Origin of the sequence: Kitasatospora sp. NPDC018058, assembly GCF_044327205.1 — a bacterium.
GTDB lineage: Bacteria > Actinomycetota > Actinomycetes > Streptomycetales > Streptomycetaceae > Kitasatospora.
In genome coordinates this window covers 1-44621 of the sequence record NZ_JBIRFA010000055.1, presented here as the reverse complement: position 1 = coordinate 44621, position 44621 = coordinate 1, and the positions used below count along the sequence as shown (strand labels likewise).

The following is a 44621-nucleotide window of genomic DNA, read 5'->3' as shown; positions in this document are numbered from 1 at the left end:
GGCCTGTTCCTGGTGGCCCAGCTGGCCGAGCGGTGGGGGACCAGGTACACGGCCCGCGGCAAGGTCATCTGGTCCGAGCAACCGCTGACCGCACCCGAGTTCCAGTTCGAGGCGATGCTGCTGTAGGCCTGTGTGGTGGAGGTGCTCCTGGACTCTGGTGTAGTCGCCGAGCCGGGCACAGGATCGGCGGCGGCCCTCGGCGGCCCACCGAGTGGATTCACCTCGCGATCTGCCATCGATGACAGCAGATCGCGGCGCGCTGTCAGGCAGCCCGCTAGTCATCAGCTCTGGCTGCAAGCACGGCTGCTGCGCTGACCTGCCGGTGGCCCTCCTCACCCCGGAACCAGATCCACGCCTGACGTCCGCGCGGGAACTCCCTGCTCACGTAGGCGAACTCCATGACGGCGACGGCATCGGACATCCGCCAGCTCCGCATGGGACCTGACGCTTCGGCGACCTCGCTGAGGTTGTCCAGTTGCCGGGCGATAGCAAGGCCGCGGCCGCCGCTCGGCCACGGATCCCAGGCCGAGACCTCGTCCATGACGGCGTGGGACTCGATCCGGTGGATCATGGATGTCTCCAGGCGGCCGGGGCGGTGTAGGGCCCGTTGAACTGGGCAGGCGCGGTGGATGATGAAGGAGGCTATAGATCATGTTGCTCCTGGTTCTGGTCCTGCTGCTGGCTCTCGTACTCGCGGGTGCAGGGTTCGCGGTCCATGTGCTGTGGTGGGTCGCCCTCGCCGTACTGGCGCTGTGGATCCTGGGCTTTGCTCTGCACGGGGCCGACGGCCGTTGGTATCGCTGGTGACGAGCGGCTGTGAGGCGGTACTCATGGCACGAAATGCAAGGCGGAGAACGCCACCGAAGCGCTGAAGGGGAAGGCGAAGGAGACCACCGGCCAGGCCGTCGGTGACCGACGGATCACCGCCGGAGGGAAGACCCAGCAGACCAAGGCCGACGCCGAGCAGACGATGGAGAAGATCAAGGATGCCGCAAAGGCATTGACACCGAGCAGCGCGGCCCGGCTCATCCGAGCGCCCGTCAGGGGTACTCGGGACGGGCCGCGCCGACTTCCACCGGACCACCGACGGTGGTCCCTGTTTCCCGGAGGTGTCCCATGAGCATGGTGACACAGTCGATCGACGTCGAGGTGCCGCTGCACACGGCGTACAACCAGTGGACCCAGCTCGAGGAGTTCCCGCAGTTCATGGAAGGCGTGGAGGAGGTCCGTCAGATCGACGACCGCCACAACCACTGGAAGACGAGCATCGCCGGTGTGGAGCGCGAGTTCGACACCGAGATCGTCGACCAGCTGCCCGACGAGCGGGTGGCATGGCGCACCGTGTCCGGTGAGGTCACGCAGATGGGCGTGGTGACGTTCCAGCGCCTGGACGCGGATCACACGCGGGTCAAGGTGGCCATGGACTTCGAGCCGGAGGGGCTGGCGGAAAGGAGTGCGGACGCGCTCGGCGTGCTCGATCGGCGGGTGAAGGGCGATCTGAAGCGCTTCAAGGGGTTCATCGAGGAACGTGGCCTCGAGAGCGGCGGATGGCGCGGCCGGATCTCTCCGCGATGAGCGGTGGATCACGGGCAGTCGGCCCGATAACCCTTCCCCTGGGGACGATGATGGCCGTGCACCGCGGGGGCGGAGGCTGTGCAGTTGGCGTGGATCCGGCCCTCTCCTTCGTGGCCGTCGGCTGAAGGAGGTGTCCCGGAGGGCTTGGCAGCCCGACCGGGACATCTCGTTGCTGCACCGGGGCGTTCGCCGCACTGTTCTTTCCTGCCCCTGGCGCCGTTGCTGATGGCATGGTGATCGCCTCGGCCTCACTGGCCCGCGGCAACGGCATCACGCCCAGCCCGTCCCGCGGATCCTCGCGACGCTGATCGGAGGCCTGCTGCTGTTCTGGTGGCTTCCGCGCCTCCTGCTCGGCGGGCGGGTACCGTGGCGGCCCGCTGCCGGGCCCGGCCTCCACCATGGCCGCGCTGGTCGGCCTGCGGTTCTTCTCCCGGCTGGTCTTCGCGCCGCTGCCGGGGCCCCTGGGCAACCTCGCCCCCTCCGGGCCACCAGTGTCATGCGATTGGCCCAGTTGTCCTGGGGCGCATGAGCCACACCCGGGTGGGCATCCGCGAACAGGGGAGCCGACGAAGACGAAAGGGAGCGGTCATATGGGCCTCGGCCAACTGTGCCGGGCGGCGACCGAGCAGCACGTCCACAGCTTCCTGAAGTCCCGGCCGCCGACGGCACTGTCGATCCTCGGCTGCCTCCGCCTCAACCAGCTGCGGGCACTGCGCCAGGGCGTGACGGGCCGGCAACCGTTGCGGCTCCGGCCGACCTGGCGGCGACCGCCGCTGCCCTCCCGCCACCTCGCCGGCGTCATCGCCGCAACCGCCGTGCTCGCCGCCCCGTACGGAGAGGAGTTCCTCCGCCGCCTTATCGCCCGCCGCCACGGGTGTGACGGCGAATTGCTTGCCCACGGACAGGCAGACGCACGGCACCGCGTTCGTACCGAAATCCGCCAGACTTCACGAGAGGACGGGGCCATGAGCACCCGAAAGAAGAACCACACCCCGCAACCTGACGAAAGCACCCCGCCGCCTGACGAAAAGACTCGGGAGCGGTCCGCAGAGGAGCGCCACATCGTCGCCCCCACACCGAAGGACGTCCGGGCCAAGGCCGAGAACGACGAGACCCCCGAGCCGCCGCCAGCCGACACCAAGGCACCGTGACCGCTAGCCGGACGGCAGCCTTCCCACCAATCGCGAACCGCTGCCCTGGCCGATGTCGGTCAGGGCAGCAATGGGGCGCCGCCGGTGGCATTTGAGGATTCTCCGACTTCACCATCGGCTGGGACCGGCTCACCGCCACCTGCACGCGGTGGCACGAGCAGCCGCTGGATCGGCCCACCACTCCGTGCGAGCCCGCAAAACACGACAGCAAACTCAGGGACGCACATCACGGGCTTTCGTCCCGGGTACCGGCGACCGGACTCAGCTGCTGAGCAGCCGGTTGAAGAAGGAGCGATACTGCTGGAGTGCCAGCCGCAGGTCCTCGGTCTGCACCTCGCCCCCGCGGTTCCACTGCTGCTCCAGGCCTCGCTTGTGGTCCGAGAAGGAGGCAGCCAGGTGCTGCATCAAATCGGCGACCAGTGCGTCCGCCGAGCGCACCGCTTCCTGGGGATCATCGACGAACTGGCTCTGGATCTCCTGCCAGCGGGACCTGAACTCATCCTCGTCCTCCGGGGCGAACAGCGGCTCCTCACCAGCGTCGCGCGTGCTCTCGCTCGGCTGTTCCGCGGTCTCCCGTTTCCGGGGGGTTCCGACCTCGTCGGCGGTCTCCCGGCCCTCGGGCTCCCCGTCCTCCGCCGGTCCGGCCTCCTCCTCCCTTGTCCCGGCACGCTCATCTGCGAGTCCACCAGTGGCCTCGCCCGGGTAAACCGGCCTGTCCTCCGCCGTTTCCGTCTCCTGCAGGTCGTGGCCCACGGGTTCCTTCTCCGTCTCGGAGGAACGGGCCAGATCCTCGGTGGTCAGGCGCTCTTCGTCATTCCGGGTGCTGCTTTGGTGCTTCATCTGCTTGATTCGCTTTCATCGTATTGGTGACCACTACCGCTTTACGCGTTCCGGACGCCGTCTCACCTCCGGCCGCTGGCCGACCCGCGATGACCATCACCGAGCAAATCGTCGAAGAGCTCGCGATAGTGCACCATCGCGCCGCGGAGCTCCTCGGTGGTCGCGTCGTGGTCACGCATGTGCTCGTTCACCGCGTGGGCGGCCCGGAAGTGCTCCAGCGTGCGCCCATGCTCCACGGACAGGTCCCGGACCTTCTGCTCGTAGCCCTCCGTCGGGTATCCGCGCTCATGCATGAGCACGGTGACGAGCCGGTCGGCCTGCTGCACCGCCTCGCCTGGCCGGTCCACGAACTGCCGCTGGACCTGTGTCCAGTCCTCGGCATACCGGTCCCGCATCGCGTCCGGAAGCGGCTTGATGTCAAGTCGGTCGTGGCGCTGCTCGCGGGCATGCAGCTCCCGCTCTGCGGCGACCCTGCTCTTTGAGCGCTGGACGGTCCGGTCGTATTCAGGTCCGAAGCGTTCCTGGAGCCGGCGGCGCTGGATGAGGTACCACGTTGCAACGGCCAACAGAATGAGAACAACCGCGATGGGAACGACAATCGCAATAAGCGTTCCTGTGGACATCGGGTCCTCCCTGAGATTTTGATGGCCAGCGGCTGCCCGGAATCGGCGACTCAAAACTCGGTCGCGGGATCAGGACTGCCCGCTCTGCCGTTGAGGCGTCCGGCGGTCCTGACTACGAACAGGTCGCCCCGCCCACGGTCGAAGAGTATTTCCGCGGCCAGGCGGCACGTCGGCGGTCATCGCGTACCCCGGGTACCGCAGGCGAGCGGGATCGCTCCCGAGGTCCGGCAAGGTGGTCCGGCGCACGTCACCAGGGGAACGTACCGAGCCTGGCGCGGCGGTGGCGAGGGTGCCCGGCCGGGCGTGGCGCTGCCCGGAGCCGGCCGGCCCCACAAGGCGTGGGACCGAGCGCTTCCGCGACTGCCGGCCGTTCACCCGGTCGGGCGATCCCACCCGGGCCTCGGCCGCGCGCGTGCGTAGGCTCGAGGAACGAACGGCAGCCGACTTTCCCCACCGCCCGGAGGCGGTGGCCGAGCCCGCCGCGCCGGGCCGCAGAGGGGAGCTGGTCATGTACGAGATGCACGCCGAGCCCGTGTTCGACAACCCGGCGCCTGTCCTGCGCTGGCACGCGGTCCGCAGCGGTGGCACGCTGGTCGCGGTCTGCGGGTACCGCCCGCTGCCCCTCGATCCGACCCTGCTGGGCGGTCGCGAAGCCGTACCGGAGCACTACTGCGCCCCCTGCCTGGACATCGTCGCCCAGGCCATGGTGTGTGCGGGTGCCGCGTAGCGGCTGCGCCGACCCAGCCGCCGGAGGTTCAGTCGTCGAAGGGAGGGACCGCCCGCCCCAGCTGGTCGTCGATCTGGCCGGTGTCACCTTCTGCGACTCCTCCGGACTGAACACCTTTCTCCAGACCCTCCAGGACACCACACTGGCCGGCACCCGACTCGTCCTGGCAGCCCTCTCGCCGCAGATCCGCCGACTACTGGAGATCACCAGCACGGACGAGCTGTTCACCATCCGTGACAGCGTCCACGCGGCCCTCCACACCGACCGCCCGCATCCGCCGGAAGTCGTCATCGTCCACGCCACCGGCGAGCCGGCCGTCGAGCTACGTGACCCCCTCGACGCTCGCGCCTTTCCACCGGGTGGGGCACCGGCCTGCAGTCGTTCGGCAAGTCTGTCCGGGTCGAGTGCCCGCAGCAGGAAGTCGACCTGCTCACCCTCTACAAGGATGTCGCCTCCGAGTTCTGCGAGATGGTCACCGTCCCCGCCCAGCTGCCCAACGTCCTCGACCGGGCCATGCGGATCGCCGCGACACGCCGCACGGTCACCGCTGTGATCATCCCCGCCGACGTGCAGGGACTCGACTACGAACCGCCGGCGCACGCGTTCAAGCAGGTTCCCTCCAGTCTCGGCATCCCGCACTACGCCCCAGTCCCCACCGACGAGGACCTGGCGAAGACGGCGGAGATCCTCAACGCGGGCGAGAAGGTGGCGATGCTGATCGGGCAGGGCGCCCGGCACGCCCGCCCCGAGGTCGAGCAAGTCGCCGACCTGCTCGGCGCCGGGGTGGCGAAGGCACTGCTCGGCAAGGACGCGCCTCCTGGAGCGCAAGGCGGACGGCAGCTGGCGCAAGACGGTGGAGGACAACGCGGCGCGCTGGTGGGAGGTCATGCAGCGCCGCGCCGAGGTCACCGCGGACCCGGTCAACCCGGAGTACGTCGTCCACGCGCTGGACGCGCTGCTTCCCGAGAACGCGATCGTGGCCGCGGACTCCGGCTCGGCGGCCAACTGGTACGCCCGCCACCTGCGCTTCCGCGACGGCATGCGCGGCTCCCTCTCCGGCACCCTCGCGACCATGGGGCCAGGGGTGCCGTACGTGATCGGCGCGAAGTTCGCCCACCCGGACCGGCCGGCGATCGCGCTCGTCGGCGACGGCGCCATGCAGATGAACGGCCTCGCCGAACTGATCACCGCCGCCAAGTACTACCAGGAGTGGGCCGATCCGCGCATGGTCGTGGCGGTGCTGAACAACCACGACCTGAACCAGGTCACCTGGGAGATGCGCGCCATGCAGGGCGCACCGCAGTTCGAGCCCTCGCAGAGCCTGCCAGACGTGCGCTATGCCGACGTCGCCCGCACGTTCGGCTTGGGCGGGGTCAGGGTCGAGACGCCCGACCAGGTGGAGGCGGCGTGGCGTCAGGCGCTCGCCGCGGACCGGCCGTTCGTCATCGACTTCCGCACCGACCCCGCGGTGCCGCCCATCCCGCCCCACGCCACCTGGGACCAGATCAAGGCCGCCGCCTCCGCCGTTCTGCACGGCGACAGCGACCGGGCCTCCGTGGTCCAGCAGGGTGTGAAAGCCAAGATCCAGGATTTCCTGCCCGGCAGCGGACGGAGCTGACCGATGCCCGACCGTCGGAAGGGAAATCTCGCCGGTCAGGAGGTGAACCTCGCCGCACTGGAGCGCGCGCTGCGCGCGGAGGTGGACGGCGAGGTCCGGTTCGACGCGGGCAGCCGCAGCGCGTACGCGACCGACGGCTCGAACTACCGCCAGGTCCCGCTCGGCGTGGTCGTACCCCGCACGGTGGAGGCCGGAGCCGTCACGGTCGCCGTGTGCTCCCGGTTCGCCGCCCCGGTGCTCTCGCGCGGCGGGGGCACCAGCCTCGGCGGGCAGTGCACCAACACCGCGGTGGTCATCGACTGGACCAAGTACTGCAACCGGCTGGTCTCGGTCGACCCGCAGGCACGGACCTGCGTGGTCGAACCGGGCCTCGTCCTCGACGAGCTCAACCGCCGGCTCGCCCCGCACAGCCTCAAGTTCGGGCCGAAGCCCTCCACGCACAGCCACTGCGCGTTGGGCGGGATGATCGGCAACAACAGCTGCGGCGCCTCCGCCCAGGCCTACGGCAAGACCGCCGACAACGTCCGTCGCCTGGAGGTCCTCACCTACGAGGGCGCCCGGTTCTGGGCCGGTCCCATGAGCGAGGAGGAGTTCGCACGGATCGTCGCCGCCGGCGGGCCGCAGGCACGCCTGTACCAGGGGCTGCACGACCTCACCGCCCGCCACCTGGCGGAGATCCGCCGCGGCTACCCGAAGATCCCGCGCCGCGTCTCCGGCTACAACCTCGACGCCCTGCTGCCGGAGAACGGCTTCAACCTGGCCCGTGCCCTCGTCGGCAGCGAGGGCACCCTGGTAACCGTCCTGCACGCCGAACTGGAACTGGTCGACGTGCCCGCCGCCGAGGCGCTGCTCGTCCTCGGCTTCGACGACATCTACGCCGCCGCCGACGCCGTCCCGACCCTGCTCGAACACAGCAGCCCCACACAGCTGGAGGCGATCGACGGGCGCATGGCGCAGCTGATGCGCGAGGAGCACGCCTACCTGGACTCCCTGGAACGCCTGCCCGCGGGCGACAGCTGGCTGATGGTGCAGTTCACCGGCGACACGAAGGAGCAGGCGGACGCCCAGGCGTACGAGCTGCTGCGGGCGATCGGCCGGGACGAGGACGATGGGTCGGTGGCGCTGTCCGACGATCCCGCGCGCGAGCACGAGATGCTCAAGGCCCGCGAGGCGGGCCTGGGGGTGACCGCACGACCGCCGGACGGGTCCGAGACGTGGGAGGGCTGGGAGGACTCCGCGGTGGCCCCGGAGAAACTGGGAGCCTACCTGCGCGACCTGGAGCGGCTCTTCGACCGCTATGGCTACCAGCAGGCCTCCCTCTACGGACACTTCGGGCAGGGCTGCGTGCACACCCGGATCCCGTTCGCCCTGCGCGAGGGCAAGGGCATCGAGGCGTTCCGGGCGTTCCTGTTCGACGCTGCCGACCTGGTCGCCTCCTACGGCGGCTGGCTGTCGGGCGAGCACGGCGACGGGCAGGCCCGCGGCGAACTGCTGCCCCGCATGTTCACCCCCCAGCTTGTCGAGGCGATGGGCGAGGTCAAGGGCCTGTTCGACCCGGGCAACCGAATGAACCCGGGCAAGGTCATCCACCCCCACCGCGTCGACGACGACCTGCGCCTGGGCGCCACCTGGCGGCCCCAGCCCCAGCAGACGCACTTCGCCTTCGCCGACGACGACCACGACTTCGGCCAGGCGGTCCTGCGCTGCGTGGGCATCGGCAACTGTCGCACCCACCGGGGCGGAGTGATGTGTCCCTCCTACCGCGCCACTGGGGAGGAGGAACACTCCACCCGCGGCCGGGCCCGGCTGCTGTTCGAGATGCTCGGCGGTCACGACGACTCCCCGGTCACCGCCGGGTGGCGCTCCCCCGAGGTCCGCGACGCCCTTGACCTTTGCCTGTCCTGCAAGGGCTGCAAGTCCGACTGCCCGGTCGGCGTCGACATGGCCGCTTACAAGGCCGAATTCCTCGCCCACCACTACCAGGGCCGGCTGCGCCCGGCCGCCCACTACGCGATGGGCTGGCTTCCCCTGTGGGCACGACTGGCGCGCACCGCGCCGGGCCTGGCGAATGCCGCCCTACAGGCCCCCGGCCTGGGGCGTATCGGGAAGATGCTCGCCGGCGTCGACCCGCGCCGCACCGCACCGCTGTTCGCCGACCGGTCGTTCCAGCAGGACCGGCTCCGCTCGGGCCGGCCGCAGCCGGATCCACGCGATCCGCGCACCGTGCTGCTGTGGCCGGACACCTTCACCGACAACTTCCACCCGCACATCGCCGACGCCGCCGTCCGGGTACTGGAGGACGCCGGCTTCAAGGTCGCCGTGCCGGACGGGCCGGTGTGCTGCGGCCTGACCTGGATCTCCACCGGCCAGCTCGTCACCGCCCGCCGCGTCCTGAAACGCACCACCCGGATCCTGCGACCGTGGCTGGAAGCCGGCACGCCGATCATCGGCCTCGAACCCTCGTGCACCGCGGTCTTCCGAGACGACGCCCCCGACCTGCTCACCGGCGACCAGGACATCCGGCACCTGGCCGCGCAGACGCGTACCTTCGCCGAACACCTCGTTCACCACGCCCCGGACGGCTGGCATCCCCCGCAAGCCGGCCGGGCGGCGACCGTGCAAACACACTGCCATCAGCACGCCGTCCTCGGCACCGATGCGGACCGTGAACTGATGCGTCGTGCCGGCATCGCCGCGAACGTCCTCAACGAGGGCTGCTGCGGCCTGGCCGGGAACTTCGGCTTCGAACAAGGACACTACGACCTCTCCCAGGCCATCGCCGAACAGGGCGTCCTGCCCGCAGTGCGCGAAACCGCCCCCGACGCCCTCGTCCTGGCCGACGGCTTCAGCTGCCGTACCCAGATCGACCAGGCCGACACCGGACGGCAGGCCCTGCATCTGGCCGAAGCCCTCGCCCTGGCCCTGGACGGAGAGCTGCCCGGCGACCACCCCGAGCGGACGGTCCCCCGCCCGCAGCCTCATCCCGCAGCCGCCCGCCTGCTGAGCGCAGGCGTCGCCGCCGCCGCGGCCGGCCTGGCCGCGGGTGGACTGCTCGCGGCCCGCCAGCGCCGCCACACCCGGAGGGCGACACGATGAGATCCCTGCACAAGCGGCTGCACCGCGAGGCCCGCGCCTACAGCGGCGATGACGACCGCCCCCTCGCCTCCTACGCCGCTCTGATGGGCCTCTACGCCACCGCCACCGCCGGCGTCGCCGCTGCCGCCCGGGCCACCGGCCGTTCACTGCCCGATCCGACCCCGTGGGACGTCACGCTCACCGCGCTGGCCACGCACCAGCTGTCCCGCCTGATCGCCAAGGATCCGGTCACCAGCCCGCTGCGCGCACCGTTCACCCGTTTCGAAGGCACCACCGGGCCGGCCGAACTGGCGGAGGACGTGCGCGGCACCGGCGCTCGCAAAGCGGTCGGCGAGCTGGTGACCTGCCCGTTCTGCACCGGCCTGTGGGTCGCCACCGCCTGCACCGCCGGGTCGATCTTCGCGCCGCGCGCCACCAGACTCGTGACCGCCACACTCGCCGCCCTGGCGGCGGCCGACTTCCTGCAGTTCGCCCGCACGGCGGCCCAACACGCAGCCGACGACGCGTCATGACCACTGATACCGCCGCGACCGTCGAGGACCTGCGCGCAGGTCCTCGAATTCCCCACCGACGCCCCGGAGGCCGACGGCACACTCACCTGGGAATCGACCACCATGGTCCTGGTTCACGCCCGCAGTGGGGACACCGCCGGCCTGGGCTGGACCTACGGCGCTCCCGCCACCGCCCAGGTGATCACCGGTCAGCTGCGCGACCTCGTCGTCGGCCGTCCGGTCTTCGACGTCCCGGCCACCAACGAGGCGATGAGCCGCGCCGTGCGCAACACCGGCCGCCCCGGGCTGGTCGCCGGCGCCATCTCCGCCGTCGACATCGCCCTGTGGGACCTCAAGGCCCGCCTCCTCGGCATGCCGCTGGTCGACCTGCTCGGCGCCGCCCGGCGCGAGGTGCCCGTCTACGGCAGCGGCGGTTTCACCACCTACGACCACCGCCAGCTGGCCGACCAGCTGCGGAGCTGGGCCGGGCAGGGCTTCACCCGGTTCAAGATCAAGATCGGTGAGGGGTGGGGCACCCGGGAACGGCGGGACCTGGAGCGTACCGAGCAGGCCCGACAGCTGATCGGCGACGCCGCCGATCTCTACGTGGACGCCAACGGCGCCTACACCCGCAAGCAGGCCGTCCGCCTCGCGCACTCGCTCACCGGGTGGGGGGTGAGCTGGTTCGAGGAGCCCGTCTCCTCCGACGACCTGACCGGTATCACCCTCGTCCGCGACGCGGTCACCGCCGACGTCGCGGCTGGCGAGTACGGCTACGACCTGCCCTACTTCGCCCGCATGGCCCCGGTCGTGGACTGTCTACAGGCCGACGCCACCCGCTGCGGCAGCATCACCGTGTGGCTGCGCGCCGCCGCCCTCGCCCAGGCCCACAATCTCCAGCTGTCGGGGCACTGCGCCCCGCACGTCCACGCCCATGCCGCCGCTGCGGTGCCGAACCTGCGTCACCTGGAATGGTTCCACGACCACGTCCGCATCGAGCACCTGCTCTTCGACGGCGCCCTCAGCCCGGACGGAGGCATCCTGCACCCAGGGCAGGAAGGCCGGCCCGGCCTCGGGCTGAGCGTGCGCAGCACGGTTGCCGAGCGATTCCGTGCTCCGGACTGACGCGGACTGGCGTGCTCTGGAGCGGTCTCGCTCAGTACGGCATCGGACGGCCCGAGGGGGTCCGCAGGTCGAGCGGAGGCCGCAGGCGCTGCGGGGCGGGACGCTTGACCACCCTGATCCCGGTCATCTCCGTCACCTCCTTGACCACCCGGCGTGTGCCCACCCGGGACCGATTCCATTCCTGCCACCGACCATCCGCCGCCTTCAAGGGAGATGAGCCGTTGACCGCCCCCACCGCAGGCCCGCCCGCTCCCCATGTCCTGCGCGACTACGCGCTGCTCGCCGACGGCCAGCGCGGAGCACTGGTGGGGCCGCGGGGCGACATCGCGTGGATGTGCGTACCCGGCTGGAACAGCGACGCCGTCTTCGCCGCCCTGATCGGCGGTGACGGCTGGTACAGCGTCACCCCCGCTCAGTCGTACGTGTGGGGCGGCTACTACGAACCGGGCAGCCTGATCTGGCGCAGCCGGTTGACCACCACCGGCGGCATCGTCGAGTGCCGCGAGGCCCTCGCCTACCCCGGGGACGCACACCGGGCGGTGGTGCTGCGCAGGATCATGGCCGTCGACGGCGACGCCGACCTCGACGTGCGGCTGAACCCCGCCGCGGGCTTCGGCGCGCACCCGCTGCGGAAGATCAGGCGCGACGAGGCCGGTGACTGGACGGCGCGGGCCGGCGATCTGCACGTGCGCCTGCGGGGTTGCCCTGACGCCCGGGCCGACGGCTCGCTGCTGCGCAGCGGTGTGCGCGTGGAGGCCGGCAGGTCCCACGACCTGGTGCTGGAGGTCTCCGACCGGCCGCTACCGAGCCCCGAGCCGGCCGGAGCGCTGTGGCGGTCCACCGAGGCCGAGTGGGCCGCGCGCGTCCCCGGCCTGCACGGCGTGCTGGGGCAGCGGGACGCCCGGCACGCCTACGCGGTCCTCACGGGCCTGACCGGCCCTGGCGGCGGGACGGTCGCCGCGGCCACCACCAGCCTGCCGGAGCGGGCGGAGCAGGGCCGCAACTACGACTACCGGTACGTGTGGATCCGCGATCAGGCCTACATCGGCCAGGCCGCCGCCGCGAACGGCCTGCGCCCGCTGCTCGCGGACTCGCTGCGGTTCGTCACCGCCCGCCTCCTCGACCACGGCCCCGGCCTCGCCCCCGCCTACACCACCGCGGGCGGCCCGGTTCCCGACTCGCGAAGGCTGGACCTGCCCGGCTACCCGGGCGGCTTCGACGTGGTCGGCAATCGAGTCAACCGCCAGTTCCAGCTCGACGTGTTCGGCGAGAGCCTGCTGCTGCTCGCCGCGGCCGCCCGCCACGACCTACTGGATGTCGACGGGTGGCGCGCCGCCCAGATCGCCGCCGACGCCATCACCACCCGCCATGGCGGTGAGGACGCCGGGATCTGGGAACTCAATCCGGACCGGTGGGCGCACAGCCGGTTGACCTGCGCGGCCGGACTGCGCGCCATCGCCACCGCCCACCCCGCGACCGGCCGGGGCCTCTCGGCCCGCTGGGAGGCCCTCGCCGACCACCTCATCGCCGACACCGCCGCCGACTGCCTGCACCCCAGCGGCCGCTGGCAACGCTCGCCCACCGATCCGGGAGTGGACGCCGCACTACTGCTGCCCGCCGTGCGCGGCGCCCTGCCCGCAGACGACCCGCGCACCCGCGCCACCCTGGACGCCGTCCTGGCCGACCTCGCCCAGGACCACTATTGCTACCGCTTCCGCCACGACCGCCGCCCGCTGCAGGATGCCGAAGGCGCGTTCCTGCTGTGCGGATTCCTGGTCGCCCTCGCCCACCACCAGCAGGGCAACCAAGCCGAGGCGGTGCGCTGGTTCGAACGCAACCGCGCCGCCTGCGGACCGCCGGGCCTGTACGCCGAGGAGTTCGACGTCGCCCAGCGCCAGCTGCGCGGCAACCTGCCCCAGGCCTTCGTCCATGCCCTTCTTCTGGAAGCCGCCACCACGCTGGCCCGCACCCGGTGACCAAGGCGCCGCACTACCGCCCGGCCGTGTCGCCCGGTGGCAGACCACCAGGGTGGCATGACACCACGACGACCGCGGCGCAGCCGTAGCCGCTCCCGAGACGACCGGCTCGATGCAGCCGGGCGGGAACTGGAGGAGCGGCGCCGTGCCGCCATCTCGGTGAGTGCGGCCGAGGTCTCCCCACCCGTGCCGCCGCGGCGAATGACCTGCTGCCAGGTGCGCAGTGAGCGCACTGTCCGTGCCGACGGCACCGTGATCATCGTGCACCGCCACTCGCCGACTTGCCCGCAGTGGGGCGGGGCCCGCGTCTGACGACCTGGCGGTCCGTACCGACACCGTCGTGCCGCGCGTCGTCCGGCTCCTCGCCCTGACCCACACCTGTCGTCTGCTGTCCGGCGATGTCTGAGGGCGCCGGCACCACCTGATGCCATCGGCCAGCGGCACCCACCCGGACTTTCCGCGAGCTGTGGGCGGCCGCCGAGCTAGAGCCGTACCTGGGTCCGTCTACGAACCAGGGCGCGGCAGGCCTGGCCGGATGGATGAGGCGTTGCGGACGGCAGGTGTGTGTCAGGGCAAGGCGGCGCTGTCGGCGTCCAGGAGCGCGAGGAGTGTGTCCCGGTGAAGGCCGGCGATGCCTTCGAGGAGGTCGGGATGGCGCAGCAGGGCGGCGGCTTCGCTGTCGCGGGGGCCGGGAACGGTCAGGCGGCGAAGGCCGCTGGCCTCGTCGCGGTGCTCGGTGCGCTCGAGCGCCTGGCGGGCGAGACCGCTCAGGGCGGGGTCGGCCAGGAGGCATGCCGCCCAGCTGACCACGGTCTCGTCGACCCAGGTACGCCACGCCATGCCGTCGTCGTCACCGAGGTCGGCCGCGGTGAGCCAGTCGAGCCGGCCGGTGCCGCCCGGGCCCAGGAGGTGGAGCAGCTGCACGTCCAGGGCGGTGGGGTGGCGCAGGTGGGCGGCGAGGGTGGCGGCCTGGCGGGCCTGGGCTTCGGCCAGGGCATAGTTGAGTGCGCCCGGGGATGGCGGGTAGGCGGCCAGGAGCCAGCGGGTGCAGGCGGCTATGACGGGTGTCAGATCGGCGGGCACGGCGGTCGGTCCCTCGGAAGCGTGCTCGCCTGCCCGGTGATCGGGGCGCGAGCTGATAGGCGGGGGCGACACTGCCACCGCTTCGTGGACGACCAGTGTAGGCCGCGCCTGGCAGGGATCGGCATGACCGGCGTCACGCCCGGCCCGTGCGGGCGGGGCCAGCCTCCGATCGGGCCGCGCGCTCTGTGGCCGAGCAGTACCAGGCAGACCGCGGTCCTGCCTGGTACTGCTCGGCGAGGAGGTTCAGGACTTGCCGCGGCCGGTGACGAAGTCGCGGGCCCGGTCGACTAGACCGACGCCCGGAGCGAGGAGCTTACTGGCCGTCGGAGTGGTGGGCGCGGAGGGGTGCGGGCGGGTGGGGGCCATGGACTTGGCGCGGCGGATCTTGTCGCCGAGGTCGTCCAGCTGCTGCGGGGTGCAGGTGCGGCGCAGCATGGGGAAGAGGTTGTTCTCCTCGTCCTGAACGTGGGCGGCTACCTCGTCCATGAGCTGCTGCAGCAGCGGGCTCATCTGCGCAGTGTCGGTGTCCGTCTTCTCCAGTTGCTTGAGGATCTTCTCGATCCGGCCGTGGTCGGCGATCTCCTTGTCCGCGAGCCGGTCACCACCCTGGATGTGCTCGCGAACCGCCGGGTACAGGTACTGCTCCTCGGCGACCGAATGCCTCACCAGCTCGATGGTGACCTCGTCCACCATGTCACGCAGCTGCTGGCCACCTGCGGTCATCGCCTGGATACGGGCGAACATCTCCTCCACCTCGCGGTGGTCGGTCATCAGCTCGTCGATCACGTTCCGGCCCTGGCCCATCGCACATCCGCCTCTCGTCCTGCCGGGTCGGGTCCATCCCGCCCAGCCCAGAGATATCCCTGCCTGGCGCACGGCGCCTGCCGAGCCCGCTGCGGCCTCGCCCGATCGGCCCTGCCGCGCACGGCACAGCGGCAGGCTGTGAGTGGGAGCCCGGTGCGCGCCGGCTTCGGCGGGCACGCAGCGTCCGGCCCGGGCCGGGATCCACGGGGTCGGCGGTCCCGGGCTGCGGGCCCGGCAGGACCCACCTAGGCTCCGAGCCGGGCGGCCGTGCCGGTTTGGCCTTTTCGCCCGGCGGGCAGCCGCCCTCTCAGACCCGGACGCGGTGCGGTTCCCTCACCGAGGCGCTGCGGCACGGCAAACCGGTGGCCACGCTCGGCTCCGGCGCTGCCCTGATGCGGGCCGCCGGCGCTGGCAAGCATGACCGGCTCGCCGGGGCAACCGTCTGCGGCCCGGACCAGCAGCGCATGCGTCGTTATGGGAGGGCTTCGCCCGGTGCGGCGCTGCGCGCCGGGCGGCCGCTGGAAGAGCGGCGAACTTCGGAAAGGAGCGGGATCCGGTGACCGAGTACGGCTACTTCCTGTCGTGTGAGGAGTTCACTCCGGCCGAGCTGATCGACCAGGCCCGGCGGGCGCAGCAGGCCGGGTTCACCCGGCTCGCGATCTCGGACCACTTCCACCCGTGGAACGACGCGCAGGGAAACAGCGCGTTCGTGTGGTCGGTGATCGGCGCGCTGTCGCAGGCCGTCGGCCTGCCGGTTACCACGCTGGTGACGTGTCCGACGGTGCGGCTGCACCCTGCGGTCACCGCGCAGGCCGCCGCGACCTCCAGCGTGCTGCTCGGCGGGCGGTTCACGCTCGGGGTCGGCACGGGTGAGGCGCTGAACGAGCACATCCACGGCGACCGGTGGCCGTCCTTCGAGGAACGCGCCGAGATGCTGGAGGAAGCAGTCGAGGTGATGCGCAAGTTGTTCAGCGGCGACCTGGTCAGCCATCGCGGACGGCACTACACCGTCGACAACGCCCGCCTCTACACCACACCCGATGGGCCCCTGCCGATCCTCGTCTCCGCCTTCGGCCCGAAGGCCGCCAGGCTGGCCGGGCGGATCGGGGACGGGTTCGTCACCATGACCCCTGACGCGGACCTGGTGGGCGCCTTCCGTCACGGCGGCGGGGAGGGCAAGAAGGTGGTGGGCGGGGTGAAGGTGTGCTGGAGCAGCAACCGGGAGAAGGCCGTCGACGTGGTGCACCGGCTGTGGCCGACCGAGCTGCTGCCCGGCGAGCTCGCCCAGATCCTTCCCACCCCGGCGCATTTCGAGCAGGCCAGCAAGCTGGTCACCCGCGACATGGTCGCCGACGCCGTGACGTGCGGCGACGACGCGGAGGAACACGTGGAGACGGTGCTCGCCTATGCGCGCGCGGGCTTCGACGAGGTGTACGTCGGACAGATCGGTCCCGATCAGGAGGCCTTCTTCGATGCCTACCGCGAGCTCGTGCTGCCCGCCCTCCAACGCTGACCGGGGTGCCGGACGTCCAGCACCGGGTGCTTCGCTGGCCCAGGTGGCGCCGAGACAGGGCAGGTGATGAGCCGGCGGTTCGTCGGCCCGTCGCCGGGCCGCTTCGGCTCCTGTGGGAGCCAAAGCGTTCGACTCGTTCGACACGTCGGGCGGTCACCGGTCCGAAGGGGAAGGCTCGTCCGGCGTGTCCTTTGGGGGCAGGTCAGCGGCCGCGATGCACTCGGCCTCCAGCTGGCGCAGCATGGCGGTGACGGATGCGGCCGGGATCACCAACTGGTCGTCCATCCGGTACACGGGCATCTGGAAGTGCTGGCCGTCCTCGTCCAAGGGATGGAAGTACTCGCCCAAGTTGATTCCTCCGGTTTCTTTTGCTGGTTCGGAGACCAGCAGGACCGCGTCGGCGACCACGAACAGGTCCGCCACCCCGACCAGGAAGTCCGCTGTGAAGGTGCGAGCCTTGACGACGGCTCCGAGCCTGGCCGAGAGGTGGCAGCCAACGCGCCCAGGGCCGCCCAGGCCGACCGGGGGCGGCTGTACGGAGGAGCTCCGGGCCCCGGCCATGTGTTTGTGCATCCCTCCCTCTTGGGTATTCGTGATCGTCCTATGGCCCGCGCGTGGCACCGTCAGTGTCCCAACAGGTGCCGGATCCGGCCGCTCCGTGGGGGCTGGGCCGGCGCGCCGACGGCGCGATCGCCTTGTTGGGCGGCCCGTTCCTCCGGCGGCGCCGCCTCGCCGGCCTTCGGTGCGGCGGGTCGTGCGGACACCGGCGGCGCGGTTCGGGCCTCACGGGAGACCGGCGGTCGCGCGCCCACGAGCCGGGCCTGCCGGGCCAGCGACACCAGGGCCACGCCCAGGCAGAAGATCAGCGCGAGTGCCACACCGGACAGGAAGACACCCAGGGTGTTGAGCGTCACCAGGTGGTTGCCCAGGATCGTCACCTGGTACTCGGGCCCGCCGGCGAGGTTGTCCGCGATCAGCAGCCCGACGAAGGCCCCGGATGCCGCCATCAGCAGGAGTCCTAGCAGCAACATGGTGGAGTCCTTTCCGTTCCGGTTCGGTCGCCCCCCGCCGTCTCGCGCGTACCCGGACCGCTCCAACCCCTAACGCTCTCCGCCGCCGGACCGCTCGTCCGGTCCGTGCAGCCGGTACACCGCGAACGCGCGGCCGATGACGGGCTGGGCCACGTTGCGCACGCCACGCCGCACGTGCTGAGGCCGCGCTCCGGACCGAAGTGCGCGTGGCCGTGCACGACCAGATCGGCCGACGGACTGGTCGCCGACCTCATGCAGCGGCTGGCCGAATCCGTCGCCGACCGCAAGCAGGGGCTCGAGACCGGTTGCGCGCCGTCCTGCTGTACACAGCGCCCTCGGACCTGCGGTCCGGTCTGGCACGGCCGCGGCTCGGCGGCCCGTACGCGTGTCAGCCCGATCCCTCTGGACCGTCGTCGTGCCAGCCGCAGGCCTCGCGGTCCTCCAGCTGTTCACGCAGCCGGGCCAGAATGGCGCTGAGCAGGCGGGAGACGTGCATCTGGGAGACGCCGATCCGCGCGGCAATTTCCGATTGCGTCCAGCCGTCCCAGAAGCGGAGCTTGAGCACGGTCTGTTCGCGCTCCGGCAGTCCCGCCAGCAGCGGGCGGACGGCGGTGCGGAAGACGGCCAGCTCAATGCCAGGATCGCAGCCGCCGAGGCGGTCGAGCATCGCGCTGCCGGTCTCGTCGGTGTTCTGGTCGCGCAGCGCGTCCAGCGAGTTGGGCCGGTAGACGCGGCCGGCGAGCAGTCCCTCGGTGGCCTGCTCGACGGTGAGGTGGAGGTCCTCGGCGATCTCCTCGGGGTGTGGGAGGCGCCCGAGTTCCTGCTCCAGCCGGTCGGAGCCGCGGGCTACCGTCAGGTAGAGCTCCTGTGTGCTGCGCGGGACGCGGACGGGCCACGAGGTGTCGCGGAAGAACCGCTTGATTTCGCCAGCGATGGTGGGGATGGCGTAGGTGACGAACTCGACGCCGCGGTCCGGGTCGTAGCCGTCCACGGCCTTGATCAGGCCGATCGTACCGACCTGGAGGATGTCCTCCAGGTCCTCGGCGCGGTGCCGGAACCGGGCCGCGATGAAGCGGACCAGCGGCATGTTGAGTTCGATGATCGTGCCGCGGACATAGCTGTAGGCGTAGGTCTCGCGGGCGAGGCCGGCCAGGCGCCCGAACAGCGCGTCGCTGAGTTCGCGTGCCTCGGCCTTGCCCATCGCCCGCAGTTCGGCCTCCGTGAGGCGCGGCGGGAGATCGGACGGGAGGCCGGAGGGTGGGCCGACCGTGTGCTCGGCACGGCCGGCGGTTTCGAGCGGGGTGGACACTTGCTTCTCCTGGGCTCGGGTGAACGCCCGGCGTCATCCGCCGGCTTCCTCCCCTGGGACCTGGTGCCCGGCTTCTTCAAGCGACGGTCCCGGTGGCACCCGATGGGTGCGGAAGCGGCCAGTCGAGAGCAGCCGCTTCATCGGGGGTTTTACCCGTCATTCGATACATGAATCACATTTCGGGTGATTTATGGGTTTTCGCCTGGTATGCGCGCCCGTGCGACGACCTCCGTGGGAGAAGGAGGGGAGAAGCCGTGGGGTCCAGCCCCAAGCGGGAGCGCCAGGACGAGCACATCAAGCAGGGAGAGCGATAAGCAGGCCAAGGAGGTCGCCACCCGGACGGTGAAGGAACGTGCCCGGTACGGCGAAGTCGAAGACCGTGGGCCACACGTCGATGAAGAACAGGGTGCCCCCTGGTCGGCGCGGCGGACAGCGCTCGTACAGGGGCGCCCAGGGATCGACCCGCGACAAGCCGTAGAACGAGGCCAAGCACCGCAATATTGAGGGCCGTTCGAAGATGAACAAGCGCGAGCTGGCGAATGTGCTCGGTCGCTGAGCGCGCTCTCCGCGCCTCCGATGAAGGTGCCACCATGACGACTCCGACACCCCCGACCCGGACACCGGGCCGATCCCGCATCCCAATCCCTCACCGCGGCCGGGCGAACCCAACCCGGCACCGCCGCCCATTCCCCCCCGTCTCCGGAGCCGCACCCCGGACAGCAGTGACGCGGCCGGCCGTCAGTCCCGGCGGACGGGACTGTCCAGTGGGGACGGAACCTCCAGCCAGACCAACTTCCCGTCTCCCTCCGGCAGCGAGCCCCAGGCGCGGGCGAGCCAGTCCACCACATGTAGGCCGTGCCCGCCCGGCCGGGCCGGGTCGGTGCGCGGGCGCAGCTGCGGCGGCACGGGGCTTGAGTCCGAGACTTCCACCCGCAGTCGAGTGCCGTTCCAGTTCAGCCGCAGCTCGCGGGGGCCTCCGAGGGCGTGCAGACAGGCGTTGGTGACCAGTTCCGAGACCATCAGCAGGACGTCCTCGGTGACGGCCAGCTGATGGTCGTCCGCGGCGGGCAGCCAGTGCCACCGTTCCAGGGCCTGCCGGCTGAACTCACGGCTGCGCTGCACGGGACCCTCGCTGCCGCTGAGCGCGAGCCGTCTGGTCTGTCCAGCCCCCGACGTCCGGTCGAGGCCCAGCAGCGGGTCGTCCCTGGAGCAGTACATGACCGGCCTCCTCAATTCCGCCTGCGAAGTCCGGCGCCGGGCCGGGCAGCTTCAACGCCGATCCGAGATCGGGGTGGCTGCGCAGCGCACTGCCGGCCCCGGTGATCGCGAGCAGCTCGGCCACGATTGGTCGCAGACCCACGGGTTCCAGCCGGATCCCGGCCGTCTCGGCGTCCAGGCGGGCGTGCAGGAGGAGGTTCAGTCCCGTCGAGTCGCAGAACCGCAGCTCCGCGAGATCGACCCGCCCCGTTGTGCCCCTCGTCCGGATGGGGTTCCTCGGTTGGCCGCGACATGGCGCGCTCCCGGTCCGATCGGGACGGCAGGGGGCCGTCCCGGCGATCATCCCGCGCGGCACCGCGGACCACCCGGACGACCGGAGCCTGCAGCGCTGTACCGGGTTCGGCCAGGCACTCCGTCTGCTGGTCGTCCATACCGCGCGTTTGCCCAACCCCAGTGCGGCTACACGCACGGATGGAGCGGAAGGCGGAGGCGATGACCATGACGAGGCCGGGCGCCGGGCGCGACGGTTCCGTGCCCCGGGTCGGTCGGCGGGAGTCGCCCGAGGAGCGGGCGGACCGGCGCTGGCGCGACCTGCTCCAGGAGGTGCGGGTCGCCCAGACCGGCTCGCAGATCCTCTTCGGGTTCCTGCTGAGCGTGGTCTTCATGCCGCGCTTCGCCGAACTCGGCGGCTTCGACCGGGGGCTGTACGTGTCCACGGTCGTCCTCGGCGCACTCGCCACCGGAGCGCTGACCTCCCCGGTCGCCTACCACCGAATCTTCGCCGGGCACCGCCTCAAGCCCCAACTGGTAAACGCGGCAGCCCGGTTGGTGGCCATCGGCCTCGTGCTGCTGGCGCTCACCGTCGGCTCGGCCCTGCTGCTCCTGCTGCGGGTGGCCGTCGGCTCGGCGGTCTCCGGCTGGATCGCCGCGGCCGTCATGCTCTGGTTCGTGTCCTGCTGGCTGCTGCTACCCGTCTGGCGCCTGCACCGGAACAACGGCACGTGCAGCCGGCCACCGGACCGCCCCGATCCGCGCCCCCGCGCGTGACGGTCCGGGCCCCGCCCGTGACGTTTCGGCGGCACACCCCCGGCAAGACGCCCCCCATGACGATCAACCTGCGTTCGAAGCCCCGCACCGTGGTCATCACCGGCGCCACCGCGGGAGTCGGCCGGGCCTGTGTACGGGCCTTCGCCGCCAGGGGCGACCGCCTGGTGCTGGTCGCCCGGGGCGCGGCCGGGCTGCGCGCCGCATCCGCCGAGGCGGAGGCCGCCGGCTCGCCGGTGCGCACCATCCTGGCGGACGTGGCCGACCCCGAGGCCTGTGAAGCGGCGGCCGCCCGGGCCGAGGCGGAGTTCGGCCCGATCGACGTCTGGGTCAACGACGCGTTCGTCTCGGTGTTCGCGCCTTTCACCGAGATCAGCGCCACAGAGTTCCGCCGGGTCACCGAGGTCACCTACCTCGGCTACGTCAACGCCACCCGGGCCGCGCTGCGCCGGATGCTGCCACGCGACCACGGCATCATCGTGCAGGTCGGCTCGGCGATCGCCTACCGGGGAATCCCGCTGCAGAGCGCCTACAGCGGCGCCAAGCACGCCCTCCAGGGCTGGCACGAGGCGCTGCGCTGCGAGCTGCTGGCGAGCGGATCGGGCGTGCGTGTGACCATGGTGCAACTGCCCGCGGTCAACACCCCGCAGTTCGACTGGGTGCTCAACCGACTGCGCGGCCGCGCCCGGCCCGTCCCGCCGGTCCACCAGCCCGAACTGGCCGCCCGCGCCGTCCGGTACGCCGCCGACCACCCCGGGCGTCGGGAGTACTGGGTGGGCGCCAGCACAGCGACCACCCTGATCGCCAATGCGATCGCCCCCGGCCTGCTCGACCGCTACCTCGCCCGGACCGGGATCGACGCCCAGCAGGAGGCCGGGCCGCGCAGCGCACAGGACCGGGACAACCTCTGGGCGCCGGGCGACTCCGTCGAGGACCACGGCGCCCACGGCCGCTTCGACGACGAGGCCCGCGAGCACAGTGCCCAGTTGTGGGCCTCCCAGCACCACGGCCTGCTCGCCGCTGGCGGGGTGGTGCTCCTCGGGGCCGCCGCCCGCGCGCTCGCCCGGGGGCGGTGAGCGGCGGTGCCGCGACGTGGTGTGGAACCGCCGGTCCTGGGCAGACGCGGCGCGGGGCGGACATCGCCCCCGTCACGAGAGGAGTACCCGCCATGGGTACCGAGGAGAAGCTGCGCAACGCGGCGGAGAAGGCCCACGGCAAGGCCAAGGAGGCCGCCGGCAAGGCCATGGGCGACCGGGTCGTCGAGGCCGAGGGCCGTGGCAAGCAGATCAAGAGCGACCTGAAGCAGGCCGCCGAGAAAGTCAAGGACGCCGGGAAGGACTGAACCGACGAGCGAACCGGACGGCGCGGTCAAGGCGCGCTTCCGGCCCTGACCGGCCGTGCCCAGGAGGTGGACGCGATGAGCGACCCGGGAAAGCCCGTTCCGAAGGACCCACCGGTGCCGGTCGAGACACCGGAGTCCCGGATGACCGGTGAGGGTGGAGCGCCGCCCGTGCCGGAGGAGCGGAAGGGGCGGCCGGACGGTCCGGAGTACGACGCCACGGAGACGGCCCACATGCTGGAGCCGCAGGAGGTGATGGAGCCGGCTCAGGAGCCGGAGGTGATCGAGCCCGCCCACGAGCCGGAGCCGCACGAGCCGCCCGACTGAACCGGCCGGGCCGATCATCGGAGGTTTCGGCTTCACCGTCCGGCGAACGGGTGGTCCGGTACGGCGATCGCGCGTCCGGCGGCGTTGCGCGCGGCACGCGTCCGCCGACCGGGCGGTAGACCTGGGGCGCCCGCCACGGCGGCGGGCGCCCCAGGGCCTGTCTTGAGGGTGGTGCGATGCGAACGGCGGTCGAACTCCTGCTCTGGTGGGGGGCGTTGCTGCTGCTGAACACCGTGCTGATCAGCTCGGTGACGCCACTGGAAATGGCGGTCGGCGGCGGCATCGCGCTCCTCGCGGCCGTCGGCGCCGTCGCGGTCCGGCATGCCTCGGGGGCCGCACCGGGCGGACCGACGCGGCTGGTCCAGGCGCTCTGGGCGTTCCCGTGGACCCTGCTGGCCGACACCGGGCGACTCGCGCTCGCCGTGCTCTCACCGCAGCACCGGCGGGGCGGGTTCCGGACCGTCCGACTCACCCCCGGCGCCGGACCGGCCTGGGCCGCGGCACTGCTGTCCGCGACACCCGGCGCATACGTCGTGGACGTCGCGGTCGGCGGCGCCGATGCTCGCCGTGCCGGGACTGCTGCTGGCCGACTGCCTGGCCGTCGGTGTCCTGCCGGGGGTCGGACGGGCGCTCGCCGCGGGAGCGGCGGCCTTCGCCGACCGCGCTGGCTACCTCGCCGACGTCCTCGGGCAGCCGGGGGTGCCCGTCGCCGCCGCTCCCGACGCGTGGTGGACCGCCTCCGGGGTCGCACTGGGCCTGCTGTCCGCGCTGCTGGCCGCCGGCTTCGCCACCGCCGCCGTCCGCCGCGCCCCCCGACTCGCCCCCCGACGCGGCACCGGCCGGCTGTACCGGTCGGCCGCCCTGCCGCTGCGCCGCTTGCACTCCGGTCTGCTCGGCGACTACGTGGCCTGGCTGGCCGTGGGCCTGGCCGCGCTGCTGGTCGCGGTGACGGCGCAGCTGTGAGCACACCCGTTTCCCGCACACCCGCCCGGGTAGCCGCAGGGCACCGGACGGAATCCGGCCGAGCCCGAGGAGGCGGCCCGTGCGAGTGAACGGCACCGGACCGGACCGGCGCCCCCCTCCGCTCGGCAGCCGCCGCCCCCGGGTGGCCTCGCCTCGGACCCGGCCTGCGGTACCTGGGGACCGGGTGCCGAGCGGGCTGCGGACGGCCGCCGGGTACACGTGGCGCCTGGTCCTGCTCGGTGTGGCCGCCTACCTGACCGTCACCGTGCTCGCCCGGCTCGAACTGCCGGTCATCGCGGTGTTCCTGGCGCTGGTCATCACCTCCGTCCTGCGGCCGCTCGTCGACCTGCTGGCCCTGGCGCTGTCCCGCTCGCTCGCCGTCCTGCTCGCCTTCGTCCTCGCCGTCGTGGTCCTCGGCGGGGTCCTCACACTGGTGGGGACGACCGTCGCCGGCGAGTGGAACGGGCTGGGCGCCGAGCTGCACGGCGGCCTCGGCCGGATCGACCACTGGCTGACCGGCGCGCCCTTCCACCTACGCTCCGGCACCGTCACCGGCCTCCGGGCGAAGATCGAGGAGTTCGTCAGCAGCCACCGCTCGGCGCTGCTCAGCACCGCGTTCAATGAGGCGAGCCGGGCCGTCGACCTGCTCACGGCGCTGGCCCTCGCAATCTTCTGCTCGGTGTTCTTCCTGCACTCCGGCGACCGGATGTGGTGCTGGGCACAGCGCCAACTCCCGGCCCGGGCGCGCCCGGTGTGCGACCGGGCGGGGCGCGCCGCCTGGCGTGCGTTCGCCGGTTACACGCGCGGGGTGCTGATCGTGGCGGCGGCCAACGCCGTACTGGTGGGCATCGCGCTCGCCGTCCTGCGAGTGCCGCTGGTCCTGCCGCTGATGGTGCTGGAGTTCGTCGCCGCCCTCGTCCCACTGGTCGGCTCCCCGATCGCGCTGGCCGTCGCCGCACTGGTCGCCCTGGCCGCCCGCGGCCCAGTGGTCGCCCTGCTCGTACTCACCCTGATCGTGGTCATCGGCCAGATCGAGGGCCATCTGCTGCACCCGCTGGTGCTGGGCTGGTCCGTACGGATCCACCCGGTGGTCATCGCCCTGTCGGTGATCGGCGGCGCCGTCCTGGCCGGGGTCCTGGGCGCGGTGGTGGCGGTGCCTGTGGTGTCGGTCGCCTGGGCGATCCTCGGCGAGCTGCGGGACCACGGCCGGTCACCGTCGGATTCCGCTCCAGCGGGCGATCAGCCGCGCGCCCGCCAGGACGAACGTCGTCACCCACACCAGGCTGAAGGCGGCGAGCACGGCAGATGAGTGCGCGTCGGGACCGACCGGCAGCCCCCGAAGAACCGGCTCTCCTTCGCGGGCGAGAGCGCCGCGGACCTTCTCGGCCCACCCGAGGACGTCGAAGCGATGCTACGCACGCGCACCGGCCTCTGCCCGTTGTACGAGGAGAGCCGGGAGAGCAGGGTACGCAGCTCCCGGTACGCCTGCGGCACGAACCTCCCCCTGCCAGGTCGGGGGATGGCCGCCCGGGCGGGCCGGGGGCACGTCACGCCCGAAGGGCGTCGAGGCGGCGCCGGGCGGGGTGGAGGGAGCGGCCCCGGCGCGGGGCGTCCCGCCAGGGGTCGTCCTTGAGGAGCCCGTCGACGGCGGCCAGGGTCCAGCGCTGCGGAGTGAGAGCGCGATGCCCGAAAGGTCCTCGTAGGCCTCGATCGGCACCGTCCACCCGGTGGCCACCGGGTGCTGCCACGCCATCAGGGCCTCCACCACAGCACCCTGCATGCGGGCCTGGCCGACGGCCCACCGGAGTGCGTCAACCGATGCCGACGATCCGTCGACACCGACCACGATCCGCTGCTCCGGTCCGGTCTGCTCGCTCACGTGTCTTCTCCCTCGTGTTCTCGTTGGTCTCAACCATCGGCATTGCAGCGACTGTTGCGAAGGACCGAACGGGCCCCGAAGGCCGGGGCCTTCAGCCCGACCCTTGCCCGGCACAGGGATGCGGGTTTCTTGCCGAAGGGAATGCCGTGCGGTGCGGTCTTGGGGCCGCCGGTCCCGGTCCGCCGGTCCCGCGAATCCGGGATGCCATCGGGACCGTCGTTCCGCCACCGATGACCAATGGCCCAACGACCCGCCGGCCGGCCCGGGAGCAAGCTGTCGTCCGCACCCCCGATCGATGGACTCGATCGCCCGGCGCCAATCGCCGGGATCGCCACTCATTCGGCTGATGGCGGTTCAGTGCACGACAGTTGAGGAGACTTTCGATGCCCAAGGCCCACCTGGTCGGCGGTGGCATCGCCGCCCTGTCCGCAGCAGCCTTCCTCATCCGGGACGCGGGTTTCGCCGGCGGCGACATCCACCTCTACGAGCAGCAGGAGGTGGTCGGCGGCAGCCTGGACGCGGGCGGTACGCCGGAGACGGGGTACACGATGCGCGGCGGCCGGATGTTCGAGGCGCAGTTCCGCTGCACGTTCGACCTGTTGTCCGGCATTCCGTCGCTGGACGACCCGTCGAAGTCAGCCGCCCAGGACATCGTCGACTCGCACGACGAATCCCCTTGGGACGACACCGCCCGACTGGTGCGCGCAGGCGGCGAGATCTGCGACGGACACGCCATGGGCTTCTCCGAACGCCACCGGCTCGAACTGGTCAAGTGCCTGGCCACGCCCGAGCGACTGCTGGACGGCAAGCGCATCACGGACTGCTTCAACGAGGGGTTCTTCACCACCGACTTCTGGTACATGTGGTGCACCACCTTCGCGTTCGAGCCGTGGCACAGCGCCATCGAGTTCCAGCGCTACCTCAAGCGCTTCATCCACCTCTTCCCGGAGTTCCAGACGATGTCCGGGATCTACCGGACCCGCTACAACCAGTACAACTCGATCGTCCGCCCGCTCACCGCCTGGCTCCTGGAGCAGGGAGTCCGCATCCACGCCGGCCACCGGGTGGCGGACCTGGCCTTCCGGCAGGGGCCGGGCACGAACGTCGAGCGCATCCACTTCACCGGCGCGCACACCGACCTCTCCGTCGCCGAGGACGACCTCGTGTTCGTCACCAACGGATCGATGACCGCCGACTCCGTCCTCGGCTCCCACACCGCCCCGCCGGCGAACCCGAACACCTCCCTCAGCCCCGACTCCTTCCTGCTGTGGCACCGGATCGCCCGCGGCCGCGACGACTTCGGCAACCCCGCCGTCTTCGACCGCCACCCGGACGAATCCACCTGGGAGTCCTTCACCGTCACCGCCGAGGACCCCGCCTTCCTCGACTGGATGGAGAAGTTCACCGGCCGCCCGACCGGCCGCGGCGGCCTGCTCACCCTCACCGACTCCCCGTGGCTGCTCACCGTCGTCGTCAACCGCCAGCCGGTCTACCGGCAGCAACCCGAGGACGTATCCGTGTGGTGGGGCTACGGCCTCTTCCCCGACAAGCCCGGCACCTTCGTCAAGAAGCCGATGCGGGAGTGCAGCGGCCAGGAGATCCTCCAGGAGGTCCTCCAACACCTGGCCGTGAACCCCGCCACCGCCGAGAAGATCGCCGGGACCTCGACCGCCATCCCCTGCCTGATGCCCTACATCACCAGCCAGTTCCTGGCACGAAGCCACGGCGACCGGCCCCGGGTGGTCCCGAAGGGCTCCACCAACCTCGCCTTCATCGGCCAGTTCGCCGAGGTCCCCGACGACGTCGTCTTCACCGTCGAGTACTCCGTGCGCACTGCGTGGACCGCCGTCGCCCAGCTGCTCGACCTCGACCGGCAGCCCCCGGCCGTCTACAGGGGCCACCACGACCCGCAGGTCCTGGCCCAGGCCCTGCACACCCTGCATCGCAAGTAGCCCGACCGGCTCGCCCCGGGGAGGCGGGCACCGCCCGCCTCCCCGCTCCACCCGCACGACCCGGCCCCGACGCCTCGGAGCCCGGCGCCTCGGAGCCCGGCGCCTCAACGGCGGCCCACGGGCCGGCTTCGGAGCCGTCGATGCCGACGGCGACGGGCAGGTCCATGGTGATCATCTGCTGACGGTCGCCCCCTGGTGTCGGGTCAACCCTGCCAGGTCCAGTCGATGACCTCGGGCAGGTCGACGCCGTGCTCGCGGATCCAGTCGTGGTGGAGGGCGCGTCGGTCGCCCATCTCCTGGCGCAGGGCGGCGGCGGGTACGGCCAGGCCGGGGACGCGGTCGATGACGTCCATGACCAGGCGGTAGCGGTCGAGGTCGTTGCGGACCACCATGTCGAAGGGCGTGGTGGTGGTGCCGGACTCCTTGTAGCCGCGCACGTGTAGCTGCGGGTGGACGGCCCGGCGGTAGGCGAGGCGGTGGATCAGCCACGGGTAGCCGTGGTACGCGAAGATCACCGGCCGGTCGCGGGTGAACAGGGCGTCGAACTCGGCGTCGGGCATCCCGTGCGGGTGTTCCTCCGCGGGCATCAGCCGGGCCAGGTCGACCACGTTGACCACCCGGACGCGGAGGTCGGGCAGGTGCCGGCGGAGCAGATCGGCGGCCGCGAGGACCTCCTGGGTGGGCACGTCACCGGCGCAGGCCAGGACGACGTCGGGCTCCCGGCTGCCGTCGTCGGTGCCGGCCCATTCCCAGATCCCGGCGCCCCGGGCGCAGTGGGCGCGGGCCTGATCGAGGGTGAGCCAGTCGAAGCAGGGCTGCTTGCCGGCGACCACGACGTTCACGTAGTCGCGGCTGCGCAGCACGTGGTCGGCGGTGGCGAGCAGGGTGTTGGCGTCCGGTGGGAAGTAGACCCGGACGGCTTCGGGGCTCTTGTTGAGGACGTGGTCGACGAAGCCGGGGTCCTGGTGGGAGAAGCCGTTGTGGTCCTGGCGCCAGACGTGCGAGGTGAGCAGGTAGTTGAGCGAGGCGATGGGGGCGCGCCAGGGCAGCGCGCGGGTGGTGCGCAGCCACTTGATGTGCTGGTTGACCATGGAGTCGACGATGTGGACGAAGGCCTCGTAGCAGGAGAACAGGCCGTGTCGGCCGGTGAGGAGGTAGCCCTCCAGCCAGCCCTGGCAGGTGTGTTCGGAGAGGATCTCCATCACCCGCCCGTCGTGGGCGAGGTGTTCGTCGACGGGCAGGGTGTCGGCCTGCCAGGCCTTGCCGGTGGCGGTGTAGACGGCCTGGAGGCGGTTGGAGGCGGTCTCGTCCGGGCCGACCAGGCGGAAGTCACGGCGCTCGGCGGTGTCCGCCATCACCTGGGCCAGCAGGTCGCCCAGGACCCGGGTGGGCTCGTGCAGCGTCGCACCGGGCTTGTCCACGGGTACGGCGTAGCGCTCCAGCAGCGGCATGGGCAGGTCGCGCAGCAGCAGGCCGCCGTTGGCGTGCGGGTTGGCGCCGAGGCGGCGGGGGCCTTCCGGGACGCCGTCGAGGACCCGCGCCGCCGGGCGGCCGTCTTCGTCGAAGAGTTCCTCCGGCCGGTAGGAGCGCAGCCAGTCCTCCAGCTGCCGCAGGTGCGCGGGGTTTTCGCGGACCTGGTCGAGCGGCACCTGGTGGGCGCGCCAGGTGCCCTCGACCGGCAGTCCGTCCACCTCGGCCGGGCCGGTCCAGCCCTTGGGCGTGCGCAGCACGATGAGCGGCCAGTGCGGTCGGCGGGTGCCGCCGTCGGCGCGGGCCTCGTGCTGGATGGCGGCGATCCGGTCCAGGGCGGTGTCCATGGCCTCGGCCATGGCCCGGTGGACCGTCAGCGGGTCGTCGCCGCCGACGTACAGCGGGTCGTGGCCGTAGCCGCGGAGCAGGGCGTCGAGCTCCGCCTCGGGCAGGCGGGCGAGCACGGTCGGGTTGGCGATCTTGTAGCCGTTGAGGTGCAGGATCGGCAGGACCGCGCCGTCGTGGACGGGGTCGAGGAACTTGTTGCCGTGCCAGGAGGCCGCCAGCGGGCCGGTCTCGGCCTCGCCGTCGCCGATCACGCAGGCGACCAGCAGGCCGGGATTGTCGAAGGCGGCGCCGTAGGCGTGCGAGAGCGCGTATCCGAGTTCCCCGCCCTCATGGATCGAACCCGGTGTCTCGGGGGCTACGTGGCTGGGCACACCGCCAGGGAAGGAGAACCGGCGGAACAGCCAGGCCATGCCGGCCTCGTCGCGGGTGGTGTCGGGGTAGGTGTCGGTGTAGCTGCCGTCGAGCCAGGAGTTGGCGAGGACGGCGGGCCCGCCGTGCCCGGGGCCCCAGACGCAGACGGCGTCGAGGTCCCGTGCGCTGATCACCCGGTTGAGGTGGGTGTGCACCAGGTTGAGGCCGGGCGAGGTGCCCCAGTGGCCCAGCAGCCGGGGTTTGATGTGCTCGGGGCGCAGCGGCTCGCGCAGCAACGGGTTCGCCATCAGGTAGATCTGGCCCGCCGTGAGGTAGTTGGCGGCCCGCCAGTGCGCGTCGAGCGCCCGGACCTCCTCGTCGGACGGTCCACCGGGAGCCGAATTGGGGGTGACGGACATGGCTGTGCTCTCCTCGGAGTCTGCCGGCTTCACCGACCGCCACGGGCGGTCGGCACTCATCGTCGCCCCGCGGCCGGAGCCTCCGCAGGGCCGAACAGGCCACATTCTGCGAGGGGGAACGGGCCGGTGGTCCCTGCCCGTCCTGGGCCTCACTCGAACGGCCCCGGTCCCGCCGCCCGCCGCCGGGACGTAAGGCCCGGGAATGGGGACTGCAGGCCCTGCGTGGAGGTGCCGCTTCTGCCGCAGGCTGGCGGCACCTGCCAAACGGTGCGGGTACGCCGCATGGGGCGGGCGCGACGACGAATGGACGGATCATGATCGACTGTGGGCGCGAAACGCAGGCCTACCTGGTCGGCGGCGGAATAGCGACGCTGGCCGCCGCGGCCTTTCTGATCCGCGACGGCGACTTCCCCGGCGAGAACATCCACGTCCTGGAGCAGCTCCCGCTGGCCGGCGGCTCGCTCGACGGGCGGGGATCGCCGGAGCAGGCGTACGTCACCCGGGGCGGGCGGATGCTGGAGGACGAGGCGTACACGTGCCTGTGGGACCTGCTGGGGACGATCCCCACACTGGACGACGAATCGGTCTCCGTCCGGCAGGAGGTCATCGACTTCAACCGGGACTGGCCCACCCACGCCAGAGCCCGCCTGATCGACCGCGAGCACCGCGTCCTCGACGCCTCCCGCCTCGGACTCGACACCCGTGACCGGCTGGAGCTGGCCCGGCTGTTGGTGGTGCCGGAGTCGGTGATCGGCGCCCGCCGGATCGACGAGTTCTTCTCCGAGCACTTCTTCGCCACGAACTTCTGGGCGATGTGGCGCACCACCTTCGCCTTCCAGAACTGGCACAGCGCCATCGAGCTCAAGCGCTACTTCCTGCGCTTCCTCCAGGAGTTCCCCCGCATCCACACCCTGTCCGGTGTGCGCCGCACCCGCCTCAACCAGTACGACTCCATCGTCCGGCCGCTCACCGAGTGGCTGCTGGAACGCGGCGTACGCTTCGAGCACGGCGTCACCGTCACCGACGTCGACTTCACCGAGCAGGACGGCATCCGGCGCGCCAAGCGCCTCCACCTCCTCCGGGACGGAAGCCCGGAGACCGTCGAACTCGCCGAGCTCGACCTGGCGTTCCTCACGCTGGGCTCGATGACCGCCGACGCCGCCTACGGCGGCGACGACACCGTGCCCGAGCTGATCCGCGACAAGCGCGACGGCAGCTGGACCCTCTGGGAGACCCTCTCCCGCAAGGCGCCCGACTTCGGCCGGCCCGCCGTGTTCAACGGCAACATCGCCGAAGCCTCCTGGGAGTCCTTCACGTTGACGATGCGCGGCCCGGCGCTGCTGAAGCGGATCGAGGAGTTCAGTGGAAACGCCCCCGGCACCGGCGCCCTGATGACCTTCAAGGACTCGCCGTGGCTGATGTCGATCGTGGTCCCCCGCCCGCCGCACTTCGCCGACCAGCCCGATGGCGTGTTCACCCTCTGGGGCTACGGCCTGTTCCTGGACACCCCGGGCGAGCACACCGGCACCGCCATGGCCGAGTCCACCGGGCAGCAGATCCTCACCGAACTCCTCGGCCAGCTCGGCTTCGAGGACATCGCGGACGAGGTGCGTGCGACCACGACCGTCACCACCGTGATGATGCCGTACATCACCAGCCAGTTCGCCCGCCGCTCCGTGCACGACCGCCCCCTGGTCATCCCGCACGGTGCCCGCAACTTCGCCTTCCTCGGCCAGTACGTCGAGATCCCCGAAGACGTCGTGTTCACCGTCGAGTACTCGGTGCGCGGCGCGATGCACGCCGTGTACCGCTTGCTCGGCCTCGACCTGCCCGTCCCGCCGGTCCACCACGCCCTGACCGACGCCGACACCGTCCTCCAGGTCCTCAAGACCGCCTTCGCGTGAACCGGACGCCAGGGCGGGGTACGCGCTCGCGCCTCGCCCGGCCCCGGTACGCGCCCCTCGGCCGTCCGCGCCCGCTCGGGGACGCCGGTCCGGGACGGAAACCTCGGGAGTCGGGAGAGAAACGCGCCTCCGTCCAGGTCGCCGCCGCCGCTCGTCCACGACACCGCCGCCACCGGCTCGTCTGACCATCTGCCCCACCGCCGAGGACACCAGATTCCTCGGCTCAGGCGCCGTCAGTGCATGCGAAGGCAGCAGCAACGGCTTCTGCGGACAGTTGAAGCGTGTTGCCATCCTTCGACTGGTAGATACCGGAGGCATGGCGGACCGACAGGCCGTGTCCTGCGCGGGATTCGGCCAGCGACTGTCGAGTCGGTCTCGCCGTTATTCGCGAGGGTGCCCTCAGACCCCGGATACATGTGCAAGTTCGCCGACGGCTGCGGTGATGGCCATCGCAAGCCCACCGCCGATGACCACGCGCAGTGCGGGGCGCAGGATGGTGGTTCCGGCGGCGCGGGCGGCGAGGATGCCGGCCAGGGCGAGGCCGCAGAGCGTGACGGCGACGATCAGCCACAGGCGTGTGGTGGTGGATCCGGCGAGGAGGCCGAGGAAGGGCACGAGTCCGCCGCCGAGGAAGCTGGTGGCGGAGGCGAGGGCGGCCTGGAGGGGGTTGGCGGCGGTGTGTTCGCTGTGGCCGAGTTCGTCGCGCAGGTGGGCCTGGAGCGGGTCGGCCTCGTGCAGGGCCTCGGCGACCTGTCGGGCGAGGTCGCGCGGGACGCCCCGGCTTTCGTAGATGGCGGTGAGTTCGGCGAGTTCGGCCTCCGGGGCCTCGGCGAGTTCACGGGCTTCCTTGGCGCGGTCGGCGGTCTCGACGTCGACCTGGGAGCTGACGGAGACGTACTCGCCGGCGGCCATCGCCATGGCACCGGCGGACAGGCCTGCCAGGCCTCCGGTGACGACGGTGGAGGTGCTCGCCCCGCTGGCGGCGAGGCCGACCATGAGGCTGGCGACCGAGACCAGGCCGTCGTTGGCGCCGAGGACGGCGGCGCGCAGCCAGCCAGCCCGGCCTGCGGCGTGGCGCTCGGGGTGCGGGGTGAAGCGGTCGTGGCGGGTCATCGGGGCGGTTGCTCCTGTCGGCTTGTCGAGATCAGTGTCGCGGGGAGCCGGGCAGCTGTCCCGTCCGGGCGGGCCGTCCGGGCGGGACGCCGGTCACCGGCGGTCGGTGCGCAAGGCGAGGCGCGGGCAGGCCCGGACCGCGCGGCCGGCATACGAGCGCAGGCTGCGCGGTACGACGGCGCCGTGCTGGACGGGGTACCCCCATTCGTCGAGGGTGATGAGTTCGGGGAGCAGTTCGGCGCACTGGCCGTGGCCGGTGCAGGCGATCCGGTCGATGCGCAGGACCTCGCGGTCGACGGCGGTCATGTCCACTCCTGGGTGCGGGTCGCGGGTGGGACGGGCAGGGTGGCCGGGCGGTGGCAGTGGCCGTGGGTCAGGTGGTGGTCGACGTCGCCGGTGAAGGTGGCGAGGGCGCTGGCGGCGAGGCGGGCGGCGCCGTCGGGGTGACGGCAGGCGCCGCGTCCGGGCAGTAGGCCGATCCGGTGGCGGAGGCGGTCGAGGAGGTCGGGGGTGGCGTGGCCGTCAGCGAGGGCGGTGAAGTCGTCGGCGACGGCGGGCAGGCCGAAGAGGCAGGGGCCGCACTGCTGGGCTCCGTTGGCGGCCAGGTAGGCGAGGATGCGGGCGGTCTCGGCGAGGGGGCAGGCGTCGTGTGGAAGGGCGGCGATGACGCCGGCTCCGGGCGCGGCGTGTGGGGTGAGGCCCTCGCGGCTGAACGGCAGGCCGAGGGCGTGGGGGAGGCTCAGCCAGGTTCCGGCGAAGCCGCCGAGCAGGACGGCCTGGAGCGGCTGGTCCGGGCCGCCGGCCTGCTGGAGGAGCGTTCCGACGAGGGTGCCGGGTTCGGTTTCGAGGACGCCGGGGCGGTGAACGGCTCCGGCCACGGTGACCAGGGTGGTGCCGGGTGAGGCGGTGGTGCCGGCCTGTCGGAACCAGTCGGCGCCGTGGCGGGCGATCAGGGCGAGGTGGGCGAGGGTTTCGACGTTCTGGACGAGGGTGGGCCGTCCCCGGACACCCTTCTCGCGGGTGCGGGGCGGGGAACTGGTGGGGCGGGCGGGGCCGCCGTTGAGCCAGTGGACCAGGGCGGTCGACTCGCTGGTGACGTAGCCGTGCGGCAGCGCCTCGATCCGGACGACCACGGGGTCGACGCCGACATCTCGGCGTTCCTCGACCGCGGTGGCCAGGGCGGACAGCTGGGTGGTGCGGTTGCGGGGCACGCACAGGTGGATGCGGTCGGCGCCGACGGCCTCGGCCGCCAAGACCGCGCCGTCCAGGACCAAGTGCGGGGCGACGGCGAGGAGGGTCCGGTCCTTGCGGCTGAGCGGTTCGCTCTCCATGCCGTTGGCAACGACCACGGCCCGGCGGCGTCCCTCGGCGACAGCGCGGAGCTTGCGCGCGGTGGGGAACCCGGCTCCGCCTCGCCCGGTCAGCCCGGCTTCCTCGATGACTTCGATCAGCGCTCGCCCCGTCCGGGGTACGGGGCCGTGGTGTCGAAGGTGCTCGGTGAGACCAAGAGGCCTGCCAGTGGCGGACCAGCTGTCCAGCAGCCGCGGGGTGGCGCTCGGCTCGGTGAGCGCGCGGGCCGGTGCGGGGATCATCCGATGCCTCCCAGGGCGGTGACGGAGAGGGCGGCAGCGCGGTGGGACCAGCCGGGTTGCAGCGGCCCGGCGGCCAGGAACGCGGTGGCCAGCAGCGGCACGGCCACGACCAGGAGGCCGGCACTCAGACGCGCCGCGATGTGGCCGGGCCCGGCCCGGTAGAGCCGCCAGCCTGCGGCGGCAGCCACCGCGGCCAGGCAGGCGGCGTAGAGCCACAGTTGCAGCGGCAGACGGGTGTCGCTGCCGGTGCCGACCGCGTGGAACAGGCCGACCGGCCAGGCCGCGTACGCCAGCCAGTGCACCGCCTTCCACCCCCCTTGGCCAATGCGCAGGCGCAGTGCGCTGGTGATCGCCACCGCGAGCAGGAGGTCGAGGGCGACAGTGCCCAGGCCCAGCCACAGCGGCCGGTAGGAGGCGCCGAACGGAACGACGGCGGTGGCCCAGGAGAGGTGGACGTAGGGATCGATGATCGCGGTGGCGATGTGCAGGGTGAGGAAGGCGAGGGTGAGGACGGCCAGGTTGCGATGGAGCAGACCGATCTCGAAGCGGCCGATCCGGCGCGGTCGGGCCTTGCCGCCGATCGCGATGCCGAGGGCTACGGTCGCGGTGAGCAGGACGAGGCTGACAGTGCCGCCGGCGCGGCTGGCGTACCAGAGCGGGCTGGCGGCGAGGGCGGTCGCGGCGGTCATCTCGGGCCTCCTGCCCGGTCGTGGGGCCAGCCACCGAGCCGGGTAACGGTGCCGTCCAGCCGGACCAGGCGGGCGGGCAGCCCGGTCCGTTCCAGCCAGGCGGTGGCGGCGTTGCCGAGCACGATCGCGGCGGTGGTGGCGGTGTTGGCGTCCACGCAGGTGCCGGCGGCGACCGTGACGGTGCGCCAGTACGCCTCGGTGGACCGGCCGGTGGCGGGGTCGACGATGTGGTGGACCACGTGGCCGCCGCGGCGCCACATGCGCACGCTCACGCCCGAGGTCGCCAGGGCACCTGAGGTGACGGCGACGACCGGGCCGGAGCCGGTGGCGGCGTGGTCGTCGGCCAGGCCGACGGCCCAGCCCCCGTGTGGGGCTTGGCCCGCGATGGCGAGGTCGCCGCCGAGGTTGACCAGAACGCCGCTGCCGGTGGCGTCGGCGATCCGGCGGGCGGCGCGGTCGGCGGCCAGAGCCTTGGCGGTCGCACCCAGGTCCAGGACGGTGCCGTACGGCACGAGCAGGCGCCGGGTGCCCGGGTCCCAGTCGACGGCCTGCCAGCCGGTGGCGGGCCGGGCCGTGGGCAGCGGCGTGGTGTCCTGAGGGCGCAGGGAGGTGAAGGTGCGGTCATAGCCGAGGGCGATCACGGCGCGCCCCACGGTCGGGTCGACGGCCCCGCCGGTCAGTTCGGCGGCACGCAGCGCCGCCTCCAGCGCTTCGGCGAACAACTCGCTGACGGTCGTGGCGGTGCCGGCGGCGGCATTGATCCGGCTGAGTTCGGAGCCGGGACGGAAGCGACTGCACACGTGGTCGATGGCAGCGAGTTCGTCCATCAGGATCCGCTCGGCTTCGGTCAGCGTCCGCTGATCGGTGGTCAGCAGGGTGGCAGTGGTGCCGAGGGCGGGGAAGCTGGTGGCCGCGCCGAGGACGCGGTGGCCGTTCACGACGCACCGGTCCGGGTCTGCGGCATCTGGTGAGTGGGGGCCGGGGCTTGCGTCGGTGGAGAGAGGGTCGTGCAGGTGACCGTGGACTGCGGCGTGGCGGCGCTCGGTGCCGGAGCCGCGAGTTCCTCATAGTTCTCGCGGCCCTGCTCCTTGTCGCCGCGCGGCGGCGTGTTGGCCGGGGCGGGAGCGGCGGGTTGCTGGGTGCAGGTCGCCTCGGCGGGCAGCGTGCTCTGTGTCGGTGCGGGTGCCGGCGCGGGCGCGCCGGTGACGCCGGGCGCGAGGCTGACGTAAGTGAGGCCGAGAGCGGCGGACCCGGCGGCGGCAGCCGCGACGGTCCAGCGGGTGGCGGTGGAGACCCGTCTCATCCCACGCTCGCGGCGCCCGGGCCCTTCCGGCTCAGGCTGGTTGTGGAGTTCGGCCATGGCGGACGCTCCTCGTGGTCCGGTACGGGTGTTTCCACTGACCACGATGCGTCGGGGCGCTTCTCGGACCTGCTCACAAGCTGTGCAGAACCGGTAAAGATCAAGGTGTTCGGCGGTCGTGCCACAAGGGCAGGTCGAGGACGACGGTCAGGCCGCCACCGGGCGTGTCCTTCAGGGCGACGGTGCCGCCGTTGGCGGTGATGAGCCGGTGAACGATCGCCAGACCGAGCCCGCTGCCCCGGGCCTTGGGATTGCCGAAGCGGTGGAAGGCGACCGCGCGTGCCTCGGGGGTCATGCCGGGGCCGTCGTCCACCACCCGTACCCGGACAACGCCGGGCACGGGGATGCTGTCGATCGTCACCGTCCCGCCGTCCGGGACGGCATCCAGGGCGTTGGCCAGCAGGTTGTCCAGCACCTGCTCCAGGTCGCCTTTCCCCAGGGCGACCGGATGGCCGTCCTGGCAGTGGCTGACAAGGTGGATCCCGCGTTCCTGCGCGACCGGCTCCCAGGCCGCCACCCGGTCGGCCGCGACCTCGCCGACGCGCATCGGTACCGGTTTCGGTACGGTCTGCTCGGCCCGTGCCACCGCGAGCAGCCCGTCCACCAGGCGCGAGAGCCGGGCCACTTCCTCCTGGGCGGAGGCCAGCAACTCGGGTGCGCTCTCCGGTGTGGCGGTGGCCAGGAGGTCGAGCCGCAGCCGCAGGGCTGCCAGCGGGGTGCGCAGTTGGTGGGAGACGTCGGCGACGACGGCCTGGTGGCCGTGGATCAGTGCCTCGGTGCGGGCGGCCATGGTGTTGAACGTCGCGGCCAGTCGGCGGACCTCGGGCGGGCCGCTGTCCACGGCGGCGCGTTCGCCGAGCCGGCCCTCGCCGAGCTTGTGGGCGGCGACGTCCAGGGTGGTCAGCGGGCGGTTCACCCAGCGGGCGAGCCGGACCGAGACCAGGGCGGAGGCCGTGATCCCGGCCACGGCCACCAGACCGATCCAGGCCCAGGTGACCGCGATCCGGGTGTCCAGCGGGGCTGCCGAACGGGCCAGGACCACCGCGCCGTCCGGCTGCCGGAACGCTCCGACGGGCTCGGCGGCCAGCAGCCGACCGTCCGTCTCGGGCGGTTCCGGCTCCCGGCCCCTGATGGTCTCGGCCGCCAGCTCGCGGGCCTCGGGGGCCTGGGCGGCCTGGCACGGCGTCGCGGCCACCAGCCGGCCGTTCGCCTCGTACACCGCCGCGCAGTCCCCCGCCTTCGCCACGTCGGAGAGATCGGCGTTCATGGCGTCCGCCGGTGCCCGGTCGGACAGGTATTCCTCGGCGGAGGCGGCGATGACCCGGGTGGCGGCCTGGGCCTTGTCCCGGAACGCCAGGTGTTCGCGCTGCGTGATCGACGACCCCAGGGGTACCGCCGCCGCGGCCACCAGAACGACCGTCAGTGCGAGCAGGGCCAGCACGATCCGGCGGGTCACGGCGTCTCCGCGACCTCACCGAGTCGGAAGCCCCGCCCGTAGGCCGTCTCGATCAGACCGGGCACGCCGAGCTTGCGCCGCAGCGCGGCGACGTGGACGTCCACCACCTTCGTCGGCCCGTACCAGTGCGCGTCCCAGGCGCTCTCCAGGATCTCCTGACGGGTCACCACCCGGCCCGGGTCGGCCGCGAGACAGGCCAGGATGTCGAACTCCTTCGGCGTCAGGGGGACCTCCCGGCCGCCGACCGTCACCCGGCGGGTGCGGCGGTCGACCGTGAGCGGGCCGTGGCGCACCGGCTCCTGCTCCGACGGGCGGGTGCGGCGCAGCACCGCGCGCAGCCGGGCCATCAGCTCGGCCAGGCCGAAGGGCTTGACCAGGTAGTCGTCGGCGCCTTCGTCCAGGGCCAGGACCCGGTCGGCCTCCTCCCCGCGCGCGGTGACCGCGATGATCGCCGTGTCCGAGCGCTGCCGGATCCTCCGGCACACCTCGACGCCGTCCATGTCCGGCAGGCCCAGGTCGAGCAGCAGCACATCGGGTACGGGCGCCGCCAGCGCGGCACGGCCGGTGTCGACGCTGTCGGCGGCGTAGCCGGCCTGCCGCAGGCCCCGCACGAGGGAGTCCGCGATCACCGGATCGTCCTCCACCACCAGCACCCGGAAGGCCCCGGTGTCCGTCGCCGTAGTCATTTCGTCCCGCTCCCTGGTCTGGCCGGCCGGTTCGGCGGTCACCGCCATCGTGCCCACACCCGGGGAATGATCGCTTGGGTCGAACAGCCCCGGCTCCACCCGCAGCTGTCCGGTACACGATCAGGTCCCGCCCGGCCCAGCCGATCGGCCCGAAGGCCCCTGGCACCTGAACGAGCCCGTGGGGTTCGGTGGACTGGAGGATCGGAGGTCCGGCATGACCGAGCTGCACAACGACAAGCAGGCGGCGCAGCGCACGGCCCACGGCCCGCATGCCTGGCTGGAACCGGCCCTGCTCGCCGTCACCGGCGCGGCGCTGGCCGCCGGCGGGATCGCCTGGCTCGCCGGGGCCGGAACGCTCGCCGATGCGTGCTGGGCCGCCGGAACCGCAGTGGCGATCATCCCCTCCCTCGCCTGGGTGATCAGCGCTCTGCGCCGGGGCCGGACCGGGGTCGACCTGATCGCCGTCCTCGCCCTGGCCGGCACCCTCGCCACTGGCGAGTACCTGGCCGGAGCTCTGATCGCACTCATGCTCGCCACCGGCCGCTGGCTGGACGCCGCCGCCGAACGCCGCGCCTCCCACGATCTACGCCACCTGCTCGAACACGCCCCGCGCTCGGCCCGCCGCCGCACCGGCGACCAGATCCGCACCGTCCCCCTCTCGGAGGTACGGGTCGGTGACCTCCTGGTGGTCGGGCCCGGCGAGGTCGTCCCGGTCGACGGCCGGATCGAGGGCGGCACCACTGTCCTGGACGAGTCCGTCCTGACCGGGGAGTCGGCGCACATCGAGCGGGCAGCCGGAGAGACGGTCCGCAGCGGCGGCGTCAACGCGGGCAGCGCCTTCGACCTGCGCGCGACAGCCGCCGAAGCCGACAGCACCTACGCGGAGATCGTCCGCCTCGCCCGGCAGGCCGGTGCCGAGAGCGCCCCGGTGATCCGGCTCGCCGACCGGTACGCCGCCTGGTTCCTGCCGCTGTCCCTCGCCGTGGCCGGCCTGGCCTGGCTGCTCAGCGGATCGGCGGTGCGGGCGGTGGCCGTGCTGGTCGTCGCCACCCCCTGCCCGCTGCTGCTCGCGGCACCGGTCGCGATCGTCTCCGGCCTGTCCCGCGCCGCCCGCCAAGGCGTCGTCATCCGCGACGGCGCAGCCCTGGAAACCCTCGGCCGCGCCCGCACCCTTGTCCTGGACAAGACCGGCACCCTCACCACCGGCCGCCCCCGTGTCATCGACATCGCCGCCGCCCCCGGCCACAGCGTGACCGAGGTCCTCACACTGGCCGCCTCCGTCGACCAGTACTCCCCGCACGTCCTCGCCCGGGCCATCACCGACGAAGCCCACGTCCGCGGCCTGGCCCTCCTGCCCGCACACGACATCGCCGAGGAGCCCGGCCGCGGCGCCACCGGCCACGTCGACGGCACGGTGGTGAGCGTCGGCAAACACGACGGTGCACCCCTGTCCGCCTGGGCCCGCGCCGCCGACAACCGCGCCACCCTGGACGGCGCCACCACCTCCTGGCTGTCCACCGACGACACGCCCACCGGAGCGATCCTGCTGCGCGACCCGCTCCGCCATGACGCACCCCGCACCCTGCGCCGCCTGCGCGAAGCCGGCATCACCCGCCTGCTCATGCTCACCGGCGACCGCACCGAGCCGGCCCGCGAGGTCGCCGCCGTCCTCGGCCTCGACGACGTCCACGCCCAGCAGACCCCCGCTGACAAAGTCGCCGCCGTTCGCGCCGAACGCGAGCGCGCCGTCACCGTCATGGTCGGCGACGGCGTCAACGACGCTCCCGCCCTCGCCGCCGCGGACGTCGGCGTCGCCATGGGCGCTCGCGGCTCCAGCGCCTCCACCGAGGCCGCCGACATCGTGCTCACCACCGACCGCGTCGACCGCCTCGCCGACGCCGCAATCATCGCCGTTCGCGCCCGGCGTATTGCCGTCCAGAGCGCCCTCGGCGGCATGCTGCTCTCTCTCGCCGCCATGGTCGCCGCCGCGTACGGCCTGCTCCCGCCCGCCGCCGGCGCCCTGCTCCAGGAAGCCATCGACGTCGCCGTCATCCTCAACGCCCTGCGCGCCCTACGCCTCGACCGCACCGCCCTGCCCACCATCGAACCGGCCACCGAACAGCTCATCCGGCACTTCGCGGCCGAACACGACGACCTGCGCGAGGTCATCGAAGCCGTCCGTGAAGCCGCCGACCAGCTCACCGACACCACCGGCCCGCAGGCCCTGCACGCAGTCCGCCACGTCAACCGGCTCCTCACCGAACGGCTCCTGCCGCACGAACTGGCCGAGGAGCACCAGCTCTATCCGGCCCTCGCCCCCGCCCTCGGCGGGCCGGAGGCCACCGCCACCATGAGCCGCGCCCACACCGAGATCCACCGCCTCGCCCACCGGGTCGCCACCCACCTGCAACTCGCCGACACCAACCACGGCCACCTGCGCGACGAACAGCTCGACGACCTGCGGGCCTGCCTCTACGGCCTCCACAGCGTGCTGCGCCTGCACTTCGCCCAGGAGGAGGAGAACTACTTCTCCCTCGCACACTGACCGAACGGAGAAGTGGGGGGCGGTCGAGTCGACCGCCCCCGACTTCTCCGACACCGCCCGGGCGGGCCCCGGCAGGGGCTCACCCGGAAACGGGGCGGTCACCGTCGGGTCAGCCCAGGCCCTTGCGGGCGGTCTGGAATGCCTGGGCGTGGCCGGCCTCATCGGTGGCGTTGTGCTGGAAGAGGGTGGCCGCGGCGGTGTCGCCGGCGGCCTTGGCCTGCTGGGCGAACGTCGGGTACATGGTCTGGGACTCGTAGGTCTCGCCGGCGATGGCCGTGGCCAGGTTCTGGCTCGTGGTACCGACCGTTCCGGCCAGCGCCGCCTCGCCGGAGAAGTGCTCCTGCAGCTCCACGTCGGAGACGGCGGTGAACAGGCGCGCCAGGGCGGGGTTGCCGTTCTGCTGGGCGCGCTGGGCGTAGAGGCCGTACTTGGCGTGCGCCAGGGCCTCACCGTGCATGGCGGTGTCGAGGTTGGCCTTGGTCTGCGCCGAGGTGACCTTGGGCTGCCCGGCCGGTACCGTCACGGGGTTGACGGCCGGTGGTGCCGGGACGGCGCCCTTGCCGGTGCGGAGCGCGGTGAGGGCGGCCTGATACGCGGCCTGGTGGGCCGCCTCGTCCTTGGCGATCTCGGTGAAGAGGTCGGCGGCGGCGGTGTCGCCGGCCGCCTTGGCCTGGCGGGCGAACGTCGGGTACATGGTGGTGGACTCGTACCCCTCGCCGGTGATGGCGTCGGTGAGGTTGGCCTCATTGCTGCCCACGAGGCCGCTCAGTACGGCTTCCTGGGTGAAGTGCTCACCCAGCTCCACACCGGCGGTCTTTCGGAAGAGGTCGGCCACCGTCGGTCGGCCCTCGCGCTGGGCCTGGGCCGCGGAGAGGGTGTAGGAGGCGTTGGCGAACGCCTCGCCCCCCATGGACTGCTTCAGGTTGGTCTGCGTCTGTTGCTGCAGAGTCGGGATCGCGGTTCCGGCAGCCGAGCCGTCGACAACCGGTGCGGCAGACGCGGCGGAGACGGCGCACATCGCGACGCTCGCAGCCAACGCACCGGTGACCAGAGCGCGTATCGGGTAGGCGGTCATCTCAACCTCCTTGGCGGACGCATTCGTCGGGCACCCTCGCCCATCACAGCAAGACGCCCCGGATACGGCCATCCGGCCGCACCCATCCAGGTGAATACACGGACGCACACCGCAGCGGTGGAGCTCACCGAGTCGGCTGCCGCCGGCACCTTGGCAGATCTTCGTGGTCAAGGCCGACGCCGGCTCCTACCAGGTCGAGAAGATCCACATGCCCGACAGCACGATCATCACCGAGACCCACGTCTACGACACCCTTCGGCTCGCGGGGCCGGGGAGAACCCACCACTGCCCGAACCCGCGCCGAAACCGTCATGCTGCCCACGGGAAGCCCCCTACCGCCCAGGCCAGCAATCGGTACCCACACCATCCGATGCGCGCTTCGGAGACCCCTGGATGCGGACGCCCCCGGGGAGGATGCGGGCGATCAGGAATTTGGCCGCCATGGCAGAGAGCAGTGCGTCGTCGGCCGTGCTCCGCGGTCGCCGAGGCGGCGAAGGCGCGCGTCATCGCGGTGTCTTCGGCGGTCGGGCCGAGCACGAGGACGCGGTACGGCGGCGGCGGGCGGCCGGGCAGGACCGGCAGGGTCGCGGCCGCTGAGCCATCAGGGCCCACCGGCCCGTAGCCCGGGCCCGACCGGCCCTCCCTGGGCCACTCGACGGCGGCCGACGATGAGGGTGGTCAGGGCTCCGCACAGAGCCGGTGACGGCGCCGGCCGGGGCCGACGAAGGAGTCTGTGATGGACGGCTTCGAAACCCACCGCCAGGTGATCGTGGGTGTCGACCGCTCCGAGGCCAGCCGCTGGGCCGTGCGCTGGGCGGCGGACGAGGCGGCCGGACGCCACCTGCCGCTGCAACTGCTGCACGCACAGGAGTGGCCGACCGGCCGTGCGGAGGGTGCGGCGGACCGTCCCTGGGCGATCGGGCTGCGGGCCGCCGGGGAGGCGGTGCTGGACACCGCCCGGCTGCTGGCCGCAGAGCGGCAACCCGGGCTGGAGATCACCTCCGAGCTCGCCGAGGGCCGGCCGGTACGGGTGCTGCGCGAGGCCGCCGACCGGGCCGCGCAGCTCGTGCTCGGCGTGCGCCGGCTGACCGAGGCGCGCTCCGCGCTGCCGATCGGCTCCAAGGGCGCCTCCCTGGCCGGCCACCTGGGCTGCCCGCTCGCCCTCGTCCCCGAGCCCGCCGCCGGCGTGTCCGGCCGCGGGCCGGTCGTGGTCGGGGTAGACGGCTCCCCGGCCTCCAGGGCCGCGATCGGCTTCGCCTTCGAGGAGGCCTCGATCGGCGGCACCGATGTGCTGGCCGTGGAGGTCCGCCGCCCGGCCGAGGCGGGCCGACCCGACCTGATCGAGGAGTCCCTGACGGACCTGTCCGAGGCACTGGCCGGCTGGCCGGAGAAGTACCCGGACATCCGGGTCCGACGCGAGGTGCTCACCGGCTCCCCCGCCCCGATGCTGGCCACCATCGCGACACACACCCGCTGCCTGGTGATCGGCAGCCGGGGCCTCGGCGGCTTCCGCGGCCTGCTGTTCGGCTCCACCGGCCGCGCGCTGGTGCACCGCTGCACGGTGCCGCTGGTGATCGTCCCGAACGGCAACCCCGCCTGAACCCGGAGGATCGTCATGAAGACCACGCACGAAAGCCCAGCGCATCCCCGCCCGGCCGACCCCGGCGACCTCGGACGCCGGGTCGCCCACCGCCGCACCCAACTCGGGCTCACCCGCGAGCTGGTGGCGGAACGCGGCGGCCTGGACACGGGGTTCGTCGCATACCTGGAGACGCACCCCGTCCCGGTCGGCGTCACCACCCTCACCCGGCTCGCCGACGCGCTCGACACCACCGTCACCGACCTGCTCGGCGCCGGACACGACGTGCCGCCCGGCCGGGCCCGCGCCAACTCCCGGGTACGGACCGAGGAACTGGACCCGGCGGCCTG

General features: G+C 72.3%; 42 protein-coding genes and 4 pseudogenes. 24 read left to right on the top strand and 22 right to left on the bottom strand.

Going from position 1 to position 44621, the window contains the following annotated elements:
- Nucleotides 1–274 precede the first annotated feature (274 nt).
- Entirely contained in the window at nucleotides 275–571 is a 297-nt protein-coding gene (locus tag ACH4E7_RS40195) for a hypothetical protein (RefSeq protein WP_396254166.1), read from the bottom strand.
- Nucleotides 572–651: 80 nt separating this feature from the next.
- Here ACH4E7_RS40195 and ACH4E7_RS40190 point away from each other — a divergent pair, with 80 nt between their 5' ends.
- From ACH4E7_RS40190 to ACH4E7_RS40175, 4 genes are all read left to right on the top strand, one after another.
- Complete coding sequence (locus ACH4E7_RS40190; RefSeq protein ID WP_396254165.1) at nucleotides 652–807, top strand: hydrophobic protein; 156 nt, start codon at nucleotides 652–654, stop codon at nucleotides 805–807.
- A gap of 61 nt (nucleotides 808–868) precedes the next feature.
- Entirely contained in the window at nucleotides 869–1120 is a 252-nt protein-coding gene (locus ACH4E7_RS40185; RefSeq protein WP_396254168.1) for a hypothetical protein, read from the top strand.
- Nucleotides 1117–1575 (top strand): SRPBCC family protein, encoded by a 459-nt coding sequence (locus tag ACH4E7_RS40180; RefSeq protein WP_396254164.1) that lies wholly within the window; start codon nucleotides 1117–1119, stop codon nucleotides 1573–1575. The genes ACH4E7_RS40185 and ACH4E7_RS40180 overlap by 4 nt, the downstream gene beginning before the upstream one ends.
- Before the next feature lie 590 nt (nucleotides 1576–2165).
- Nucleotides 2166–2726: a hypothetical protein gene (locus tag ACH4E7_RS40175; protein WP_396254163.1), complete on the top strand. Its 561-nt coding sequence runs from the start codon at nucleotides 2166–2168 to the stop codon at nucleotides 2724–2726.
- 261 nt (nucleotides 2727–2987) lie between these two features.
- Here the strand turns inward: ACH4E7_RS40175 and ACH4E7_RS40170 are convergent, their stop codons facing one another.
- The 3 genes and pseudogenes from ACH4E7_RS40170 to ACH4E7_RS40160 all read right to left on the bottom strand — a co-directional run.
- Complete coding sequence (locus ACH4E7_RS40170) at nucleotides 2988–3566, bottom strand: hypothetical protein (protein WP_396254162.1); 579 nt, start codon at nucleotides 3564–3566, stop codon at nucleotides 2988–2990.
- A gap of 62 nt (nucleotides 3567–3628) precedes the next feature.
- Nucleotides 3629–4189, bottom strand: coding sequence for a hypothetical protein (locus ACH4E7_RS40165; RefSeq protein WP_396254161.1), 561 nt, complete (start codon nucleotides 4187–4189; stop codon nucleotides 3629–3631).
- 86 nt (nucleotides 4190–4275) lie between these two features.
- A pseudogene (locus ACH4E7_RS40160) lies at nucleotides 4276–4353 on the bottom strand (carbonic anhydrase); the annotation flags it as partial.
- A gap of 344 nt (nucleotides 4354–4697) precedes the next feature.
- On the opposite strand from ACH4E7_RS40160, the gene ACH4E7_RS40155 reads away from it, so the two are divergent.
- From ACH4E7_RS40155 to ACH4E7_RS40125, 7 genes and pseudogenes are all read left to right on the top strand, one after another.
- Nucleotides 4698–4916, top strand: coding sequence for a hypothetical protein (locus tag ACH4E7_RS40155; RefSeq protein WP_396254160.1), 219 nt, complete (start codon nucleotides 4698–4700; stop codon nucleotides 4914–4916).
- A pseudogene (locus ACH4E7_RS40150) lies at nucleotides 4900–5157 on the top strand (STAS domain-containing protein); the annotation flags it as partial. The gene ACH4E7_RS40155 and the pseudogene ACH4E7_RS40150, both read left to right, overlap by 17 nt.
- A gap of 170 nt (nucleotides 5158–5327) precedes the next feature.
- Nucleotides 5328–6534, top strand: a pseudogene (locus tag ACH4E7_RS40145) (thiamine pyrophosphate-dependent enzyme); the annotation flags it as partial.
- 3 nt (nucleotides 6535–6537) lie between these two features.
- Nucleotides 6538–9630 carry an FAD-binding and (Fe-S)-binding domain-containing protein gene (locus ACH4E7_RS40140; RefSeq protein WP_396254159.1) on the top strand — a complete coding sequence of 1031 codons (3093 nt, stop codon included), beginning with the start codon at nucleotides 6538–6540 and terminating at the stop codon, nucleotides 9628–9630.
- The gene (locus tag ACH4E7_RS40135) at nucleotides 9627–10142 is read left to right on the top strand and encodes a DUF1360 domain-containing protein (protein WP_396254158.1); all 516 of its coding nucleotides are present in this window, start codon (nucleotides 9627–9629) and stop codon (nucleotides 10140–10142) included. Before ACH4E7_RS40140 ends, ACH4E7_RS40135 begins: the two co-directional genes overlap by 4 nt.
- A 6-nt stretch (nucleotides 10143–10148) precedes the next feature.
- Nucleotides 10149–11246: an enolase C-terminal domain-like protein gene (locus ACH4E7_RS40130; protein WP_396254167.1), complete on the top strand. Its 1098-nt coding sequence runs from the start codon at nucleotides 10149–10151 to the stop codon at nucleotides 11244–11246.
- Nucleotides 11247–11467: 221 nt separating this feature from the next.
- On the top strand, nucleotides 11468–13222 hold the full coding sequence (locus tag ACH4E7_RS40125; RefSeq protein ID WP_396254157.1) for a glycoside hydrolase family 15 protein: 1755 nt from the start codon (nucleotides 11468–11470) through the stop codon (nucleotides 13220–13222).
- A 567-nt stretch (nucleotides 13223–13789) separates the two neighbouring features.
- Here the strand turns inward: ACH4E7_RS40125 and ACH4E7_RS40120 are convergent.
- Both ACH4E7_RS40120 and ACH4E7_RS40115 read right to left on the bottom strand, forming a co-directional pair.
- The gene (locus ACH4E7_RS40120) at nucleotides 13790–14305 is read right to left on the bottom strand and encodes a hypothetical protein (protein WP_396254156.1); all 516 of its coding nucleotides are present in this window, start codon (nucleotides 14303–14305) and stop codon (nucleotides 13790–13792) included.
- Between the two features lie 243 nt (nucleotides 14306–14548).
- Nucleotides 14549–15109 (bottom strand): hemerythrin domain-containing protein, encoded by a 561-nt coding sequence (locus tag ACH4E7_RS40115; RefSeq protein ID WP_396254155.1) that lies wholly within the window; start codon nucleotides 15107–15109, stop codon nucleotides 14549–14551.
- A gap of 556 nt (nucleotides 15110–15665) precedes the next feature.
- On the opposite strand from ACH4E7_RS40115, the gene ACH4E7_RS40110 reads away from it, so the two are divergent.
- Entirely contained in the window at nucleotides 15666–16622 is a 957-nt protein-coding gene (locus ACH4E7_RS40110; RefSeq protein ID WP_396254154.1) for a TIGR03557 family F420-dependent LLM class oxidoreductase, read from the top strand.
- Between the two features lie 153 nt (nucleotides 16623–16775).
- On the opposite strand, the gene ACH4E7_RS40105 is transcribed toward ACH4E7_RS40110, so the two are convergent.
- The 3 genes from ACH4E7_RS40105 to ACH4E7_RS40095 form a co-directional block, all read right to left on the bottom strand.
- Complete coding sequence (locus ACH4E7_RS40105) at nucleotides 16776–17045, bottom strand: hypothetical protein (RefSeq protein ID WP_396254153.1); 270 nt, start codon at nucleotides 17043–17045, stop codon at nucleotides 16776–16778.
- A gap of 200 nt (nucleotides 17046–17245) precedes the next feature.
- Nucleotides 17246–17653, bottom strand: a complete 408-nt coding sequence (locus ACH4E7_RS40100; RefSeq protein ID WP_396254152.1) for a hypothetical protein — start codon at nucleotides 17651–17653, stop codon at nucleotides 17246–17248.
- Between the two features lie 388 nt (nucleotides 17654–18041).
- Nucleotides 18042–18962, bottom strand: coding sequence for a SigB/SigF/SigG family RNA polymerase sigma factor (locus ACH4E7_RS40095; RefSeq protein ID WP_396254151.1), 921 nt, complete (start codon nucleotides 18960–18962; stop codon nucleotides 18042–18044).
- Nucleotides 18963–19216: 254 nt separating this feature from the next.
- On the opposite strand from ACH4E7_RS40095, the pseudogene ACH4E7_RS40090 reads away from it, so the two are divergent.
- A pseudogene (locus ACH4E7_RS40090) lies at nucleotides 19217–19518 on the top strand (plasmid stabilization protein).
- A gap of 182 nt (nucleotides 19519–19700) precedes the next feature.
- Here ACH4E7_RS40090 and ACH4E7_RS40085 read toward each other — a convergent pair.
- Together ACH4E7_RS40085 and ACH4E7_RS40080 are read right to left on the bottom strand one after the other, a co-directional pair.
- Complete coding sequence (locus ACH4E7_RS40085; RefSeq protein WP_396254150.1) at nucleotides 19701–20180, bottom strand: ATP-binding protein; 480 nt, start codon at nucleotides 20178–20180, stop codon at nucleotides 19701–19703.
- Nucleotides 20068–20523 (bottom strand): STAS domain-containing protein, encoded by a 456-nt coding sequence (locus tag ACH4E7_RS40080; RefSeq protein ID WP_396254149.1) that lies wholly within the window; start codon nucleotides 20521–20523, stop codon nucleotides 20068–20070. The genes ACH4E7_RS40085 and ACH4E7_RS40080 overlap by 113 nt, the downstream gene beginning before the upstream one ends.
- Nucleotides 20524–20672: 149 nt before the next feature.
- Between ACH4E7_RS40080 and ACH4E7_RS40075 the strand changes: the two genes are divergently transcribed.
- The 6 genes from ACH4E7_RS40075 (at nucleotide 20673) to ACH4E7_RS40050 (ending at nucleotide 25162) form a co-directional block, all read left to right on the top strand.
- Nucleotides 20673–21227: a DUF6328 family protein gene (locus ACH4E7_RS40075; protein ID WP_396254148.1), complete on the top strand. Its 555-nt coding sequence runs from the start codon at nucleotides 20673–20675 to the stop codon at nucleotides 21225–21227.
- 56 nt (nucleotides 21228–21283) lie between these two features.
- Nucleotides 21284–22300: an SDR family oxidoreductase gene (locus tag ACH4E7_RS40070; RefSeq protein ID WP_396254147.1), complete on the top strand. Its 1017-nt coding sequence runs from the start codon at nucleotides 21284–21286 to the stop codon at nucleotides 22298–22300.
- A gap of 92 nt (nucleotides 22301–22392) precedes the next feature.
- Nucleotides 22393–22566: a CsbD family protein gene (locus ACH4E7_RS40065; RefSeq protein ID WP_380615551.1), complete on the top strand. Its 174-nt coding sequence runs from the start codon at nucleotides 22393–22395 to the stop codon at nucleotides 22564–22566.
- Between the two features lie 75 nt (nucleotides 22567–22641).
- Entirely contained in the window at nucleotides 22642–22890 is a 249-nt protein-coding gene (locus ACH4E7_RS40060) for a hypothetical protein (protein ID WP_396254146.1), read from the top strand.
- Nucleotides 22891–23448: 558 nt separating this feature from the next.
- Nucleotides 23449–23853: a hypothetical protein gene (locus ACH4E7_RS40055; protein WP_396254145.1), complete on the top strand. Its 405-nt coding sequence runs from the start codon at nucleotides 23449–23451 to the stop codon at nucleotides 23851–23853.
- Nucleotides 23854–24037: 184 nt separating this feature from the next.
- Nucleotides 24038–25162, top strand: coding sequence for an AI-2E family transporter (locus ACH4E7_RS40050; protein WP_396254144.1), 1125 nt, complete (start codon nucleotides 24038–24040; stop codon nucleotides 25160–25162).
- A gap of 102 nt (nucleotides 25163–25264) precedes the next feature.
- Here the strand turns inward: ACH4E7_RS40050 and ACH4E7_RS40045 are convergent, their stop codons facing one another.
- Nucleotides 25265–26071 carry a universal stress protein gene (locus ACH4E7_RS40045; protein WP_396254143.1) on the bottom strand — a complete coding sequence of 269 codons (807 nt, stop codon included), beginning with the start codon at nucleotides 26069–26071 and terminating at the stop codon, nucleotides 25265–25267.
- A gap of 44 nt (nucleotides 26072–26115) precedes the next feature.
- On the opposite strand from ACH4E7_RS40045, the gene ACH4E7_RS40040 reads away from it, so the two are divergent.
- Nucleotides 26116–27684, top strand: a complete 1569-nt coding sequence (locus tag ACH4E7_RS40040) for an oleate hydratase (protein WP_396254142.1) — start codon at nucleotides 26116–26118, stop codon at nucleotides 27682–27684.
- Nucleotides 27685–27887: 203 nt separating this feature from the next.
- On the opposite strand, the gene ACH4E7_RS40035 is transcribed toward ACH4E7_RS40040, so the two are convergent.
- Entirely contained in the window at nucleotides 27888–30272 is a 2385-nt protein-coding gene (locus ACH4E7_RS40035) for a phosphoketolase (protein ID WP_396254141.1), read from the bottom strand.
- A gap of 314 nt (nucleotides 30273–30586) precedes the next feature.
- Between ACH4E7_RS40035 and ACH4E7_RS40030 the strand changes: the two genes are divergently transcribed.
- Entirely contained in the window at nucleotides 30587–32176 is a 1590-nt protein-coding gene (locus ACH4E7_RS40030) for an oleate hydratase (protein WP_396254140.1), read from the top strand.
- A gap of 399 nt (nucleotides 32177–32575) precedes the next feature.
- Here ACH4E7_RS40030 and ACH4E7_RS40025 read toward each other — a convergent pair whose 3' ends face one another.
- The 8 genes from ACH4E7_RS40025 to ACH4E7_RS39990 all read right to left on the bottom strand — a co-directional run bounded on the left by ACH4E7_RS40025 (nucleotide 32576) and on the right by ACH4E7_RS39990 (nucleotide 39072).
- Entirely contained in the window at nucleotides 32576–33289 is a 714-nt protein-coding gene (locus tag ACH4E7_RS40025; protein WP_396254139.1) for a VIT1/CCC1 transporter family protein, read from the bottom strand.
- Nucleotides 33290–33382: 93 nt separating this feature from the next.
- Nucleotides 33383–33595: a ferredoxin gene (locus ACH4E7_RS40020; protein ID WP_396254138.1), complete on the bottom strand. Its 213-nt coding sequence runs from the start codon at nucleotides 33593–33595 to the stop codon at nucleotides 33383–33385.
- The gene (locus ACH4E7_RS40015) at nucleotides 33592–34881 is read right to left on the bottom strand and encodes an NADH-ubiquinone oxidoreductase-F iron-sulfur binding region domain-containing protein (protein WP_396254137.1); all 1290 of its coding nucleotides are present in this window, start codon (nucleotides 34879–34881) and stop codon (nucleotides 33592–33594) included. Before ACH4E7_RS40015 ends, ACH4E7_RS40020 begins: the two co-directional genes overlap by 4 nt.
- The gene (locus ACH4E7_RS40010) at nucleotides 34878–35570 is read right to left on the bottom strand and encodes a ferric reductase-like transmembrane domain-containing protein (protein ID WP_396254136.1); all 693 of its coding nucleotides are present in this window, start codon (nucleotides 35568–35570) and stop codon (nucleotides 34878–34880) included. The genes ACH4E7_RS40015 and ACH4E7_RS40010 overlap by 4 nt, the downstream gene beginning before the upstream one ends.
- Nucleotides 35567–36508 carry an FAD:protein FMN transferase gene (locus tag ACH4E7_RS40005; RefSeq protein ID WP_396254135.1) on the bottom strand — a complete coding sequence of 314 codons (942 nt, stop codon included), beginning with the start codon at nucleotides 36506–36508 and terminating at the stop codon, nucleotides 35567–35569. The genes ACH4E7_RS40010 and ACH4E7_RS40005 overlap by 4 nt, the downstream gene beginning before the upstream one ends.
- Nucleotides 36505–36930 carry a hypothetical protein gene (locus tag ACH4E7_RS40000; protein WP_396254134.1) on the bottom strand — a complete coding sequence of 142 codons (426 nt, stop codon included), beginning with the start codon at nucleotides 36928–36930 and terminating at the stop codon, nucleotides 36505–36507. The genes ACH4E7_RS40005 and ACH4E7_RS40000 overlap by 4 nt, the downstream gene beginning before the upstream one ends.
- 100 nt (nucleotides 36931–37030) lie before the next feature.
- Nucleotides 37031–38386 (bottom strand): ATP-binding protein, encoded by a 1356-nt coding sequence (locus ACH4E7_RS39995; RefSeq protein ID WP_396254133.1) that lies wholly within the window; start codon nucleotides 38384–38386, stop codon nucleotides 37031–37033.
- Nucleotides 38383–39072, bottom strand: a complete 690-nt coding sequence (locus tag ACH4E7_RS39990) for a response regulator transcription factor (protein WP_396254132.1) — start codon at nucleotides 39070–39072, stop codon at nucleotides 38383–38385. The genes ACH4E7_RS39995 and ACH4E7_RS39990 overlap by 4 nt, the downstream gene beginning before the upstream one ends.
- Before the next feature lie 214 nt (nucleotides 39073–39286).
- On the opposite strand from ACH4E7_RS39990, the gene ACH4E7_RS39985 reads away from it, so the two are divergent.
- Nucleotides 39287–41617, top strand: coding sequence for a heavy metal translocating P-type ATPase (locus tag ACH4E7_RS39985; RefSeq protein WP_396254131.1), 2331 nt, complete (start codon nucleotides 39287–39289; stop codon nucleotides 41615–41617).
- A gap of 109 nt (nucleotides 41618–41726) precedes the next feature.
- On the opposite strand, the gene ACH4E7_RS39980 is transcribed toward ACH4E7_RS39985, so the two are convergent.
- Nucleotides 41727–42692, bottom strand: a complete 966-nt coding sequence (locus ACH4E7_RS39980; RefSeq protein ID WP_396254130.1) for a ferritin family protein — start codon at nucleotides 42690–42692, stop codon at nucleotides 41727–41729.
- 736 nt (nucleotides 42693–43428) lie between these two features.
- On the opposite strand from ACH4E7_RS39980, the gene ACH4E7_RS39975 reads away from it, so the two are divergent.
- Both ACH4E7_RS39975 and ACH4E7_RS39970 read left to right on the top strand, forming a co-directional pair.
- The gene (locus ACH4E7_RS39975; RefSeq protein ID WP_396254129.1) at nucleotides 43429–44292 is read left to right on the top strand and encodes a universal stress protein; all 864 of its coding nucleotides are present in this window, start codon (nucleotides 43429–43431) and stop codon (nucleotides 44290–44292) included.
- A 15-nt stretch (nucleotides 44293–44307) separates the two neighbouring features.
- The coding region (locus ACH4E7_RS39970; RefSeq protein WP_396254128.1) for a helix-turn-helix domain-containing protein at nucleotides 44308–44621 on the top strand (314 nt) is incomplete at its 3' end.

Bases quoted from the DNA above. Each gene is read 5' to 3' on its own strand.
- ACH4E7_RS40195 (WP_396254166.1), bottom strand. From the start codon at position 571: ATGATCCACCGGATCGAGTCCCACGCCGTCATGGACGAGGTCTCGGCC.
- ACH4E7_RS40190 (WP_396254165.1), top strand. From the start codon at position 652: ATGTTGCTCCTGGTTCTGGTCCTGCTGCTGGCTCTCGTACTCGCGGGT.
- ACH4E7_RS40180 (WP_396254164.1), top strand. From the start codon at position 1,117: ATGAGCATGGTGACACAGTCGATCGACGTCGAGGTGCCGCTGCACACG.
- ACH4E7_RS40175 (WP_396254163.1), top strand. From the start codon at position 2,166: ATGGGCCTCGGCCAACTGTGCCGGGCGGCGACCGAGCAGCACGTCCAC.
- ACH4E7_RS40170 (WP_396254162.1), bottom strand. From the start codon at position 3,566: ATGAAGCACCAAAGCAGCACCCGGAATGACGAAGAGCGCCTGACCACC.
- ACH4E7_RS40165 (WP_396254161.1), bottom strand. From the start codon at position 4,189: ATGTCCACAGGAACGCTTATTGCGATTGTCGTTCCCATCGCGGTTGTT.
- ACH4E7_RS40155 (WP_396254160.1), top strand. From the start codon at position 4,698: ATGTACGAGATGCACGCCGAGCCCGTGTTCGACAACCCGGCGCCTGTC.
- ACH4E7_RS40140 (WP_396254159.1), top strand. From the start codon at position 6,538: ATGCCCGACCGTCGGAAGGGAAATCTCGCCGGTCAGGAGGTGAACCTC.
- ACH4E7_RS40135 (WP_396254158.1), top strand. From the start codon at position 9,627: ATGAGATCCCTGCACAAGCGGCTGCACCGCGAGGCCCGCGCCTACAGC.
- ACH4E7_RS40115 (WP_396254155.1), bottom strand. From the start codon at position 15,109: ATGGGCCAGGGCCGGAACGTGATCGACGAGCTGATGACCGACCACCGC.
- ACH4E7_RS40100 (WP_396254152.1), bottom strand. From the start codon at position 17,653: ATGTTGCTGCTAGGACTCCTGCTGATGGCGGCATCCGGGGCCTTCGTC.
- ACH4E7_RS40085 (WP_396254150.1), bottom strand. From the start codon at position 20,180: ATGTACTGCTCCAGGGACGACCCGCTGCTGGGCCTCGACCGGACGTCG.
- ACH4E7_RS40080 (WP_396254149.1), bottom strand. From the start codon at position 20,523: ATGATCGCCGGGACGGCCCCCTGCCGTCCCGATCGGACCGGGAGCGCG.
- ACH4E7_RS40075 (WP_396254148.1), top strand. From the start codon at position 20,673: ATGACCATGACGAGGCCGGGCGCCGGGCGCGACGGTTCCGTGCCCCGG.
- ACH4E7_RS40070 (WP_396254147.1), top strand. From the start codon at position 21,284: ATGACGATCAACCTGCGTTCGAAGCCCCGCACCGTGGTCATCACCGGC.
- ACH4E7_RS40065 (WP_380615551.1), top strand. From the start codon at position 22,393: ATGGGTACCGAGGAGAAGCTGCGCAACGCGGCGGAGAAGGCCCACGGC.
- ACH4E7_RS40060 (WP_396254146.1), top strand. From the start codon at position 22,642: ATGAGCGACCCGGGAAAGCCCGTTCCGAAGGACCCACCGGTGCCGGTC.
- ACH4E7_RS40055 (WP_396254145.1), top strand. From the start codon at position 23,449: ATGCTCGCCGTGCCGGGACTGCTGCTGGCCGACTGCCTGGCCGTCGGT.
- ACH4E7_RS40045 (WP_396254143.1), bottom strand. From the start codon at position 26,071: ATGAGTGGCGATCCCGGCGATTGGCGCCGGGCGATCGAGTCCATCGAT.
- ACH4E7_RS40040 (WP_396254142.1), top strand. From the start codon at position 26,116: ATGCCCAAGGCCCACCTGGTCGGCGGTGGCATCGCCGCCCTGTCCGCA.
- ACH4E7_RS40035 (WP_396254141.1), bottom strand. From the start codon at position 30,272: ATGTCCGTCACCCCCAATTCGGCTCCCGGTGGACCGTCCGACGAGGAG.
- ACH4E7_RS40030 (WP_396254140.1), top strand. From the start codon at position 30,587: ATGATCGACTGTGGGCGCGAAACGCAGGCCTACCTGGTCGGCGGCGGA.
- ACH4E7_RS40025 (WP_396254139.1), bottom strand. From the start codon at position 33,289: ATGACCCGCCACGACCGCTTCACCCCGCACCCCGAGCGCCACGCCGCA.
- ACH4E7_RS40020 (WP_396254138.1), bottom strand. From the start codon at position 33,595: ATGACCGCCGTCGACCGCGAGGTCCTGCGCATCGACCGGATCGCCTGC.
- ACH4E7_RS40015 (WP_396254137.1), bottom strand. From the start codon at position 34,881: ATGATCCCCGCACCGGCCCGCGCGCTCACCGAGCCGAGCGCCACCCCG.
- ACH4E7_RS40010 (WP_396254136.1), bottom strand. From the start codon at position 35,570: ATGACCGCCGCGACCGCCCTCGCCGCCAGCCCGCTCTGGTACGCCAGC.
- ACH4E7_RS40000 (WP_396254134.1), bottom strand. From the start codon at position 36,930: ATGGCCGAACTCCACAACCAGCCTGAGCCGGAAGGGCCCGGGCGCCGC.
- ACH4E7_RS39990 (WP_396254132.1), bottom strand. From the start codon at position 39,072: ATGACTACGGCGACGGACACCGGGGCCTTCCGGGTGCTGGTGGTGGAG.
- ACH4E7_RS39985 (WP_396254131.1), top strand. From the start codon at position 39,287: ATGACCGAGCTGCACAACGACAAGCAGGCGGCGCAGCGCACGGCCCAC.
- ACH4E7_RS39980 (WP_396254130.1), bottom strand. From the start codon at position 42,692: ATGACCGCCTACCCGATACGCGCTCTGGTCACCGGTGCGTTGGCTGCG.
- ACH4E7_RS39975 (WP_396254129.1), top strand. From the start codon at position 43,429: ATGGACGGCTTCGAAACCCACCGCCAGGTGATCGTGGGTGTCGACCGC.